Here is a 57,671-nt window from a genome sequence, read left to right as displayed (position 1 = left end):
AAAACGAAAAGATATTTTATTCATCGATGCTTCTGGTGAAGAACATTATCAAAAAGGGAAAAACCAAAACAAATTAAGAGAGCAGGATATCCAAAAAATCGTTGAAACCTATGAAAAACGTGAAACGATTGATAAATATTCCTATGTTGCAACACTTGATGAAATCAAAGAAAACGACTATAACCTAAACATCCCACGCTATGTCGATACTTTCGAGGAAGAAGAACCAGTGGACATGGAAACCGTAAAACAAAACATTGCGGATATTAAAAAAGAACTTCAAGAAGTAGAGGCACAAATGGATCAATATTTAAAAGACTTAGGATTATAGGCGAAAAATTTTGGGGGAAATGTTTATGAATAAATATTACAAAACTGAGATTGGGAAAATTCCTGTTGATTGGGATGTAAAAAAAATTAAAGAAGTTGCTAAAGTAAATAGTAGTAGTTTAAGTTCTAATACCCCAGAAGAATATGAGTTTTTTTATTATGATTTATCTGCTGTTGATAAAGGAAAAGTAGTTCATCCAAACGAAAAAATCAAATTTAAAAATGCACCATCTAGAGCTAGACGATTGTTTAAAAAATATAGCATATTAATGAGTACGGTAAGGCCAAATTTACAGGGATTTACTTTTGTCGATTTTGATTCTAAAGACTGTGTATGTTCAACAGGCTTTGCTGTAATTGAATGTAAACATGAATTAGATGCTATGTATATTTATCAGAATTTATATTCTCATCTAGTAACAACTCAAATTAACAAATTAATTGTAGGTTCTAATTATCCAGCTATTAACACAAAAGATGTTGAAGATTTAAAGATTCCGTATCCTAAAAAAGATATTGAGAGAAGAAAAATAGCAGCAATCCTTTTTACATGGGACAAGGCGATTGAACTAAAAGAAAAGCTGATTGAGCACAAAAAAGAGCAGAAAAAAGGGTTAATGCAGAAGTTGTTGACAGGTGAAATAAGATTAGCAGGATTTGAGGGAGAATGGAACGAAAAAAGATTATCCGAGATTTTTAAAATAACTTCTGGTAAATCCAAGAGTAGCTATATTGAACAAAATGGTAAGTATTTCATTGTAGATATGGGGGCAATATCCACAGAGGGAAAATTAATTACCAAAAAGAAAACTAATATAAATAGTGATTTGTTGAATCTGGGAGATCTTGTAATGGCGAAGGATGATATTGGTGGAGGAAATATCATTGGGAAAGTAGTTTATATAGATGAAAATAACAAATATATTTTAGGAGATCATGTATATAAACTTGAATGTTTAGAAGGAGATTCAAGGTTCCTAGCATATCTTATAAATAGTTATCCTATAAATATGGATTTTCGTAGAAAAGCTACTGGTACAGCCCAAAAAGGCCTTGGAAGAAAAGATGTTGAAAATCAAATAATAAAAGTTCCAAATTATGAAGAACAAAAAGCTATATCTCAAATAATTACATCTGTAGATAAAGAGATACAGCTTCAATTAAAAGAATTAAATGAATTAAAAATTCAAAAGAAAGGTCTTATGCAATTATTATTAACTGGTAAAGTCCGAGTGCAGGTGTAAATCCTTCACTCTTTTCCCTTTTTTAATTTGGAGGTGTGATGATGCCTAGTGCGAAAAGTTATGATGAACGTTATATTAGTCAAATCCCTGCAATTGAAGTGTTAAAAAAATTAGGGTATCAATACATACCAACAGAAGTCGAACAAGAAATGCGTCAAAATCTACACGATGTATTGCTACGAACAGTATTGGAAGAGAAACTAAAAGAATTAAATTCCTATGAATATAAAGGTGAAATTCGTAAGTTTAGTAGTTCAAATATTCAACAAGCCATTCGAGATTTAGATGAATCCTTAACAAACGGTTTAGTGAAAACTAATGAAGCTATTTATGAAACCATCATGAATGGTCGTAGTTATACAGAACTTTTACCTGATGGTTCAAAAAAATCCTTTACAATTCAATATATCGACTGGAAAAACATTGAAAACAATGTGTTTCATGTTGTCGAAGAATTTGTAGTAGAAAGAATGGATGGTCGGGGAACGGTTCGCCCTGATCTTGTGCTTTTTGTAAACGGAATTCCTTTTGCGGTTATTGAATGTAAACGAGCATCTATTTCGATGAAACAAGGAATTGAACAAATGGTTCGTAATCAAGGGAAAGACTATATTCCTCAACTGTTTAAGTTTGTTCAATTAGTCATGGCAACAAATAAAAATGAAACGATGTATGCGACTTGTAATACACCGAAAAAATTCTGGTCTGTATGGAAAGAAGAAAAAGAAGATTGGCTTAATATTTGGTTAGAAAAAACGGTTCAAAATAGACTACCAACAAACCAAGACCGTAATATTATTTCTTTATTCCATCCTGAAAGATTACTAGAAATAACTCGATACTTTACACTGTTTGATAATGATGTGAAAAAGGTTGCTCGTTATCAACAATACTTTGCTATTAAAGAAATTGTAAAAACAATCGAAGAACGAGATGAAAATGGCAACAGACAAAGCGGAGTTATTTGGCATACACAAGGTTCAGGGAAATCGCTCACAATGGTGATGCTCGCAAGATATATTTTATCGGAGCTCTATCAATATAACCCGAAAGTCATTGTCGTAACTGACCGTATAGAACTGGATAAACAAATCCATAAAACCTTTAGCCATACAAGATTAAAAGCAAGTCGAGCTACATCAGGTGGTCATTTAATAGATCTTATAAATGACAACAATGCGGATATTGTCACAACGTTAGTCCATAAATTTGATACTGCATCTATTAAACAAAAACCAAACGAATCTAAAGATGTTTTTGTACTTGTTGATGAATCTCATCGTACTCAATATGGTGAGCTTCATAACAAAATGAAAAAAGTTTTTCCAAATGCTTGTTATTTAGGTTTTACAGGAACACCGCTAATGAAAAAAGAAAAAAATACAATGATTAAGTTTGGAAAACTTATTCATAAGTACACAATTGCTGACGGTGTTCGTGATAAAGCGATTGTTCCTCTTTTATATGAAGGAAGAATGGTGGAACAAACGGTTAATCAAAAAGCCATTGACAATCGTCTTGAAATGATTACACGAAATCTAAATGAAAAGCAGAAGGAAGAAGTAAAACAGAGATGGAGTAAATATGAAAAATTGGCTTCATCAGAACAACGAATTTATTTAATTGCGGAAGATATCAATAAACATTTCATGGAAAACTACAAGACTCAAGGAAGCCAATTTAAAGCTATGTTTGCAACAAATAGTAAAATTGAAGCGATTCGCTATTTAGAGGCTTTTGAGGAATTAGGAGATTTGAATTGTGCTGTAGTGATCTCTCCTCCGGATCAGAGGGAAGGTCATGAAGCAGTGGATGAAGAATCAAAGGACAAAATCCAACGATTCTGGAAGCGAATGATGGACCATTACGGTACACCAGAAAATTATGAAGATGCGATTAAAGATGAATTTATAAATGGGGATGAGCTTGATTTATTAATAGTTGTTGATAAATTATTGACTGGATTCGATGCTCCTCGGGCGACAGTGCTCTATGTCGATAAACCTATGAAAGAACATACTCTTTTACAAGCCATTGCACGTGTTAATCGTCTCTATGAAGGGAAAGATTATGGGTTAATCATAGATTATCGTGGGTTATTGGAAAAATTGGATCAAGCCATGCAGATTTATTCAGGTGCTGGATTAGAAAACTTTGATCCAGAAGATTTACAAGGTGCTATTTACGATATTATTAGTATCATAGGATCATTAAGGCAATATTATTCAGACTTACATCAAATTTTTGCGCCAATTAAGAACAAAAATGACCGTGAAGAATATGAAGTATGGCTGGAAGATGAAGAGCGTAGAGAAGAATTCTACAATGTATTAAGTAATTTTGGTAGAAATCTAGGTATTGCACTAGAATCTGAGAAAATCTACAATGCTTTACCTGCTGAAGAATTACAAAAGTACAAAAAAGACTTTAAGTTCTTCCAGGATTTACGTAGGAGTGTAAAGCTAAGATATTCCGATACCATTGATCATAAAGAATACGAAGCCAAAATGCAGAAGCTGATGGACAATTATATTTCAGCTGAGGAAATTATCCGTATTACGAATCCTGTGGACATATTAAATTCAAAAGCTTTTGAGGAAGAAATCGAGAGACTCGGTTCAAAACGAGCAAAGGCTGATGCGATTCGTACTCGATTAACTAAGAGTATTCATACAAAATGGGATGAAAATCCATCCTATTACAAAAAGTTTTCTGAAAGGATTCAAGAAGCTTTACAGGAATATCGGGATAAGCGAATTTCCGAAGCGGAATATTTAAACCGCATGAAAGAGATTATGAAGAGTTATCAAAGGGGAGATACGAATGAGAGATTTCCAGAAGTTATTAAAGAAAATCGAAATGCCCAAGCCTTTTATGGTGTGACAAAGGACATTTTAAGTGAAACTAAAGAAACAGCAGCAAATTATGATACAAACACATTGGGCGACTTAGCCCTAAAAATGGATGAAATTATTAGGAAACATCAAAAAGTTGATTGGCATGATAATTTGGATATTCATAATCGCATTGCTCAAGAACTTGATGACCTTCTTTTCGACTACAAAGACAAGTATAATTTGAACATGGACCTAGATACCATTGATAAAATCATTGAGCAAATCAAAACAGTTGCTTTAAGACGTTACTAAGGCAGGGAACAACATGGAAAAACACCAAATTGTATATGCCAATAAAATCATTGATTTTTCGGTAAAACGGAAGAAAGTAAAAAATGTTAATCTTCATGTAAAGCCTGATATGACGATCGAAGTCACTGCAAGTGAGCGAGTTCCGATTGAATTTATTATGGATTTTGTGAAATCAAAAGGTTCTTGGATTCTTAAAAATGTGGGGAACTTTAAGGACGTCCAGCCTTTAAGGCAAAGTGAACGGGAATATGTTAGTGGCGAAACCTTCAAATACCTAGGGAAACAATATCGACTTAGGGTTCAGAAGACAACCGATGTAGATAAGGTGAAATACTTTCGGGGATTCATTTATTTATATGTGAAGGATACCGATAATGTTGATAGGAAAGCGAAGTTGATGGAAGAATGGTATCGAAAAAGAGCCAACATAATTTTTAATGAATCCCTAGAAAAAATGTATTCGTTAATTCAAAAGTATGGTGTAGAAAAGCCAAATATCGATGTACGATTAATGAAAGCACGTTGGGGTTCAGCGTTAATTGATAATAACACAATACTATTAAACTCTGAACTCATCAAAGCACCAAAATACTGTATCGATTATGTAGTCTTACACGAACTCATTCATTTCAAATACAACAACCACAGCGAAAAATTCTATCAAATGTTGTACTCACTAATGCCCGATTGGGAGAAACGAAAAAACATACTGGATGAAGAAATCGTAAAGGACTTGTAATGGATTAATATAGTAATTGTAAAGGCGAACTACTCAGTTATAAACATAACAGAATAAACATCAGAAGGCAGTTCCTATCTTTTTCAAGGGAACTGCTCTTTTTATACTAATAAAAAGAATAGGGGGAATCATATTGGAATTTAAGATTACAATACCTACTGATAGCGAAGGTTAATATTCTTTAGAATGTCCCTATTGTAAGGAAAAATTCAAAGTATTGGTAGGAGACATAGATAAAGAGGAAACAATAGAATTATTCTGTCCTTATTGTGGATTGATTAATGATAATAGTAGTTTTTTTACAACCGCAGTTATTGAACACGCTCAAACTCTTGCTATGAATTACTTGAAACAACAACTTAATAAATCTTTTTCTCAGTTAAGTGGGATATATTGGCCCACCAGCAGCACTTCCTGGAGAAGAGGTGAAACACTAATGGAAATAAACTGGAATATTATGTTTTTGTTCCTAGCTTTAATTTTGGGAATAATCTTATGTGAAAAACAAGAGTTGAAAAAAGCGTCAAAAGCTGACAAAATAACATTTTTTACATTGTTATGTTTGTCAGCGTTTTTTGTCCTTTTTTAAAATGGAGAATCTCCCAGGTCCGTTTAAACTTCTCAACTATATTTTTGGGTTTTTTCTTAATACGGATGATTTTGCCTATTTGACGATTCATTCTGCATGAAAGATAAAGGATTAAAGGGTCACCTTTGATTTTTTCTAATTCTAACCTTTACTCCTTCCAAAGGTAAATTTGGAAAGTGAAAGGCATAGTATCCACCGGCATATTGTCCGGCATAATCCAATTGTGTGACATAAAAAGCATCGTCCATAAAAATTTCAATGTAATCGCCTTTCGTTAACTCCCATCCATTGACTTCATATCTTCCGTTTAGATTTAAATGTAGTTCTCCTTCAGTTAATATTGGATTTTGAATGTAGTCAATTTTTTCTATCATTTCTTGTCCATACTGTTCATCCAACATTTGCAGATATTTTTGCAATGATTTCGTATCAACATCGTGAGCTTGATATTGTTGTTGGAAAGTAGATAATTCTTTTAACTTATTCGATAAGTCTTTTAAAAGAGCCATTGCTTGATCAATCATTTTTCATTACTCCTTAAAAAATTAACACTTTTTTCATTCATTTTACTATAAATTTCATCGCTTATCGTAGTATGATTAGTTTAAACGCAAATTTATTGGAACAATAATTCTTTTAAATTTGTCCATAATATGTATGTGAGAAAATGAAAGTAACATATAAAGGAGTACATACTATGAAAATAGAAGTTAGTGAGAAAGCATTACGTTGGTTTAAAGAGGAGGTAGGATTAGAAAAAGGCAAAAAGGTCCGTTTTTATACGAAAATCTATGGAACAAGTCCTGTGCAAGAAGGGTATTCGCTTGCATTTACGATTGACCAAGATTCAAACGATGCGGTAGTACAAACCGAATTAGATGGTATTACCTTTTTTGTCGGAGAATCCGATCAATGGTTCTTCAATGGACATGACTTATATGTGGAATATAACGAAAAATTAGACGAGGTTGAATACAAATATATAAAACCATGAAAATGATGGAGTATTGACATGGGAAAAAGTATTGAAGAAATTTTGTCAAAAAAGATTTTAACGGAAGCCAAAGGATATTTAAATGTCGGATTTACCCATTCTTTAAATCCTTATAGTGGATGTGTTTTTGCATGTAAATATTGTTATGTACGAGAAATGCCCATCCAACGTTTTAAAAACATTCCTTGGGGAGAATGGCTGCAAATAAAAACGAACGCTAGAGAAAATTACAGAAATGAAATCATGAAGCTTCGTAGAAAAAATGCTAAGGTTAACCTTTTTATGTCATCCGCAACAGACCCATACCAACCGATGGAGCGAAAGGCCAGAATTACTCGTAGCCTTCTGGAGGAAATGATCGACCATCCCCCCGATTTTCTCCAAATTCAAACGAGAAGTCCGTTGATTACAAGGGACATCTCTTTAATATCGAAACTTAATGAAAAGTGCAACGTTCTTGTCTCGATGACGATTGAGACGGATCGAGAGGATGTTCGAAAAATTTTTTCTCCATTTGCTCCGTCTATTCCATTGCGTATTCAAGCACTCACACAAATTCATCAGGCTGGAATTCCGACTCAAGCTTCAATTTCACCAGTATTACCTTTTACTCCTGAGTTTCCTCAATTATTACAAGATATTGCAAACCATATTTGGATCGATACATTAAATATAGGCGACGGTAGCATGGGCAAACGCTCAGCTAGACTTGGAATGCCTCAAATCTTTCGTCAATTCGGTTTCGAAGATTGGTATGATAATGATTTACATTGGAAGGTTAAAAAATATTTTTTGAAGTTTTTACCTGAAGAAGTGGTACGTGTTTCAAAAGATGAAGTCTATTTAGAGAAAATGTAGATTAGAAATTTAGCTGGAGAATATTTTGTTCTTCGGCTTTTTTAAGTTGGGAAATTTTTATTGAAAAATTATTCATACATTGAACAGTCATGACGTATGCATAAAACAAGCCTATGAAAAAGGGAAAAGGATGATACATATCGAAAAGGATATAAAAAATAGAATGAAAAAACGAAAAGGACATTGTTTTTAATACTTCAAAATTGTTAGAAAGGAGATCAATGAGTGATTTGAAAGGATGATTTAAAAATGAACATACTTGTCACGATTAATTCGAACTACATGTTACCTCTAAAAGTCATGCTTAAGTCACTATTCTATAACAATCCCTGCCAAACGTTCTCCATTTATGTCATGCATTCAAGTTTAAAGGAAGAAGAAATAAAAGAGTTAAAAAGATTCGTAGAAAATCATAATGGCCAACTAATAAATATTCAAATTGAAGATTCTTATTTTCAAGACGCCCCTGTGTTAATGCATTATACAAAAGAAATGTACTATCGACTTCTAGGGTTTAAGTTCCTGCCACAAGATTTAGATAGAATTTTATATTTAGACCCTGATATTTTAGTATTAAATTCGATTGATGACCTATATCATATGGATTTAGAAGATTACTTATATGCCGCTGCCTACCATGATAAAATATCGGTGAAAGAAATTAATCGAATTCGACTCATTCCGTATAGTATAGATGCTTACTATAATTCAGGCGTACTTCTGATGAATCTTTCATTGCAGAGAGAACTGATTCAAGAAGAAAAAATTTATGAATTTGTGGAAAAAAATAAAAAGAAACTCATTATGCCTGATCAAGATATTTTGAATGCCCTTTATTCGAAAAAAATAAAGAGTTTAGATGAAACGATTTATAATTATGATGCAAGATTTTTCAGCCTATATAAATTAAGATCTAAAGGCAAATGTGATATGAATTATGTTATTCATCACACCGTCTTTCTACATTTTTGTGGAAAAAAGAAACCGTGGAACAAAACGTATAGCGGGAGATTCCATGCCTTGTATAAACATTATGAAAAAATGGCTTTAGCTGTATAGGTTCCGTAAATATAAGTTTAGGTTGAATAAATTCCAGTTTGCTACAGTTACCCATAACGACTGTGGCTTTTTTTTTTATGCTCTGATAATTTTTCTTGTTGATCATCAATAAAAATGGCTCTAATGTTGGAGCTTAAGGAAAAATGATTTGTTAATATGAATTTGCAAGTCGACAAAAATTTGCAACTAGTTTGATTTTATTTGCAAGTCGATGGTTCAAGGGGAAATTAGTTTAACAAGTAATCGAAAAATCTTGCAACTTGGACTGGTTTATTTGCAAGTTAAACATTTGAGGTCTATTTTTTCTCATAAAGGAAGGATTGGTAGATACCAATCCTGACCGAATGGATGAATATTTGCAACTATGATGAACGAATTTGTAAGTTTGTGAATCGTATTTGTAACTTTTTTATAATTATTTGCAACTCGAAGAAATGAAACTTGCAACTATGCGAAAAATATTTGTAACTATGAAAAAATTATTTGTAACTCACGGATATTTTCTTGTAAGTTAACAAAAAATCCATCAACTCGAATTGATTAATTTGCAACTTAATTGTTTGATAGTGATTTTCCCTATAAAAGGAAGGGGTTTCCACTGCCAAACTGAAAGAACATTTGCAAACTTGACCACGTTTAATTTTCAATAAAAATATTTGTAACCTCAATATTAGAAGAAGATATATTTATAGGTGATACTATCAACCAAGCACAATGTTCTTCAAACTTATTAACCTATGGTTACTGTTCAAGGTTCTGTTGTATTGGTCGTTCAAAGATTAGTTCAAAATAAGAACCCATCGCAACTCCTGATGTTGCAAAGTCAGGGGAGAATATTTGTACAAACCGCCACCCTTGTTCTGCGTGACTTTTAATAACTTCTCGGTAATCTTCTTTAGGCTTTCCAGAAATTTTTTTAAACTCGATTTTCACAAACTTGTATTCAAACATTTTATCATCCTCCTTTTGTATATCTAGCTATTTGTACGTATTCAATAGAAATAGGTTTCGAAAAAACTGTTTATCGTAAACGATTCAATTTGTCTATCATTTCTATACAGATGATGTGGATATACTAAAATCGAGAACGAAACTAGTAAACTATCAAGATGTTTCGTAGCAATTAAAACGGTATATCCATTGTTTTAACATTAAGTTAGAAAAATATTTGACGAAATTGTGAACGAAAGGAATAATATAAATAATAAGGGGGATGAGGATGATGGCAACTAAAGATCGAATGATTAATACGATTAGGTTTTTTGGACTTTCCATTTTGACTATTGGAATACTCTTATTTTTGATCGGATTTTTCCAAACAGGATCGAATATTTTGACACCTATTGGAATTGGTACCATTGTAAGTGGTGTTTTCATCTTTATAATGGGAATTTTTTTAGTGATGACGGAAGAAATAATTGAAAAAAATTAAGCTAATTGGGAATAAAAAATGCGAATGGCCACGAAAGAGGACCATTCGCTTATTATTTATAGAAACTACATGTCCCATAACATCGTTAACAGTGTACCAAAGATCGAAACGAGGGCAATAATAAACCCGTAAAAAATATTTGTATAAATTGGACCTTTATCTTTGGATTCACCTGCATGCATAAATATCACTAATTGTAAACCTGCTTGAACAAAAGCGGTTATTAATAAAATGGTCATTCCTGCTGTAAATGAAAGGTTCAAAAAATAAACCAATAGTGCGACAGCTGTTAAAACGAGAGAGAAAACAAATCCCATTACTTGTTTTAAAGGAAATAATTGTTTCATCTTACATCATTCCTTTCAAATAGACGAAGCTGAAGATAAAAATCCATACGACGTCTAAAAAGTGCCAGTACAATGAGAAAATAAAAGATTTGTTTGCGGTTTGTTCATTAATCCCTCGTTTTTTTACTTGCAACATAATCATGATTCCCCAAAACAGTCCTAGGGTTACGTGAGCTCCGTGAGTCCCTAATAGAGTGAATAGAATAGCTGTAAATGCGCTCACTTGAATACCAGCGCCGATATGAACGTAATGAACGAACTCATAAACTTCTACTCCAATAAACACCAAACCTAGTATTAATGTCACCGCAAAGAATGACAACATCGCTTTTTTATGTCTAAGGCGCATAGCATGAATCGCTAGACCAATAGTAAAACTACTTGTTAATAACAATAAAGTTTCCACAATTACCGGTGCAATTTGAAAAATTTCTGCACTAGACGGGCCATTCCCGATTCGGTTTTCCAATGTAAAATAGGAAGCAAATAACGTTCCAAACAACATGATTTCGGCTCCGAGAAAGATCCAAAATCCTAATATATTTAAAGAGTTTTGCTTTGTACTATATTCAAGAGGTTGCGTGGAAGAATGGTTCATGACTTAGCACCTCCTAATTTCTCTTCAGTTTTTTTAATATCACGGATGGAAATATGGTATCCATGATCTTGTTCAAATGAACGATGAATCATACAAGCAAAAATTCCAAGTGCACTAATAATCGCTAACGCCCATAAGCTAAAGACCATCGCAAATCCGAATACAAAAAAGATCGAGCTCATAATAAACGGGACGCCGCTACTATTTGGCATATGAATCTCTTTATAATCATCTTTAAACAATGAAATTCCTTTTTTCTTCGCTTCCCAAAACGCATCTCTAGTTTCTACGCTCGGAGTTATCGCAAAATTATAATCTGGCACAGGACTATGAGTTGCCCATTCTAGTGTACGAGCATTCCAAGGATCTGAAGAAATGTTTCTTGGTGAATAACGGAAACTATAATAAATGTTATAAACTAGTAAAACAAAGCCGAATGCTAGAATAATAGCACCGATAAAGGAAATCATATTCCAAGTTCCAAATCCACTTGCTTCGGAATATGTGTACATTCGACGTGCTTGCCCATCTAATCCAGAGAAGAACATTGGCATAAACGCGACTAACGTTCCAATGGCAAGTGTCCAAGCAGCCCATTTTCCAATTCGCTCATTTAACATAAAACCAAACATTTTTGGCCACCAGTATGTTAATCCAGCTAACATTGCAAATACTACACCCGGGATAATAACCATATGGAAGTGAGCGACTAAAAACATTGTATTATGGTATTGATAATCAGCAGCTGACATTCCAAGCATGACACCAGTTACTCCACCAATCGTAAACAGTGGGATAAAGAGCAGTGAATATAGCATTGGAACGGTGATTTCAATTTTCCCTTTCCATAATGTTAATAGCCAGTTAAATATTTTAATTCCTGTTGGTACTGCAATCGCCATCGTTGTAATGGAAAAAATGCTATTCGTTAAAGCTCCTTGACCCATCGTAAAGAAATGATGGACCCAAACAAGGAATGATAAAAGAGAAATAATCACCATGGAGGCAACCATAGATGTATATCCGTATAAATTTTTACGTGCAAATGTAGGAATTACCTCACTATATACCCCAAAGGCAGGAAGAATTAATATATACACTTCAGGATGTCCCCAAATCCAAAAGAGGTTTGCCCATAACATATCCATTCCGCCGTTTGTGGTTGCAAAAAAGTGTGTACCAAACAGACGGTCCATTGTCCCCATCGCTAAAGCAACCGTTAAAACAGGGAAAGCAAAAACGATAATAACGTTTGTAATGAGGGCTGCCCATGTAAACATCGGCATTTTCATTAATGTCATACCTGGGGCTCTCATTTTTAAAATCGTCACGATAAAGTTAATACCAGTCATTAATGTACCGATCCCGGCAATTTGAATCGCGATCATATAATAGTTCGTTCCAACCGATGGGCTAAACTCATTTCCAGCTAATGGGAAGTAAGATGTCCAACCGGCATCTGGTGATCCTCCAATGACGAAGGAAATATTGAAAAGCATAGCCCCCATGAAAAATAACCAAAAGCTTAAAGCGTTTAATCTTGGAAACGCAACATCTCTTGCTCCAATTTGTAGAGGAACGACAAAGTTCATTAACGCCATAATAAAAGGCATTGCCATGAAGATAATCATAATCACTCCATGTGTCGTAAACACTTCATTGTAATGCTGAGCATCTAGCAAAGTATTTTCAGGAATGGCAAGTTGTGAACGCATCATAATCGCGTCAACACCGCCTCTAAAAAGCATCAGCAAGGCGGATATTAAATACATAATACCGATCCGTTTATGGTCGACGGTTGTTAACCATTCACGCCATAGGTATCCCCATTTTTTGAAATATGTTAACCCCGCAACAATGCCGATGACGGTTAATCCAATAGCAACCATCGAAGCATATATAGCTGGACTCGGATGAGGGATGGCAAATCTTTCAAAAAACTCCATGTGGAATTACTCCTTTCTTTAAGAGATTTCTAATGTGATAGTAAACAAAACGTTTTAATGGTTATGATCGGAATTTTCATTTTTAATTGAAGCATGATTATGACCTGAGTGTTCACCTTCTGGAGGGGGTGAAAAATGTAAATGTGTTCCGGTAAAGGTCATTTGTCCTAAATGTCCAGGTTTTAATAGCTCATGAAAAGTTTCTTTTGTTAAAGGTTTTGCTGTATCTTTTACTTCTTTGACCCATTCATCAAATTTATCCGGAGACATTGCTTTCACATGGAATGTATTTTCTGCAAAACCTTTTCCATTAAAGTTTGCGTTTCTACCCATAAATTCTCCTGAAGTATCTGCAGCCAAATGTAAAGTTGTAATCATATCTGACATCGCATATTTTTGACCGCCGAGTTGAGGAATCCAAAAACTTGTAATCGGACCATGAGAATATAGTCGGAATTCGATTTTTCGATCTGTCGGAATATATAAATAGTTCACGGTTTCAATATTTTCTTCTGGATAACTAAAATGCCATTTCCAATTGGAAGATGATGCATAGATTACTAACGGCTCTTGATTTTCATAACCCTTTGGTGGAGATTCGACAATGTAATTGCTTTTCACGGATACAAATGATAAATAAGCAACAATTAATACAGGAATCCCTACAATCACAAGTTCTACAAACTTATTTCCTTCTATATGAGGAGGCTCATAATCAGGGTTTAGTTTAGAAGATCTATATTTAATCAGCACATATGCTAACAAACTAAAAACAACAATCACGATCAATAACATAATCGCGATGGATAATTTTATATCGCCAGCTAGTCTTTCTGCTTGAGGTCCTTTAGGATCTAATACCAATAAAGGTTCACAACCAGTTAGCACGACAGCAACAAGAAAAAAGACGCCAAGAAATGCTTTTTTCATGGTAACATCGGAACTCCTTTCTACAAGATTCAAAAACTATGGAATAGTCTATTCTTTGATTATTGTATTTCCCTATTAAAGGGAATACAAATTTTTGTGCATCATTTCACAAAATGTTCACGAGAAAAATGTGATTTTTATCACACAATGTTCACAAAGTGAAAAATTTCACCTAATCATTGGTACTGTAGGGAAGATATAGTATAGAAATAATTGGTAATGTTAGATGTATGAGGGAAAGGGGAAAATAAAAAATATGTTGCAAATGATAATCATTTTCATTTAAAATGAAACTAATTACATATAAAGAATGGAGATGTTCGTGCATGTTTGTTCAATTAAGAAAAACAGTCGTTAAAGAAGGATATGCTGATCAAGTAGTCAACCGTTTTAGTAAAGAAGGAATCATTGAAAAGCAGGACGGATTTATTGATTTAACTGTAATGGTAAAAAAAGTTAGACGTGGGGATGAAGAAGTGGTAGTAATGGTTCGCTGGGAATCAGAAGAACATTGGAAAGCTTGGGAGAAAAGCCCTGAACACATTGCTGGTCATAAAGCGAGATTAGGTCAACCAAAACCTGACTATATCATCAGTACGGAAGGTGGACTTTACGAAATTAAAGCAACTAAAAAAGCAGTAAAATAGGTGTTTACATAATTCGAAATAGTTACAAATAAGGAAGAAGGAGAAATTGAAGAGCTCAATTTCTCCTTTCAATTTATTCATGAAATTTTCATATTTTAAATGGAAAAATGATTTGCCATTCGTAAAATATGATTTTGCACGCTGACAACAATCTTGCAACTAGACTAATTTATTTGCAAGTTGAACGTTTAAGAGTGAATTTGTGAAACGAGTGTTCGGAAAATCTTGCAACTCGTATTGATTTATTTGCAACTCGAATGTTCAAGGGAGTCTTTTTCAGTAAAGGAAGGATTGGTATATGCCAATCCTTACCGATTGAATGTATATTTGCAACTCTGGTGAACAAATTTGTAAGTTTTTGCAGCGTATTTGTAACTTTAGAAAATTAATTGCAACTAGAAACCATCGTATTTGCAAGTGAAAGAAGAAAATTTGTAACTATCGAAGTATTATTTGTAACTTTAGAATTTGAACTTGCAAGTCAATAAAAAACTTGCAACTGAAAAGACTTTAATTGCAAGTAAGAAATTTCACTTAAATTTATTTTTTATATAAAAAGCTAGTGAAATGTTAATAGAATAATTTCACAAAATAATTAGAAATTTGTTCAATTCTCAATTCCAAGGTAGTATAGGAATAAAAGTAATAATAATGAGGTGTAATTTCCATGGGTATTTATAATGACCTAGTTGAAAAACAACGATCATTTTTTCAATCAGGGAAAACAAAAGATGTTCAATTTCGAATCGATTCTTTGGAAAAATTGCATTCTCTAATTGCTGAAAATGAACAATTAATTATGGATGCATTAAAAGAAGATTTAAATAAAAGTGAATTTGACTCATACATAACAGAAATCGGAATTGTGTTAGAAGAAATCCGCTTTATGTTAAAAAACATACGTAAATGGTCCAAACCAAAACGTGTGAAGTCTTCCTTAGCATTATTTGGTTCAAAAAGTTATATTTACCCGGAACCATATGGGGTAGCATTAATTATTTCTCCTTGGAATTACCCGTTTCAACTTTCTATTGCCCCAATGATTGGAGCAATTGCTGCTGGAAACTGTGTAATTTTAAAGCCATCAGAATTTACACCAAAGACATCTGAACTACTTGCAAAACTTATTAACGAAAACTTTCCAGAAGAATATTTGCAAGTCGTTGAAGGTGATATAGAAACAAGTACAGAGCTATTAAAAGAAAAAACGGATTATATTTTCTTTACGGGTAGTGTTTCAGTTGGGAAAAAAATTATGGAAGCAGCCTCTAAACATTTAATTCCTGTTACTTTGGAATTGGGAGGAAAAAGTCCTTGCATTGTTCATAAAGATGCGAATATAAAACTAGCCGCGAAAAGGGTGGCGTGGGGAAAATTTTTAAATGCAGGACAGACGTGTGTTGCTCCTGACTATGTTTATGTACATCATAGTGTGAAAGAATCATTTTTGAACCATTTAAAAGAAGCCATTATTGAACTATATTCCGATAATATTTTTGAATCTGGTACCTTCACTAAAATTGTAACCGATCGACATTTTCAGCGTCTTATCGGATTTTTAGATGAAGGTAAAATTGAAATTGGTGGTCACTATGATGTCAAACATCGATGGATAGAACCGACGGTTGTAACAGATGTTGGATGGGACGATAAAGTAATGCAAGAGGAAATTTTCGGTCCAATTTTACCTATATTAACATATGAAAATTTATTTGAAGCATTGGAGAAAATCAATGGTCGTCCAAAACCATTGGCACTTTATATTTTTTCGGAAAGTAAACAAATTCAAGAACATATATTAAATGAGGTTTCTTTTGGTGGTGGTTGTGTCAATGACACCATTCTACATTTAAGTTCGCCATATTTACCATTTGGTGGAGTGGGAGAAAGTGGCATTGGTGCTTATCATGGGAAAAATAGTTTTGATACGTTTAGTCATGAAAAAAGTGTTTTGAAACAGACAACGAAGTTTGATATTCCATATAGGTATGGGAAAACGGAAAATGCGTTAAAAATGATTAGGAAATTAATGCATTAACAAGATTTACCGTATAAGAACTAGAAAAATGTAGAAGTTAGGTACTCGTGATTTTGTATCATGAGTATCTTTATTTTTATTAATGTCGACGATTTCCGCGGGTTACACCCCGATCTTCATCGTCGTTCGTCCCTTACTCCTGCGGGTTCTCAAAGCTTATCCTAATAAAGTCACGCCTTTACATCTCACTTTTTATTATGTTAAACAACAGTGATGTACAGCAATTCCTGTATGATATTATCTAATGCTGCAATAGGGATATAGTAGAAATGTCATACCGGCTTATTTCCTATTTAAATTATTTTATGACAATGTTAAAGTTTTGAATTGGGTATTACTTTTCTGAAAATTCAAAACGAAAGAAATTTACGTCTATAAAACTATAAGATTGGATATAGTGAAAGTGAGTGGTTTTCTATTCATCTAGGCTAAAACACAAATTTTTGGAAATACATAGCTAGAGAATCAGGCAAACATACAATATCATATATTGTTACTATGAGTTCAGTTTGGTATTGGAAGAGGGAGGACGTGTATTGGTGAATAAAATCATCATGATTGGCTTTCTCATCATTGGAGGGGTATTTATCATGGCTTTTGTTTCAAAGGATCATAATGTAAGTGAGGCGCAACAGAACATGATTGAAGAAAACGTGAAACAATTCTTTCAAGCTTTTCATTTAGATGCTGAAAAAGTAGCCATTGAAAAAATAGGAGACCCTGTAACATTACCGAGCGGTGAGAAGCAATTTTTTGTTTATGTAAAGTATGTTGGAAATCCGAACTTTAATATCGCTTTAGATGTAGATGCTGAAACAAATAATATTAAAACAAAAAAGGAAGAATTGGTTGCTGAAATTTTTAATGTGCTTTACTTGGAAGAAAGATATGAAGACTTTAAACCAGCCATCGATTTTTTATCTTCGCTCAATGTAAAAGATTTAATTAGGGAAAGTGAATCTAAAATTAAATTTTTCTATACCAGTCTAGGAATCAACAAAGAATTGAATCGAAAGATCGTTCAAGCATTTGAAGAATGTGACTTTCGATTGGCGGAATTTAAAGAATATATAAGAAAAAATATGGATTCGTTTAAGAAGTTAAATAGTCTGATTGATATAAGAGGAGAGTTAAAAGGACTAACTTTCGAAGAGGTTAATAAGATCAGGACACATCTAAGCAATATTTTACCAAAGGGAGAATATAATGTAAGTATAGGAATATCTAATTGGGAAACAGGTGCACACGACGGATTGTTTGAAACGATTAAAATCGAGTGAGGTGTGTCTACCATGACTAGAAATTTTACTCCCGCCGAACACCAATTAATCGCAATGGAAATTGTATACGAAGCTGAAAACTATGTTAGAAGTTTTCCAGAAATCAAAAGTGAACAGGATGTCATTCAATTAACGGATTTAATGATTCGTGAATACAGGACGAAACTAGAGAATGAAAATATACGGTTCGTTTATGGAATTAGTCAATATTCAAAAGAAAAAGTTAAAATTTATAACGATCGGCATGGATACTACTCTTATGTAGAGAGTGGCTTCCATGCAAATGCCATTTCCAAAGGCGATCCAAGTGAAAAAGGAGCGGAAATCGTTGTCACTTTTTCTGGAACGGACTTTACTGAGTTTACAGACGTAACCCAAACGTTTTCACCACAATCGGCGAGAACGATTGATTATAGTGAAAAAGCCATTCAATATGTGAAAACTATTAAAGAGAAATACCCAAATGCAAACATCGTCGTAAATGGCCACTCCATGGGTGGTAAATTATCTATGCAAGTAGGCATTGTTTTTCCAGACGTAGAAGTGTATGCTTTCAATCCAACAGCATTGGATCGCAAATACCAAAAGTTAATAAAAGAAAACCATCATTATGACAACATTCATGTTCTAATCCACGAAGGAGAAATTGCCCAATGGGAGCGTTCCTTTAAGTATGCCCTATTTTTGCAACAAGAAAAGTCTTTACCTTTTCAATTGTACTATATTCGCCCAACAAAAGCTGGAATCAGAAGGCATTTATTCCTTAATCCAGATCCCCACAAAGGTCCTATCGATTTACATTCGACAGCTGGTTTCCGCAGTTTAAACGGAACTCTCTATGATGTCTATAACCTTTCCCCAATTACTTTTTCCTCAGGTGTTTCAAGTACTCATGCCATAAAGTTTGATAAAGAACGATATCAGCAATTCGGAAATATCCTTCTTCAAGAAATTATTCCATACTTACAAAAAGCAAAACAATTATTAGAAGAGCTGGAAGAGGAAATTCATTTTGAAATAAAAAGAATTATAGAACAAGCAGAAAACGAACTTTCCCGATTGAATATTCGCTATGAAACGATTGCCAAGTACGGAAACCCTTCTCAAGAACCACTGGAACAATTGAAACAGCTTTTTTTAAAGGATGGATACTATCGGTGCTATAAAATGGATAGGCTGAATGATTTATTAGAAGAAATTCATCGTTTAATCCAAAAAATAGAAAAAGTTGGCTTATTAATCATGGAAACTTCCGACCATTTTGAAAAACGTGAAACTGATATAAAAAGATGGTTTGGTTCTTCTATCGTAAATGCAAAACTTTAAGTAAACAGCATTTAGTAGAATTGTATGACTTTAATAGTAATAAAATACCATTTTTAACAAATGAATCAAGTCGGATTGTAACCTGTTCTAATCCTTCATATGATGTATAAAAATGAATGTTTTTAAAAATGGAAGATCTTATGTTAGTTTTCGTAACCCAGGGGGGGAGAAATTATGATGATCGGTCCCAATCATGAGATCTATAGATGAAAACTATTTGGAATATGTACGAGTGAAACAAGAATCACAGCATATTGTTCAACAAGCCTACAAAAAAATTGAACATTTAAGCAAAGAGATGAAAAAGCAAGATGAGAAAAACCAAACCGTTCTAACTCAAATGTATTTAATCGAAATGATGATAGAAAACCTTAAGGAAGAGTGTCATTTCCATCTAGGTGGGAAATATAGCGAAGCAGTGAATGACGAACTCAAAAAGTTAAAACAATCGATTTCAAGGGTGAATGATAAATGGGAAGATTTTAGAAAAAGCTTTTTATCGTAAGACCTAGATGCAATTTAAGCCGATTTTCCTGTCTGCATAGACTAAAAGAATGGTATAAATTTTCATGCCACTATTCATTTCGTTAAATTGTCATAGGATATAATTATCATTTTCTACCAAATTTGTAAATTTTATTGAGGTAAATACAAATCTATAATAAAATCAAGGAAGAAATTGTAAAGGAGGTATATGTCATGTCTGGTGTTATCCGCCTAACCCCGGAAGAGTTAAGAGGAGTTGCAAAGCAATACGCGAACGAAAGCTCAAATGTATCTGAACTTATCGCTCGATTAGATAATATGGCTGCGCATTTACAAGACGTTTGGGAAGGTTCTTCTAGTGAAGCATTTAATCAACAATATGTAGAGCTTCGACCATCATTTGAAAAAATGGCAACATTATTAAGTGAAGTTTCCCAACAACTTCATACTTCCGCAACAATTCTTGAAGATACAGATAATCAAATCGCTAATCAAATTCGTGGATAATTGTATATAAGGATAGATGTGAGCGCTGATTCTTTCGAGATGTCGGCGCTTTTTTCCTATTTGCAAACTAAATGATACGTTGAACAGTTGGGGGCAAGTTATATGTATATTCAAATAACGATTGATTTAAAAAATTACACCGGTGATGTTTTTGACCTCCGCTTATCTAATTATCATTCCATCAAGAAATTAGTAGAAATCGTGTGGGAAGCAAAAAAGATCCAGACTCCTCCGAAAGAGGGCTATTGGGTGAGAGTGCAAAATAAAGAGTTTATTTGTTCGGGGAATGTGGTGCTTCATCAATTAAAGATTACGAACGGAGATCGGATAGAAATATTATGAATAAATCGATTAAAGGAGTCACAGTCGATGAACGAAGAAAAGGCATCCTACTTAGAGCGTTTGATAGAAGGAGTCGTCAAACATGAAAATTTCACAACGACGATAACTTTTCAACGTACAAAAATTAAAATGCAAGATGAACTTGAATTAGGAGTACTCCGTGATCTCAACCGAGATTTCAAAAAAGAATTGAAACATAACGATGATGAAATATCGATTATTATAGAAAGACCGCCGAAATATAAAAGTTTTCAAGAATTGAAATCAAAAAGTCATTTAGCAAAAGCTTATTTTTCTCACCAATTAGTGAAAAAAGTGTTGAATCACTCGTTACAACGTCTCCATCTCATTGTAAGTCCAGACAACATTGTTTTGGATGAAAGTTTATCTCCATATTTCTTGCATTATGGGATTAAAGAAAGTATTCCACCTTACGAAAGAGACGATGAACGTGTATTTCATGAAGTTAGAGCAATGGTTGCTTTTGTCTTGGACGGACAATATTCATTTGAAAAATATTTAAAATTCCACGAGACAATAAAATTGTCGAAACTAGCAAAATCCATTTTATCATCTAAAGATTACGAAGAGCTTCTCTCGGTGATTGAACAAGAAATAAGAAGATTGGAAGAGTTTCAGGCAAATACAATGACGATCCCTCGTAATAAATGGAGGGTACAGAAATTTACGTTGTTAGGCATCATTCTTTTATTTATACCTGTCCTTGTTTATTCCATTTATACAATGTTTTTTACCATACCGAAGCAAGAAGCGTATGTCCTGAGCAACGAGTATTTTATGAGAAAAAAATATAGCGATGTTATTTCAACGTTAGAAAAATATGATCCGAAAGATATGCCATATATCGTTCAATATCAACTAGTATCTTCTTACATTATTTACGAACCTCTTACCGAAGAGCAAAGAGAAAACGTACTAAAAACGATTACGTTACAAACAGATCCACAATATTTTCTTTACTGGATCTACATCGGGCGTGGTGAAAACAAAGAGGCACTTGAAATTGCCCGAATGATGGAAGACCGTGAACTCATCATTTATGGGTTATTGAAACGGGAAGAAGAAATAAAAGCGGATCAATCGATGTCAAGTGAAGAACGGCAAAAAGAATTAAACGAAATCAGAAATGAAATAGGGGCATATAAGGAAGAAATGGAACAAGAACAATCAACATCCCAACAGATAGAAACGGATAATAAAACAGAAGAAGAAACAGATGAAACAACGAAAAAGGATACAGAGGAACAAAAACGAGACAAAGAAAATAAAGCACCTTAGGGGTGAAAAGATGAGCGTATTATGGATATTCTATGAAAATACTTATCAGCAACATACATTTCCAGATGAACTAGCCCCGATAACAATAGGAAACGATTTAGAGCATACGATTACGATTCATTCGTATCAATTTTCTCAAGGACCGATCGAATTAACGGTCAATAACGATCAAAAAGGTTTAAATATAGAAATTGCCGGGAAAATGATAGGTCAATTATTCGATAATAAACCAATCTCAATCCATGTAACAGACGATCAAAAAATTACTCTTTTCTTATCGCTTCAACGGTCGGAGAGAAAATACTACTTTATTGGTGATGTAAAAGAATTGAAATTTTCAACAACGGATGAATCATCACACATACGAAAAGAGAAAAGTTTTTTAGCACATGAAGAAGAAGCTTTCAGTCTCGTGCAAACGAATGGAAATTGGTATGCAACGCCATATCCAAACACCACCCTTTATTGGAATGGTCAAAAAGTTAATGAGACGGTCTTTATACAAAATGGTGATTTGTTATTTTGGTCAGGATTACAAATATCGATTGTTGATGGAGATGTCCTACAAATTATAGGAAATGAAAGCTATCATTCTACCTTACCAAACATTCAATTGCCAACGTCTGAAAAGAAAAAGAAATACCCCGAATATCGAAGAACACCAAGAATGGTTTATGATTTACCGGAAGAAAAAGTCACTTTGTCCTATCCTTATCAAGAAAGTGACAACTATCAAAGAGGTTTATGGTTGGTGATTTTACCTCCGCTTGTCATGCTTCTTGTGATGGGGGCAATTGCAATCGTTCAACCTCGAGGCATTTTTATGTTAGTTTCCGTTGTTATGTTTGGAACAACATTAATTACATCTACTGTTCAATATTTTAAAGAAAAAGGAAATCGAAAAAAGAAAAGTGAAAAGCGTCGAAGATTATATAACGAATATCTAGAGCGAAAACGAAAGGAACTGCAACAGTTAGCAGATGAACAACGAAAAGTATTAGAGTATCATTTCCCTTCATTTGAACGATTGAAATACTTAACTTTCCAGTTGAACGAACGAATTTGGGAACGAACCATTGAAAGTAGTGATTTTTTACATGTTCGCCTAGGAAAAGCGAATGTTCCTGCGAGTTTTGAAGTGTCTGTTGGTAGTGAAGACTCAGCCAATCGTGAAATCGATGACCTAGTTGAAAGTTTTCAACAAATGGTTGACGCTTATCGAACGGTGAAGAATGTACCCCTTTCCATTGACATGTCTTCTGGATCGATTGGACTTGTCGGGAAAATGTCGATTGTAAAAAATGAAATTCACCAATTAATTGGGCAACTTGCGTTTTTCCATAGCTATCACGATATTCGATTCGTGGCTATCTTCGATGAGGAAGAATATTCCGAGTGGGAGTGGATGAAATGGCTGCCACATTTCCAGCTTCCGCATTTATATGCAAAAGGATTGATTTATAACGAAAAGACGCGGGACCAATTGTTGACAAGCATATATGAACTTTTAAGAGAACGGGACATTGATCAAGAATCGAAGAAGATGATCCATCGTCCACATTTCGTATTCATTATTACGAATCGAACTCTCATTTCTGAACATGTTATTCTTGAGTATTTGGAAGGAAAAGATAAAAAGATTGGCTTAACGACGATTTTTGCTGCGGATTCTAAGGAGAGCTTAACGGAAAATATTCATACGTTAGTTCGTTATATTAATGAAAAAGAAGGAGATATTCTTATTGAACAGTCGAAAGCTGTTCATAAGCCATTTTCATTAGATGCCCATACGAAAGATGCAAACGAGCGATTCGCCAGACTCCTTCAATCATTAGACCATCAATTAGGATTAAGCAATTCCATTCCTACAATGGTATCTTTTTTAGAGTTGTTTAAAGCAAAAGATGTGAAAGATCTTCAAATCGAACAGAATTGGTTTACAAACTTGTCTTCGAAATCATTATCAGTTCCCATTGGTTTGAAAGGGAAAGATGACATTGTTGAATTAAATTTACATGAAAAAGCCCATGGCCCTCACGGCTTATTAGCAGGGACTACAGGTTCTGGGAAGAGTGAATTTTTACAAACGTATATATTATCATTAGCTGTTCATTTCCATCCTCATGATGTTGCGTTTTTATTAATTGACTACAAAGGTGGAGGAATGGCTCAACCATTTAAAAATATTCCACATTTATTAGGAACAATTACCAATATAGAAGGAAGTAAAAATTTTAGCAATCGTGCCCTTGCTTCCATTAAAAGTGAATTAAAACGTAGACAGCGATTATTTGATCAATATGAAGTGAACCATATTCATGATTACACGGAACTTTATCGTAATGGAAAATCGAGCGAACCACTGCCACATCTATTTTTAATCTCGGATGAGTTTGCAGAATTAAAAAGAGAAGAACCTGATTTTATTCGTGAACTCGTGAGTGCGGCACGAATCGGCCGTAGTTTAGGTGTTCATCTCATTTTAGCTACACAAAAACCTGGTGGAGTTGTCGATGATCAAATTTGGAGCAATGCACGTTTTAAAGTTTGTTTAAAAGTTCAAGATGCGAATGATAGTAAAGAAATATTGAAAAATGCTGATGCTGCCAACATTACTGTCACCGGAAGAGGATATTTACAAGTTGGAAATAACGAAGTATATGAACTGTTTCAATCAGCTTGGAGCGGTGCCCCTTACATGGAAGATACTTTTAGCTCTGAAGATGAAATTGCAATCGTTACAGACTTAGGTCTCATTCCATTATCAGATGTATCAGGAATGCAGATAACCAAAAAAGAAAAGATAACCGAAATTGATGCAGTTGTTAAACAAATTGAAGAGGTACAAAAAACGCTTCGGATCGAAAAATTGCGTAGTCCTTGGCTCCCTCCATTAGGTAATAGACTATTTCCAAAGAAATCCGATGAACTTCCGAAAGACAAATATATTTTTGGTTTAAAAGATGAACCAGAAAAACAACTTCAAGAAGAATATGTGTATCAATTAATAGAAGACGGAAATATCGCAATTTTTGGAAGCTCTGGTTACGGAAAATCAACGACAGCTATGACGATCTTATTAAATTTTGCTCAAAAAATGAGTCCTCAAGAGATCCATTATTATATCTTTGATTTTGGTAATGGAGCACTATTACCGTTGCGTCAATTACCACATCTCGGTGATTATTTTCGAATGGACGACGAGCGGAAAATTGAAAAGTTCCTAAGGATTTTAAAAGAAGAAATGGATCAACGTAAGCAATTGTTTGAAGAAAAAGAAGTAAGTAATATCAAACTCTACCATTCACTCGGTGAAAAAACACTTCCGCTAATTATTATTACGATTGATAACTTTGATTTAGTTAAAGAAGAGTTTCCAGATTTAGAAACACAATTTATTCAATTATCCCGAGACGGACAATCATTAGGGATATATTTAATATTTACAGCTACAAGAGTTAATTCCATAAGACCTTCATTGTTGAACAATTTAAAAACGAAAATCGTTCATTATTTAATGGACCCAACAGAATCTTATTCATTATTAGGTAGGGTAGATTATGAAATTGAATCGATTCCTGGTCGTGCCATTATTAAAAAAGATCAAGCATATTTAATGCAAATGTACCTTCCTCAAGAAGGAAAAGACGATATGGAAGTACTCGAAAATGTAAAAAAACTAATTTCAGAGCTGCAAAACAAATATAGAGGAGTAGAAAGACCAAAACCGGTACCGATGCTTCCTAAAAAACTTCTCATTCATGAATTTTTAACGAATGTTGGAAATACAAAAGAAGAAGGGCTCATACCACTCGGATTGGATGAGGAAACGGTCACACCAGTCAGCTTGAATCTAACAAAAAATAAACATTGTATCGTGATTGGTCAATCACAAAAAGGAAAGACCAATTTGCTGAAAGTCATATTAAACTCTCATTTCGCAGAACGAGCGAAAAATATTGGTGTTTTTGATGGCACAGATCGAGGTCTATCAGGATTTTCAAAACGCTCGAATGTCACCTATTTAGAAACGAAAGAAAGTATAGCTGAATGGATTTCAAAAATGAATGAAATATTTCAGCAAAGAGAAAAAGAGTATCTTTATGCTTTAGAAAATAACACTGTTAAAACGTTGAAATTTCCACCTATTTTATTAGTCATTGATAGTATTTCTAGATTTCAATCGACGATTGATAGTGTAATTCAAGGACAATTAGCTATGTTTATGAAACAATACAGTCTATTTGGTTTTTCTGTCATTGCCTCAGGGGGAGCTAATGAATTTTCGAAAGGATTTGATTCGTTTACCAATGAACTGAAACAAATACGACAAGGATTTGTTTTAATGAAAAAATCTGATCAAAGCTTTTTTACATTGCCGTATGTAAGAAAAGAACCGGAAATTGAGCCTGGTTTCGGTTATTTCGTTGAAAATGGGACAGAAAGAAAGATACAAATCCCGTTATGCTGAAATAAGGGGGAAAGAAAATGAATGAACGTAGGAGAAAAAGGAAAGGCTCCGTTCAGTTTATAGCGAAACTATTGTTAATACTCCTCTTTCCATTTGTTTTTTTTCAATTCATTGGTGACAATCCGACAAAAATCATTGAACAGCAATCAAGAGTATTAGCAGTAGTCAATGAAGATGTTGGTGCTGAATTGGAAGACGGAGATACATTGCAACTAGGACATGAGTTGGTCCGTTTATTAGGGGAAAATTCCGATTATGAGTGGACAGTTGTGAACAGAAATGCTGCAGAAAATGGGCTTAAGCAAAACCGATTTGATGCGATTATATATATTTCATCAGATTTTTCTTCTAATATTTTAACGTTTGAGGAAGAAAATCCTGTGAAAGCTTCGGTCCAATATAAAATTCAAACTAATCTCGATGCAAAAAACCGTCATAGAGTTCAAAAAGAAATGGAACGGATGAAAAATGACATTAACAAGCACATGTCTACGATCTATTGGGCCCATGTTTCAGAAGAAGTGGAAGCAATTCGTAAGCGTTTTGAACAAATTGTTGAAAAAGAAGTCGCTTTCCAACAAGCTATGTATTCTTTTTACACCCCTGGTTCTCAAAAACTTTCATCTGAAGTGAGTACACAAAAGTCCATGATTGAAGGAATTTTGGATGCGACCCAATCATTAGGGGAAACTTCGAAACGAAATGTCGATCAATCAGAAAAAGCAAAAGAACAGTTATTAGCTTTCGCGAATCTCATAGAAGATTACAAGGAATATCAAAAGGAACAGAGAGAACATATTCTTCAAAAACAAGAAGAAAATAAATTGGCGATTGAAGAAGGAATTCAACAGTACGAGCAAATTTTAAACAGCGGAAAAAATGAAATAGAACAAATCAATGTCATTCATCCAAATTTTGATAAAGAAAGAGAACAATTTACAAACAGCTTAAACTTGATACAAAATTTATTCGCTGGGATCAATAAGGAAAGGAATCAGTACCAAGCAATTAGAGAAGCTCAAGTAGATGTTCAAATTGCTTCCATGGAGGCACTTCACAATCAACTATTAAACTATTATCATCATCAAATGCATCAATTGGTTTTTCAGCAGTTAGAAAATAATCTAGAACAGTTAAAAAATGAAATTGGCCCGAGAGATAATTCTGAAGGTACGGACAATAGATATGCTATTGAAGATGTAGCTGTTATTTTCGATTTGGAAAACCATGCATCTAATGAAGTAAGTTTTCAAGAACTTAAGAATTTGTTATACGGACTGCGTCAATTATTAAGTGACTCGGATGAAGAGGAACTTCCGCTACCAATTAATGAACAACTTCAAAACATAGAATCGGAAATCCAGCAATTAGAAACGAATATGAATGAGATCGTCAATGAAAACAATGAGCTGAATGTCAAATTTAACGAACTGAAAAATGATTTTGGCCAATTATTGGAGAAATACAACGATGATATAAATGCGTTAATGAATCAATTAAATTCCATTTTTGAAGATGTAATAAAAGCAGTTGAAAAATTAGAACAAGATATCCTTCATCATTCAAATTTACCTGACGATAGGAAAGAAATATTAGAGAAAATCTTTGAAGGAGAATTAAACCCTAATAAATTATTAGATGTAATTGAATATTATGCTTATTTAAAAACATATTTTATCACTTTAGATAACATGGAAGAAACCGGAAGTTCATTGATCGGAGAAATATTACAATTAGAAGATTTAAGAAAAACATTAGAGGAAAAATTACAGGTTAGTGGATTAGAACTTGAAAAATTAAGTGATCTCAAAGATGAGATTGATAAGACAGATAATGAGGTAACAATCTTTGGAAATCTATATTTACAGGTTTTAGATGAATATAAAACATATGCGGATATCGAATATCAAGAAATAATTACAATTCTTGAAGATGTACAAAAAGATACAAATGAAGTAACTGAAATGCTCATGGAAGCGAACAATTCCCAACCAGAGGTGAAAGAAACACCAATGGTTGAAAATGTGAAGGGTGAAGTATTTTTAACTATTCATGATCAGTCAATCCAACAGTTGAAACATCTATCAGAATTACTTGAATCACTGGAAGAACGGCAAGATAGTTTAAACGACTATACATCTCGTCTTCAAGAAAATGTTAATAATGTTCAGATGAAAGCAGATGAACTAAATACTAACTGGGCGTTGAATGTTGACTTTACAAAAAAGGTAAAAGAAGACGTATATGGTGTATTAAATAACGCGATTGTCGACGGTCAAAGTAATGGATATGTTTATGAATATTTAGCAAATCCGGTACGAGTGAGCGGAGAAACACCGCCGGAAAAAACAGAACAAACTCCACCCGTTGTAATGCTCATTATTATTGTAATCAGTGGTTTACTCATCGGATATTTTTGTCATTATTATTCCAATAGTCCTTTCTTCGTCCAATTATCTATGTTTTTATTATTAAACATTGCAGTTGGGCTATTGATTGGAATTTATGGTTTAAACATCTATCCGATGGAAAATGAACAAGCGATGAAATGGTCAGCTTTAATTATCTTAAGTTTATTTGCATGTTCGGCAATAGTAAAAGGTGCCTTTTCAATCAGTCCATTTACAGGAATGGTAATAGGGATTATGTTGGTCATATATTTTGTATTTCCGTTATTAGATCTTTTATTACCAAACTTTTCATTGACACATCCAATTGCCGATTTACTAATGTCTGTCCAATATCGAGGGGATCAATCATCGTACTATCCAACAGTCGTATTATTAATACTATTAACGATAATATTCCTATCTGTGCAACCGATGATAAAAAAATTACGTACCTCACCGAAGAAGGATGTTCCATATGAAGGGTAAATTCATTATCGTATCGATTTTCTTTTTTCTTTGCTTTAGTTCAATGCCAGTTTTAGCAAATTACACACCAGTTGAGCCAAATAAATATGAAGAAAAGAAAATTAAATGGAAAACGGAATATCTTCATGAAAAATCATTATTAAACAGAAAAACAAAAATTTCAGAAGAACAAAAAATGTTATCGTTTGAACCGAAACAAATGCCTACGAATAACGAAGTAAAAACATTATTATTTACGTCAAATGATGTAGGCAACAACACTATTACTGCGAAAGCAGAAGAATTAGCCATCTTCTCAGATGGAGAAAAACATTATACCGTCCATGTAGGAAATGAACAAAGTCATTATAAAGAAAGTTCGATCTGGTTAAACATTTTATATGGTTTGGCAGTCGTTATTTCTTTCGGGCTGTTGATATTTGTACTAGGTCCAAAACTAAATCATTCTGATTCATAAAAAAGATGATTGAGCGTTTCAATCATCTTTTTTATATGAGTACATTTAATGGTCAAAAAGTATGAAAATAGTAAAAATAATTGCATGAACAATCAAAAAATCACATCTTATAGTTAGATTATACTAAATATTCAATCAATTTAAACAGAAATATGAAATAAATTGTAAAAAAACGATTAAAAAAAATTGAATGATGATTACAAAATTAAACAAATATATCCAAGCATATCCATTATAATGGGGGTGCATTTGTCATATAGTAAGATGGTCATGTATAAGGACTAATATATGGAAAAGTACAAGGAGGATAAAAGGTGATTCACGAGCATCACAACATTGACAGGGAATGGGTAGAATTAATTCAAGAAGCTTTAAAAGTAGGTATTTCAAAAGATGAAATTATGAAGTTTTTCAAAGAACAAAAAATGATCAATGAAAATAATAATTTATCAAATATACAAACTACATAATAATCTATCAAATACATAAACTACATAACGTAGTTTATTTTTTTATGAAAAAACAACAAGGAATCCCTTGTTGCAATATTATTCTCTATTATTTTGAAGTCGCCATTTGTTATATTCTATAAAGTCTTTAAATTGTTCTTTCGACACTCCTGAGTTCATCGCTTCCTTTACTAACATTAACCAATCGGCATCCAACTCATTTTCTTCAGGTACGTCCTTGATTAATTGATCTATGGACACATTTAGAACAGAAGAAATTTTTTCTAATAGTTGAATCGAAGGGTTTGTTTGTATATTTCTTTCAATTGAACTCAAATAAGATTTCGCTACACCAGCTCTCTCAGCTAATTCTGAAAGGGACATATTTTTTTCCTTACGAAGCTTTTTTAACTGGTCTCCAAGCATATACCCCACACACCTAATAAAGAATGATTTTGAATATGTAAATTTATCTTACCATAAATAAAAAGAATAATGAACAAATAGAAGATATGAAAAAAGGGCTATATTAAATGATATGTAGAAATACAAACGTTCTCAAAAGGAAACAATAATTTTCTTTAAAGAGAACGAAATAATGAGGAAATGAAAGTAATTTTAAGAAAATTAGCGATATCAAATAAATTTTAAGTAATTTTGCCTATTTTTAATGTTTCACATTCGTTATAAATAACAATATACTGTACTTAAGTTCTTAATTGAGAACAAAACGATAGTGGATCGTCCTCGGGGATTCTAAAAAAATTATCTTTTTAGGGAGGAGAAAAAATGAGTATTAAAAAGAAATTAGGACTTGGAATCGCTTCCGCAGCACTAGGATTATCACTCATCGGAGGAGGTACATACGCCTATTTCAGTGATACAGAAGTAACAAACAACACATTTGCCGCAGGTACATTAGATTTATCCGTGAATCCAACTACGATTGTTAATGTCGATAATTTAAAACCTGGAGATATAATCGTTAGAGAATTTGAATTAATCAACAATGGATCATTAGATATTTCGAGCATTGATTTAATAACAAATTATACTGTAAATGATGCCAAAGGTGATAACGGTTCAGATGATTTCGGTAAACATATAAAAGTTTTATTCTTAGAAAATGTTGATAAAACCGGTGAAGGTTGGGGTATCGGCGATTATAATGACGTAGTTGCCGAAACTACATTATATGATCTAAAAAAAATGACTCCTGATGCTGTTGAAAATTTACAAAGCTGGATTACTTGGCTATTAGGATTAAATGGTGAAGATAGTGGTTTAAAAGCTGGTGATTCTGATTTAATGTATGTTGCATTTGAGTTTGTAGATAACGGTAAAAATCAAAATCAATTCCAGGGCGATAGTTTAGAACTTGAATGGACATTTATTGCTCATCAAACACCGGGTGAATTACGCTAATGAAACAATGAACTTTTGAAAGGAGAGGACCCTCTCTCCTTTCCATTTTATCATTCAGTTGTATTGGAGGAAATAAAAATGAATGTTAAAAAGAATTTAACAATTGGTATTATTTCAGCCGCTCTTGGACTTTCATTAATTGGCGGTGGTACATTTGCGTATTTTAATGACACAGAAGTAACAAACAACATCTTTCAAGCTGGAACATTAGATATTTATTTAAAAGGAACGGATGACAAAGAACAAGTTGATTTATCCGTTCAAAACATGAAGCCTGGGGATACGAAAATTCATCAAATTCGCATTTACAATCAGGGTTCTTTAGATGTGAAAGATGTTAAGTTAAACATTGACTACGATATAGTTGATGCAAAAGGAGATAACGGCAATGAAGATTTTGCCGATCATATTTTAGTTCATATTATGAAATTAGGTTCTAAAGAGGTTGTTGCAAATTGGGTTCCGCTATCCCAAATTAAAGATTTAGTCGTTGCACAAGATATAAAGCCGACTACAGGGAAACCATTTCAAACAGACAACCGACAAGTTTTAAGAATTGATTTCAAATTCAATGATAATGGTCAGGATCAAAATATTTTCCAAGGAGATTCGATCAACTTTCAATTAATCTTTGATGCCAGTCAAAAGGGTGGAGAAATTAGATAATCACGTGGAGGGAACATCCCTCCACAAATCACTTATACATATTCATAATGTTAAAGAAATTTAGTTCTCTAAGATTATGAATATGTATAAGTAATTGTCATACGTGAAAGGTGGGAGGCAATTGAGAAGTAGCAGGGTCAAAAAATATCGTAAAGAGCATCCGATTTTAATAATTAATATAAAATTACTGTTACTCTTTTATATTTTTATATTTTCAATTAATTATTTAACTTCATCAACGTCCGCTTATTTTACTTCAAAAAGAGATGTCCATATGTCTATTTCAGCCGGTCATTGGAATAACAATAATCCATCATCTTCATTAACAATCGTTTCCAATGGGAATCAAAATTTAAAATCATGTCCACCTAATATTTCTATTAAAGTTAAAAACATTGGTGATGGTCCTATGGAGCAAAATGCATTCTATGATGTTTACTATGTTGATCACGGGAATCCGAAATCGGAAAAGGGTGTGAAAATTAATAATGAAGCGGGAATAATCCCGAAATTAAACAGTGGGGAAGAAACCGTTATTAAATACAAGATTAGCAATCCAGGTTTTTACAAGTTTTACGTTTATGAAAGTGAGGAATCGAAAGAAAAAGGAATTTGGAGTGAAAAAATAAAAGTTAGCTGTAAAGATAATGGGAAAAATCCAAATCCATCGAACGAGAAAAACAATCAAAATATGAATCCATCAAATAGTGAGTCCAAACCATCAAATAATGGTGAGGAAGATAAGGAAGTAAAAGAGGTGGATGATGGGGAAAATAATGATCCAGATAAAGAAACTGAAGCGTCGTTAAATGATAAAGAATGGGAATCTGAAAATAATATGAATACAGGGGATGATGAACAATGAAAATGAAAAAAGTATTAAAATGGGTAAATGCAATTGTCACTAGTATTTTATTCATTTTCATTATTGGAATGGCATTTATAGTAATCTCTACAAAGGCATCCGGAGGGGAACCTAGTCTATTTGGATATCAATTAAAAACGGTCTTATCTGGTTCAATGGAGCCGGAAATTAAAACAGGATCGATCATTGCTGTAAAGCCAGGTGGAGATATGACGAGGTTCAAAAAAGGAGACATTATCACTTTCATGCAAGGGGATAATATGTTAATCACCCACCGTGTCACAGAGGTTATAAAAAATGGAGATCAAGTTATGTACCGTACTAAGGGTGATAATAACAATGCCGAAGATAAAGATCCTGTATTAGCCCAAAATGTTGTGGCGGAATATACTGGTTTTACCATTCCTTACATCGGTTATATTGTGAACTTTGCCAATACGAAAAATGGTGCGTTTTTATTGTTAGTTCCAGGATTTTTATTGCTAGGTTATGCAGGTGTTACCATTTGGAAAGCAATAAAAGAAATAGATCAAGGTACAAAAGATGGAAAAGAAAAAATCGCATAAATGTTGGGGAGAAATCCAAACTAGTAGGTGGTTGTGGATGTTTTTAAGGGTTACCCTTATTTGTATCGTATGGTTTGTCATGACTTTATTCTCCCCAGTAGATAAAATCGAGGCAAATAATGAGAAAATGTTTGACTTATCCATTTCACCCCATACCATCCTATTTGATATTGAAAATTTTAAACCAGGGGACTGGGCCGTTAGAGAAATGACCATCATTAACAGTGGGAAAGAAGATTTGGAATATATTGTTACGGCAAAACTAAAGAATGGATCAGAAAAATTGTATAATGCTTTGAAAGTAACAATTGAAGATGAAAATAAAAATCAATTGTTTAATGGAATATTTTCAGAATTTGAAAATATACAACCTAGAAAACTCTCAAAATCTGAAAAAGAAAAATTGTATATTACGGTTCAATTCCCTCCAGAATTGGGGAATGATTATCAAGGGCTAGCGAGTGAAGTGGTGGTTATATTTTCTGCTAGTGGAAACTCTGATGAGATACTACCTAGTAAGGATTCAATATTGCCAAATACAGCTACCAACAATTTTAATCTATTAGTACTAGGGCTATCTTTATTAGTATTCAGCATGCTCACACATTTTCTTTATAGAAAAGCAAAAAAATGATAAATCTGAACATAAAAAAGAGACGCGAAAACATGCGTCTCTTTTTGATTCGATTAAACTTCAACTGGAACAGATAGTCCAAGACCTTCTGCTACACGGCGACCATAATCTGGGTCTGCTTTGTAGAAGTGGGCGATTTGACGAAGTTTGATTTCCTCTTTTTCAACTGGTTTCATAGAATTTACAATGTTTTCGATTAGACGAGCTTTTTCTTCTTCACTCATTAAACGGTATAGGTCACCCGCTTGTGTATAATGATCATCTTGGTCATACGCTACTTGTTGAGCCAATCCTGAAACCTCAAAAGGTGTTACTTTTACAGAGTGATCTTCTTTTGGTCCGTCAAAGCTATTTGGTTCGTAGTAAACAGAACCACCACCGTTTGAAGTTGAGTTCATAAAGCCATCGCGTTGATAGTTATTCACTTCAACTTTTGGACGGTTAATTGGTAATTGGTTATGGTTAACCCCTACACGATAACGGTGAGCATCCGCATAAGCAAATAAACGTCCTTGTAACATTTTATCTGGAGATGGTTCTACACCTGGAACCATGTTTCCTGGAGAGAATGTTGCTTGCTCTACTTCAGCAAAATAGTTTTCTGGATTTTTATTTAATACCATTTTTCCTACTTCGATTAACGGATAGTCTTTATGAGACCATACTTTTGTTACATCGAATGGATCGAAACGATAAGTATTTGCATCTTCTAAAGGCATAATTTGAACATAAAGTGTCCAAGATGGATAATCTCCGTTTTCAATCGCATTAAATAAGTCTTCTGTATGATAATCTGGATTTTCTCCAGCAATTTTTGCAGCGACTTCGGATGTCATATTTTTTACGCCTTGGTCAGTTTTGAAGTGATATTTCACCCAAACTGCTTCTCCTTCAGCGTTTACCCATTTAAAGGTATGGCTACCATATCCGTTCATATGACGGTATGTAGCAGGAATACCACGGTCTCCCATTAAGTAAGTGACTTGGTGTAAAGATTCTGGTGATAAAGACCAGAAGTCCCATACTGCAGTAGGGTTTTTCAAATGAGTTCTTGGATCGCGTTTTTGAGTATGGATGAAATCAGGGAATTTGATCGCATCACGAATAAAGAAGATTGGAGTATTGTTTCCTACAATATCGTAGTTTCCTTCTTCTGTATAAAATTTTACTGCGAAACCTCTAGGGTCACGAACAGTATCAGCAGATCCTAGTTCACCAGCAACAGTGGAAAAACGAACAAATAATGGAGTTCTTTTTCCTACACCGTTAAATACTTTAGCCTTTGTATATTTGGACATGTCATTTGTCACTTCAAAATAACCATGCGCACCGGCACCTTTTGCATGAACGACACGCTCAGGTACGCGTTCGCGGTTGAAATGTGCTAGTTTTTCAAGTAAATGAACATCTTGTATTAAAGTAGGGCCACGTGAACCGGCTGTAATTGAATTTTGATTATCTCCAACCGGAGCTCCCCAACTAGTTGTTAGTCTTTTACTCATTTTCATCCACCTCTCAATTGATTAATTTATTACTATAATTATATAGTACCATCTTTTAAATAAAAAACAATACTAAATTATAATTATTTTAAATTTAATATCTTCCAATTTATCCAAACAGTAAGGAAAAATGTCGAAAAAAGTAATAAAATTAAGGGAGGTATAAACATGGAAGGAATAAAAATGATAAGAAATAAACGTGTGATAGTAGGAAATTCATTTTCAAATAAAATATTGTAAATGAGAATAAATAGTGAAAAATCCCTGTTTTTATGAATAGAGGAATGTAAAAAAAGCGGGATGAATTCCCGCTTTTTTACTTACTTTTACGTATTGTTCATTTGTTCATTTTGTTTAGCTAATCGATGCAGTTTAATTAAGCTTGTAATATTTAACACAAGTGTTTTGACAACTGCATAAACTGGAATGGCTAAAATCATACCTAAAATACCAGCTAAATTCCCAGCGACTAGTAATAGGATGATAATGGTTGCTGGGTGAGTATCAAGTTTTTTCCCAATGATTAATGGTGATAATAAGTTTCCTTCAATTTGTTGGGCAATGAATATAACAATGATAGCTAATAATCCTGTTGTCGGTGAATCAAAAAATCCAATGATGACAGCTGGTGCAGCACCTAAAAATGGACCTACATATGGAATGATATTTGTAATAGATACGACAATGGCCAAAATTAAAGCGTACGGTAGATCAATAATCAAATATCCAATAAACGCCAACGTACCGACGAAAAAGGCTACGGTTATTTGTCCTTGAATATAGGAAGCTAACGTGTTGCTCGTATTTCTTAAAATTTGTAATCCTTCATTTCGATAAGAACCTGGCAAAAATTTTACAATCGCATGCGGCATTTTATGACCGTCTTTTAACATATAGAAAAGTAGAAACGGTACCGTTACTAAAGTTAATGTTACATTTGTAATGAGGCTAATAATACTTGAAATGCTTGTAGAGAATGCATCTGGTAATTGAGATAAAAAGCTTGTCAAAGTATCTTCAATTTTTTCTAATGACACGTATTCTTGTGTAACGATCCAATGGAACGCTTTCGTATCGGCGAAATTATTCAACATCATTCTTAAATCTTTAATATAAATAGGAATGGCATTAAAGAAGTCCATAATTTGTCGACTAATAATTGGTCCAACAATCCCGATAAAGAAGGAAATAAGTGTGATAAAAGCAACATAAAGGAGTAAAATGCCAAGCGTTCTCGGAACTTTATATTTTTCTAATAGAACAACTATAGGATTAAATAAAAAGAATAAAAATCCTGAAATTAATATCGGGAAAAACAATGTTGATGCAAAAACAAAAATTGGTTCAAAAAGAAAGGAAATTTTTGTGAGTAAATAAATGATACCAACAATCAATAATATTTCCAATGTCCAAAATTGAAGACGAGATTTTGGCAATGCCGGATCCTCCTTTAAGGAAGTTCATATGTATTTATTATCATTAATCATATCATCAACTGTATCAATCGTAAAATAATACTTTTTGTAGTTATCAATGAAAAGACTATAAAAAATTATTTCCTTTTTTCCGTAAATTTTCCTAGATTAAGTATTTACAAATTTTTTATTTTTAGTAATGTTTAAGGGAGGATATTTTTCAGCGTATGTTTTATATAAGGGGGTCCTCATGTGAGGTTCGTAAAATTATTATTTAATAGAAAAAATATAAAGTCTTTATTATGGTTATTAACTATTCCAACATTGGGGATCTTTTATAATGTTCTGAATACAGCCGAACGTGGCGTCCGTTCATTAGTTACTCCCGTAGATCAAATCATTCCTTTTATTGAGATATTTATAATTCCCTATATCATTTGGTACTTGTACATTGTTTTTGCATTTTGTTTACTATTAGTCTTATACAAAAGAAAGTATTATGAAGGAATTGCTTCTTATAATATAGGACTTATTATTTGTTATTTATTTTATATCTTTTTTCAAACTACCGTACAAAGACCAGTATTAACGGAAGATAATATTTTTATTACATTAACAAAAATGATTTACAATAATGATGAACCGTACAATGCTTTTCCAAGTATCCATGTTTACACAACTTATTTATTTATGGTTTTATTATGGAACGTTAAAATGAAACGTTCATTATGGATAACGGTTCAAATTACGGGATTATTAATCATTTTATCTACATTATTTGTGAAACAACATGTGATTTTAGATGTCATTGCTTCTATCATTATCGTTCATATTGTATCATTTGTTGTTAGATGGATTAGTGAAAAAGTAACGGAAATACCTTCAATAAAAATGCATATCATTCGTAAAAAAGTAGCAACTAATGAAGTTAATCGTAAAAAACAATCTAAAATGTTAATGAACGAGTAAAGAGTTTGGAAAAGAACTAATTTTTAGTAGATAATAAAAGAGTAAAGCCAGTGAATTGTTTCCTTTATTATTTCACTGGCTTTATCTATTATAAAGGGATTAGTCTCCAACCTCTTAGTATGATTGTGTCCATTTGCTATTCGTTTTTTGTAGTAGCTTTATCATACTAGAGCAATTTTCTTATTCCCATATTCCCCATTCAATCAGTTTTAAATTTACATCGACACTTATTTTCATATTAGGGTAATTCTCCTTCCATTTTTCATATTGAAAGTTTCGAGTATGGCTCCGAACAGCAGATCCTATCCCGATAGGGTCAATTTGATGTTCTTGAAAACGTTGGATAAGCTCTTCACATTTCTTTTTCACATCATTGGAAAAATTTTTTTCAATTTCTTTCACAATTTTCGGAGTAATCATATTTCCTGTATATTCCCTAATCATACCAGTCACATCAATCTTTACGATTACATGATCCGGTGATATTACTTTAAGCTTTCTTTTTGAATTAATACTTTTTATATCAACGTAATCGTCATCATTTTTTATTAAATAACTCCCTTCACTATACTTATCAACCATTAACTTAAAAGGGAATAGTTCATTAGGATTTAATCTTTCCTTCATTTTTCCATCTTTAAAAATCGCAATCCCTGTTATTTCAACTTTTGACTTATCATGGACTAAATTAATAATGGGAAGATATGGGTCTTTTCCAACTTCATAGTAATCATTTAAAAATATATGAAAATTCGTTACTGGTAAGTCTCTTTGCCTTTGATTATGATCTATGATGTCTGATAGATACATCCCTGTACCTCGTTGAGTGTAGTTCTGTTTTAATATGTCAGATGCCTTACTTTCAGAAATAAAAATATAAATGTGTTCACCAACCGATGGATCTCTTGAAAGTGCATCCATATATTCAATGATCCCTCGTTTTGCCATTTCATATCCAAAACCTATTACTTCAATGCTTCCTGTTACTAAAGGTTCTTGTGATTCTTTATGCAAATTGGATATGAGATCCCAACTAATTTTCCCTTTAGAATTAAATGTAATATTTTTTGTTTTAGTTTCAGATACATACTGCGGAACTAGAACAGTACCTTCTACCGTATCTTCGTTAATATAATCAAAGCCAATCCCGCTAATGATGTTGAGTTCATCGATAATTTCTGATTGTATTAGCGCATTTTGGAACAAAGCATAAATAATAAAGGCAAAAATGATAAGGCGCTTTGTCACAGTTTTTTCACCTTCCTCACAATGAGGAGTAACACCAATAGAAATGGGATGTAAACGAAAACGTAAATAAACCCAACTTTCGATAATAAATCATTGAGTAGGTTTATTTTGGCACGCGAGTCTATGAAAGGGACCGTAAATAAGCAAATGGCACAGACAGCGATACTCCCCTTTTTTAACTTTAAACGATAAACTCTTTTAAGCGTAATAGCTGAACACCATAAGGTAATGCAAATGTTTGGTAAAACGACTAGCCCCCAGTTCGCAATTCCGATATACTCAAAACGTTCAACAAAAGGTAATTGTACAACTTTCCACATTGTTAATGTTGCCCATATCGTATTTTGAATTTGGTTTTCCGAAAAATATGAAAACGAGAGAAGTGTTATAAATAAATAAAAGAGCGTAGATGTGATGATAGCATAGTGGGCATATTTTTTTGATTTTTCAGGCTCTTTAATCATTGGATAATAAAATAATAATGTTTCAAATCCAATAACTGTTAAGCCCATTTGAAATACACCTCCCATTATTTCTTTCCAAGAATGATTAAATATAGGGAGGAGATTATGAAATTCACTATAAGGGATAGTAAACAAAAAAGTTAATACTAGATAGGAAGGAAGGATTGTTCCTAAAAATGAAAAGCCTGTTATGGTTCTAAATCCACCGTAAATGATGTATATGATGAGCCCCATTATTAGTACGGAAGACCAAAACAGTTTGTAATCTGGAAACATCCATACTTGAATGACTTCAATATATGTTCGAATGATGACAATAGCAGCGATTAAATAATAAAGACTAAAAACAGAGGATAGAAATCCCCCTAATTTCCTCCCAAAAATCATCCGATGGATGCTAGTAAAATCTCCTCCTCCTAATTCTAAAAGTTTATAAATAATAAAAATGATCAAATGAATGAGTAAACCTGAAAGGATGACACTAATCCATGCATCGTAACCAGCTTCTTTCGCAATGATTCTTTGAAATCCTAATACACCGATTCCGACTTGAACAGATATAATTAAATAATAAACGAGGAATGGCGATACTTTTTTTGACTCAGGTACTTGTTCCACTATAATCACACTCGCTTTTTTTAGACGTACCTATTCATCTATGTCTTTATACTCTTTAGCCTTCTTCGGAGAATATCGAAAATCATCTTTTGGACGAAGTAATTTTGGACGTTTTGCTTGTGATTCAAAGGATAGACGGACAATAGAATCTTTAAAATCGCTCAATCGTAGTGGGTAAATTGGTTCTAAAAATGGTCTTCCTAATGACGTAAGTCGAAGGAGATGAACTAATAAAACACAAAATAGAAAAACAATTCCTAGAAGTCCCCACATTTGTGCAAAGATCAAAAATGGAAAACGTAATAGGCGAATCGTATTGCCCATTTTATATACAGGTGTTGTAAAAGAGGCCAATGCAGCTAAAGCAACAATGATTAACAATACGTTACTCGTTAAACCTGCTTCAACAGATGCGGTTCCTATTACAATTCCACCCACGATACCGATTGTTTGTCCAACTTTTGTCGGAAGTCTTGCTCCAGCCTCTCTTAGAAGCTCAATCGTTAATTCTAAAAACATCGCCTCTAAAAAAGGAGGTAGTGGTATACCCTGTCTAGAAGAAACTAGAGTATTCAATAAATCTTTTGGAATCAGTTCATGATGATAAGTTAACGTTGCCACGTAAATTGGAGTAATGAGTAACGAAAACAAAACCGAGAACATTCTGATAATGCGAAAGAATGAAGCTAAAATATAATTTAAAAAATAGTCTTCAAACGAGCCAAAAAACTCAACTAATGTTGTAGGACCGATTAATACATGTGGTGAACCGTCAACCATAATGGCCACTTTTCCCTCTGCTAGGACAGAGGCAATTCGGTCTGGTCTTTCAGTATCCAACAATTGAGGAAACGGCGAATTATGATTATCGGAAATAAGTTCGACAATATAGGAACTATCGATAATATGATCGATTTCAATTTCATTAATTCTTTGTCTAACGGTATTTACATTTTCTTTATCACAAATTCCATCGATGTAAAGGACGGCTACTTTTGTTTTTGTTAATTTACCAACTTTGAATTCTTCGATAACAAGCTCTTTAATCGGTAATCGTTTTCTGATTAAATTGATATTTTGTTCGATTAATTCTGTAAAAGCTTCTTTTGGACCTACTACACTGAATTCAACTTCAGGTAAACTAATATTACGTACAATTTCTTTTCTGGCAGCAAGAAAAGCAAACTTCTTTGGTTCAGACTCAATTTTTAACACCACATGGCCACTAAACATTTTTTCTTCTAATTTTTTTTCATCCGTAGAAATTTCAAATTCCCCAGGTACAATTTTTTTTAAATCCTCTAATTGTTCGAATTCTTCTTCTAAAAGAGGAGAAAGGATGGTTGTATCTAAAATATGCTCATCAATTAAAGAAGAAATAAAATGGATAGAAAAATGTTTACCAGTTTTTTTATTTTGATATGTTAACGTTTTGTAATCAGAAGATGCCGTTAGCAATTTTTTCTTTTGTTCTTGTTCATGCTTGTTTTTTTGTCGTTTAAACCAAGAGAACAATATCAGTCACCACACATTTCATGTACTGACCATTATTGTTTCCTTTTATTGAAAAAATATGAAAAAATAGAAATGAAATAAAAAAAGCAGCCTAAAAATAGACTGCTTATTCCTTAAAGTATTTTTCTATATCATCTAATAGTAGATTAGCTGCGATAATCCCACCGGCAGTATTCCAAATTGTATCGTCTACTTTATACACTTTTCCTTGTTTAGCTACATTTAGTTGTTTAAATAAAGGATCATTAATCCACTCTTCCTCAACTTTCGTAGCTTCTCCGTCTCCTTGTTCATATGTGAAATAGAACAATATATCTCCATCCATGGCTGGAATTCTTTCTTTCGTTACATTCATTTCGGCAAAATCATCAACGTTTTGACTTTCCGGACGTTGAAAACCAATTTGATCTAATATAAAACCAGAAAACGAATCTTTATGATAAATTCTGACATCACCAGCTAAAAATCTTACGACGGATACTTTGTCATTAATTCTATCTCCGATATTATTACGAATTTCTTCCATTCTATTGGATATTTCGTCTAACAATTCTTTTCCTTTTTCTTCTTGATTCACAGCTTTAGCATATAATTCAAAATTGATTTGCCAATTTCCTCGAAGTGTTTCAGAAAATACTGTTGGCGCAATAGCATTTAATTTTTCATATAAATCTTCTTGACGCATTTTGTTACCAATAATTAAGTCAGGTTTTAAAGAAGCAATTTTTTCAAGATTTACTTGACTTTCTGTACCAACCACTTCGACGCCTTCCATATCTTCCTTAATATGATCATACCAAGGGTCTCCTGTCCATGATTGAACAGCACCAATTGGCTTAATTCCCAATGCAAGAAGAGCTTCTGTTCCTTCATTTGTTAGGATAACTACTTTTTTAGGGTTTTTTGGTACTTTTGTTTTTCCCATTGCGTGTTCAATGGTTATTGAATCCTCTTTTGCTTGATCATTTTTTTCTTCTTTATTGCTGCAGGCGACTAATAAAATCATAGTTAATATTAGAAATGATACTAATCCTTTTTTCAACATATGTATCCTCCTAAAAAAATTATATAGCTATTGAAAACACCAGCTCTCAAGGGAGAACTGGTTTGATTTTATTTAAAAAGGGGGTATGCAGGTGGCAATGATAATCATTATCAATTATCTCTGCAATATAGATATTAATAGGGTATTTTTCATTTGTCAATACTTAATTGAAAATGATTTTCATTTAGAATAATGTATGGTATGATGTAAAGGGATTCAATCAATATGAAAAGGAAAATAATACTTGGTGTGAATGACTATGATTTTAAAATCTAATGTAACTAAATCCATTGGTTTAATAATACTATTCGCATTATTTCTGTTTTTTATTTGTGCGAGTGTGATATACGGTTATACAGATATTACTTGGAAAACTGCATGGAATGCTTTTTTTCATTTTGAAGAAATAAATAAACATTACATTGTAAAAAATGTTAGGCTCCCTCGTGCATTGATTGCTGCAACTGTGGGAGCGAGTTTGGCGATTGCTGGTGTAATCATGCAAACATTAACAAAAAACCCGCTAGCTTCACCTAGTATTTTTGGTGTTAATGCAGGAGCCGGTTTAGCTGTAGTAATAGCTGTCTCCATATTTTCTGTTGCCAATCTTCACGTATTTACTTGGATTTCTTTTTTTGGCGCAGCCATTGCCGCTTTTAGTGTATATGCCATTGGATCCTATGGACGAGAAGGGCTCACACCTATGAAATTGACATTGGCAGGTGCGGCTTTAACGGCGATGTTTTCCGCTTTTACACAAGGAATTTTAGTATTGAATGAATCTGCATTAGAACAAGTTTTATTCTGGTTGGCAGGTTCAGTAGCAGGAAGGAACTTAGATTATTTAATCGCTGTTTTTCCTTATATCCTTTTTGGATGGATGTTGGCGTTATTACTAGCCGGAAAACTGAATGTTCTTTCTATGGGGGAAGATGTTGCCAAAGGGTTAGGGATGAAAACAGGACTTGTAAAATTAACGAGTGCCATCGTCGTTATCTTGTTAGCTGGAGGTGCTGTTGCCGTCAGCGGACCGATCGGATTTATTGGCATCGTTGTGCCGCATATTACAAGAGCGATTGTTGGAATTGATCACCGTTGGGTCATTCCTTTTTCTGGTTTGTTCGGTGGAATTTTACTTATGGCAGCTGATATAAGTGCAAGATACGTCATTATGCCTAAAGAGGTTCCAGTTGGAGTAATGACGGCCATCATTGGAACTCCGTTTTTCATTTATATAGCCAGGAAGGGGTTTAACTCCCGATGAGGAAATATAAAAGTTTTAGAATTTGGGACGGGAAAATTTCTTTTTTAGTAGATCGAATAGCTTGGACAAAAATTTCCATTTTTACTGGTATTGCCCTTATAGTATTTATATTGAGTATTGGTTTAGGGGATTATCCTTTAACTCCAATCGAAGTGATCCAAACTCTTTTTGGAAAAGGATCGGAAATGGATGAATTAGTTGTTTATCATTTTAGATTGCCAAGAGCCATTATCTCCCTTCTCGTTGGGAGTGCTTTAGCAGTGGCAGGAGCTATATTGCAAGGAATGATAAGAAACCCTCTCGCTTCTCCAGATATTTTAGGGGTAACAGGTGGGGCTTCCGTATTTGTCGTAGCCTTTTTAACGATTTTCAGCAATGAAGATAATGCTTTAACTGTAAGTATTTCATGGCTTCCGCTAGCAGCCTTTTTAGGTGCAACGGTCATTGCTTATTTTGTTTATCTATTATCATGGAAAAAAGGGGTTTCCCCCATAAGACTTGTATTAATTGGGATTGGTATATCCGCATTAGCTCAAGCTTTAACTACCTTACTAATGATTTTAGGTCCCATTTATCGAGCGAGTCAGGCAAACATCTGGATTACTGGATCTGTTAACGGATCGGATTGGGGTGATGTTGCCATTTTAACTCCATGGATAGTTGTCTTAATAATAATCTCACTTTTCTTTGCAAGAAAGGTAAATATTCAAGAACTTGGGGACGACATTGCCAAAGGTGTCGGGGGAAAAGTGCAATTAGAACGATTTTTATTGCTAACAATAAGTACAGCACTTGTAGGAGGAGCCGTTGCATTTGCAGGGGGTATTGGATTTGTTGGACTTATTGCTCCGCATATTGCTAGAAGAATTGTTGGATCAGCATATGGAGTATTAATCCCATTGTCAGCAGTCATTGGTGGAATATTAGTAATGGCATCTGATTTATTAGGGAGGACGTTATTTTTACCGTTAGAAGTTCCAGCAGGAGTATTTACTGCTGCGATTGGTGCACCATATTTTATCTATTTATTATTTAAAGCGAAAAGTGCATAAGAAGGGAGTGATTGAATTGGTACAATCGATTGAAACTCAAAAATTAACATTGGCATACGGAGATTCGTTAATTATAGAAGAATTAAATTTATCTATTCCAAAAGGTGAAATTACTGTTTTTATCGGAGCGAACGGATGTGGGAAGTCGACATTATTACGTTCATTAGCAAGATTATTAAAACCGAAAAAAGGAACGATTCTTTTAGATGGGAAAGAAATAGCAAAGGTACAAACGAAAGAAGTGGCAAAAAAATTAGCGATTCTTCCACAATCACCTCAAGCTCCGGAAGGATTAACAGTTTTACAATTAGTGAAGCAAGGAAGATATCCTTATCAAAATTGGCTTAGACAATGGTCGGAAGAAGATGAGGAAAAAGTTAATAAAGCTCTTCAGGCTACAGGAATGGAAAAGCTTAAAGAACGACCGGTGGATTCTTTATCCGGTGGACAAAGACAACGTGCATGGATTGCAATGACATTGGCACAAGATACAGATATTCTTCTTCTTGATGAACCAACGACTTATTTGGATTTAACCCACCAAATTGAAATTTTAGATTTGCTTTTTGAATTAAATGAGAAGGAAAAGAGAACGATTGTAATGGTCCTACATGATTTAAATTTAGCATGCCGTTATGCTCATCATATTGTCGCTATTAAAGACCGAAAAGTATTTGCAGAAGGAAAACCTGAAGAAGTTATTAACTGTCATCTTGTAAAAGAAGTATTTCAAATGGAATGTCAAGTGACGATGGACCCTTTGTTTGGTACTCCTTTATGCATTCCATATGGAAAAGGAAGATGTATCCTTAAAGAGGCAGGTTTAAAATGATCAACTTAAAAGAAGAAAAACACTTGTTAAAAGCTTACCGGTTTACAACAGAATATATGGATGTCCCACATGTAAACATTAATAATTTTACAGATTACTCCTTTTTATCATCCTTTTTACAACAATTAAAGGATGAATTACAAGCTCCTAGCTTAAAAGTAACAGCTTCCATTTTTATGAAACGATATGCCTTTTTAGCAGTCATTCAATTAGCAACGATGTCCTACTTTCATAAGGCGTTTTCGTTGAATGGAAACATTTATTTGCAAGAATATAAAAAAGATCAGTTGTGGTTACCGAATTTTTACTTTGATCACATATCCATTCATAAGACGAAAAATAATCGCAAAACTTGGCGAGATGAAGTGATTATAAAGTTGTTTAAAGAACACCTCAATCCAATCATGAATGATCTTTACAAAAAAACAAAGATTTCGAAAAAGATCTTATGGGAAAATGTGTTTATATATATCTCATGGTTTTACGAAAGTTCGCTTGAAGATGAAATGAAAAAATCATTTCATGATCAATTGAAAGAAGACTACCTTTATATTGTTTATGAAGCAGAAGGGAATTTATTTGGTGATTATAAAGAGAATCCGTTTAAAAAATTTTATGAACACCGAATAAACGGATTTGGTATTAGAAAAACTTGCTGTTATTCATACTTATTAAAAAGTAAAGGTGGACGATGTCGAACATGTCCGCTCATTTGTAATAATGATGAATATAAGAGGTGATAAAGTGGCTAACCACTTCGATGGTCCGTTTGATGCGTTGATCGATAAGTATACGGAGTTATTATTAGGAACAACTAATGAGGAGTTAAAAGAGAAGGTAATAATTTGGGTGTTATATCAACATATTGCTAAATCGATGCCTCCACTTGCGAAACATTGGAACAGTCTATATCCAGAGGAAAAAGAACGAGTCAAAGAAATTATTCAAGAAATTAAAGAATTGAATGAAAAACATAGACAAAACAGATCATAAACTATTCCAAAAGGGATAGTTTTTTTATTAATAAAAAAACGGATGGATGAAACAATCCGTCCGTTTTTTGCCTGAATTATTGGAGAGGTGTTTGATAAGGAAATTGATTTTTATATCCTTGGAACTGAGTATACGTTTGTTGCAATTTTGATGGATCTTGAGCTTCTAGACTATACCAGCTTTTCTTAAACATTAATTCAAATAAGTCTCTTTGAGCTTGTTGAGTTTCTGTGAAGACGGCCAAGAGATCTTGATATAAATGTTCATGACTGGCTTCATTGATGGCAATATTATAAGATTGTGCGAGATATTTTTCTGTTGTTAACATATCATTAATAAAATCACGCTCATTCATTTGTGGGGTTTTAGGGATTTTCGTTTCTTGATTTTGAATTTTATTGGTTTGCATCCTATCACCTCATGATTGTAGTCCTTGATTTTGATGATTCATATTTAAATGATTAAGGATTTTTTCATAATGCCGTTGATGCATTTGCCCACACTTTTCCAATGCATTTATTAGTTCAGGATCTTGGCACTGAGAGGCAAAAAAGTGGGCTTTTTTCATCGCTAATAAATTCCAGGAAAGCATATCGGCTAAGTATAAGGAATCTTTCACGGTAATAATATGTGGAGGGGTTTCCATAAAATTTGTTTGATTTTGCATTTGTTGATCAATAAAATTTCCTCCTTGAAAATGTTTTCTATGTATACGTTTTCCTATTTAAACATTCCTATTCAATAGAATTTCATTCATATGTTTTTTCGCGTATTCAAACAGAAAAAAAAGTGATAAAATAGTGAAGGAAATTGATGAACATTCATTTCCATAAATACTTCTCCACTATTTTCATATTACTATCAGGAGGAAAAAAACATGGAACAGCTTTTGAGAAATTTCTTCTTATTTCTATCTAAAAATAAAACATTAACAAAACTTGCCAAAAAATATGGATTAAGATTTGGTGCAGCTCGTTTTGTTGCAGGTGAAACGATCGGACAAGCCGTAAAAGTGATAAAAGAATTAAATAACAAAGGTTTAGTTGTAACTATTGACTATTTAGGAGAATTTGTTGATAACGAAAAAGAAGCCAATGAAATGGCGGACCATTGCATAGAAGCAATTGAGGCTATAGGAAAAGAAAAACTAAATTCACAATTATCTTTAAAACTAACATCCATGGGGTTAGATATTTCCGATGAGATTGTTTTAAATAATATGAATCGAATTATGGAAGCGGCAGAAAAATATAATGTGTTTGTAACCATTGATATGGAAGATTATACTCGCTGTGAAAAAACATTAGAAATCTTTAAACAATTAAAGTCTCGTTATAATAATATTGGAACAGTACTCCAAGCTTATCTATATCGAACAGTAAACGATATCCAAATGTTAAATGAGTATTCTCCGAATTTACGATTAGTAAAAGGAGCATATAAAGAGCCAGCGGAAGTCGCTTTTCCAGAGAAAAAAGACGTTGATGAAAACTTCAAAAAAATTATTCGCATGCATTTAGAAAACGGAAACTATACAGCTGTTGCTACTCATGATGATGCGATCATTGAATATACAAAAAATTTAGTGAAAGAATTAGGCATAAGCAATGAACAATTTGAGTTCCAAATGTTATATGGAATTCGTCCAGAAAGACAGCTTGAATTAGTAAAAGAAGGCTATAAAATGAGAGTATACGTGCCTTATGGTACAGACTGGTACGGTTATTTTATGAGAAGACTTGCAGAGCGTCCAGCAAATGTTGCATTTGTATTAAAAGGAATATTTAAAAAATAAGAAAAAAGAGGGATAGATGAAATTGGGAACATTCATCTATCCTTTTATATTTAAAAACTTGCATTTCTTTAATCTCATCTTCAGTATATCCTTGTTCTTGTAAATATTTATTTATAAATCGACGGTCACTTGCTATATTAAAAAAGAAATTTATGTTTACGAATCATTCAATAGATGACAAAAAGAATGAAATTGTTGGATAGTGAAGAAAGTAAGGTTAATAAAAAGTATTTTCAAAAAATTATTATTTTTTTATCTTTTTCATTGCAGAATAAAAAAAAATTTAATATAGTAATAATTAATAAGAATACTATTTAGATATTTTTTTTGATGAAAAAATGAATGAGTATTCATTCAAGAAATAGAGCAAAGGAGGATCACAATGGTCAAACAAATAAAAAAAGCCGCTGTTTTAGGTTCAGGTGTCATGGGTTCCGGTATTGCAGCTCATTTAGCAAACGTCGGTATACCAACATTGTTACTGGATATCGTTCCTAAAGAATTAACCGAAGAAGAAAAGGCAAAAGGATTAACGTTAGAAGATCGAGCAGTGAGGAACAGATTATCAGAAACGGCATTAAAAAAATTGTTAAAACAAAAACCAGCTCCTTTATCTTCCAAAGATCATCTCCAACTTATTACAGCAGGAAATTTTGAAGACGATTTACCGAAAATCAGTGAATGTGACTGGATCATAGAAGTGGTCGTAGAAAATTTAGAAATAAAAAAATCTGTCTTCGAGAAAGTCGATCAATTCCGAAGACCAGGAAGCATTGTTAGCTCAAATACCTCTGGCATTTCCATTGAAGCGATGGCAGAAGGACGTTCCGAAGATTTCAGAAAAAACTTCTTAGGTACACATTTCTTTAATCCACCAAGATACTTAAAGCTTTTAGAAATTATTCCTACGAAAGATACCGATCCAGAAGTTGTTTCATATATGAAAACCTTTAGTGAAGATGTTCTTGGAAAAGGGGTAGTTTTCGCGAAAGATACTCCAAACTTTATTGCCAATAGAATTGGGACATACGGACTTTTAATTACTGTACGTGAAATGTTAAAAGGCGGTTATTCCGTTGGTGAAATTGATTCCATCACTGGACCAATCATTGGACGTCCAAAAAGTGCTACATTCCGTACACTTGATGTTGTAGGTTTAGATACGTTTGTACATGTAGCAAAAAACGTCTATGACCAAGTTGAAGGGGAAGAAAAAGAAGTCTTTGAAGTACCACAGTTTATGAAAAAAATGCTTATAAATGGCTGGTTAGGAAGTAAAAGTGGTCAAGGGTTTTATTTAAAGAAGGGTAGCGAAATTCTTGAATTAAATCCTGAAACAATGGAATATGAACCACGAAAAAAATTAAAAGCTGCATCCATTGAAATGAGTAAACAAGAAAAAGGGACAGCTCGTAAAATAAAATCTTTAGTATATGCCGAAGACCGTGCCGGAGAGCTATTATGGTCAATTTTACATCCAACATTGACCTATTCAGCGAACTTGCTTGGAGAAATCGCAGATACCATTGTTGATATAGACAAAGCAATGAAATGGGGCTTTGGCTGGGAACTTGGACCATTTGAAGTATGGGATGCCATCGGGCTTGAAAAATCTGTACAACGAATGGAAGAAGAAGGACATGAAGTACCAAAATGGGTCAAAGAAATGCTATTTAACGGACATACTTCTTTCTATAAAGTAGAAAATGGAACCGTTTTCTACTATGCAAATGGCGAGTACAAAAAAGTAGAAACGAACAAAAAAGAAATTCATTTAAAGCTTTTTAAAGAAAAACAAGGCGTTATTAAGAAAAATAGTGGAGCAAGTCTTATTGATCTTGGAGATGACGTGGCTTTATTAGAATTTCATTCACCTAATAATGCGATTGGACTGGATATTATTCAAATGTTGAACTTTGCGCTAGATGAAGTGGAGAAAAATTATAAAGGCCTTGTCATAGGAAACCAAGGGAAAAATTTCTGTGTTGGAGCCAATATCGCCCTTATGTTAATGGAAGCACAAGATGACAATTTCTATGAACTAGATATGGTTGTCCGCCAATTCCAACAAGCAATGATGAGAATAAAGTATTCACCAAAACCTGTGGTAGCCGCTCCATTTGGTATGACTTTAGGAGGTGGAGCAGAAGTATGTTTACCTGCGGCTAAAATTCAGGCATCATTGGAAACTTACATTGGATTAGTCGAAGTTGGTGTAGGCCTCATTCCTGGTGGGGGAGGAAATAAAGAACTTTATATTAAAACATTAGAAAATGTCCCGAAAAATATTGATTTTGATTTAACAAAAGTTGCAATTTCTGTTTTTGAAAAAATTGCGATGGCGAAAGTTTCAACTTCCGCACATGAAGCATTAGAGAACCATTTCTTAAATAAACAAGATGGTATCACAGTAAATCAAGATCATCTCCTTTATGAAGCAAAGCAGTCTGTCATTGACTTGTATGATAAGGGTTATCAGCCACCTGTACGCAAAAAAGTTCCAGTAGTTGGAGAAACAGGTTATGCGATGATGCTTCTCGGAGCAGAAAGTATGTATCGATCCGGCTACATTTCTGAACATGATATGAAAATAGCTAAAAAACTAGCGAATGTCATTTCAGGTGGAAAACTTCCATTTGGAACGGAAGTGGATGAACAGTATTTATTAGATTTAGAAAGAGAAGCATTTTTAAGTTTAATTGCTGAACCAAAGACACAAGCGAGAATGCAACACATGTTATTAAAAGGAAAACCACTTAGAAACTAATTTTCTATGAATCTAGAAAACTGTATAAGGGGGAGCGATATGAGAGAAGCAGTAATCGTTTCAGGTGCCAGGACACCGGTTGGTAAAGCAAAGAAAGGTACACTAGCGAATGTTCGACCGGACGACTTAGGGGCACTTGTCGTTAAAGAAACGTTAAAAAGAGCGAATAATTATTCAGGTCCCATTGATGATTTAATTATTGGTTGTTCCATGCCAGAAGCGGAACAAGGACTAAATATGGCTAGAAATATTGGGGCATTAGCGGGATTACCAGATCGTGTACCCGCGATTACTATCAACCGCTATTGTTCTTCTGGATTACAAGCGATTGCCTATGCGGCAGAACGCATTATGCTCGGACATTCTGAGGCAATTATTGCTGGTGGAGCAGAGTCTATGAGCTTAGTTCCAATGATGGGGCACGTGGTTCGACCGAATGCAAAATTAGCTGAAACAGCTCCTCAATATTACATGAGCATGGGTCATACAGCTGAAGAAGTAGCAAAAAAATACGGTGTAACCAGAGAGGAACAAGATGAATTTGCAGTAAGAAGTCATCAGAAGGCAGCAAAAGCGATTGCGGATGGAAAATTCGATGAAGAAATTGTACCGGTTGAAGTGACTTTCCGATCTGTTGATAAAAATAACAAACTTGTAGAAAAAACCGTTTTATTTTCAAAAGATGAAGGGGTTAGACCGGAAACAAATATGGAAGTGTTAGCGAAATTGCGCCCAGCATTTGCATTAAATGGTACCGTCACAGCTGGTAATTCTTCACAAACGAGTGATGGAGCGGCAGCCGTACTAGTTATGGATCGTGAAAAAGCAGAATCTGAAGGACTAAAGCCAATGGCTAAGTTCCTTTCCTTTGCAGTTGCTGGGGTTCCACCTGAAATAATGGGAATTGGTCCTGTCGCTGCCATTCCAAAAGCATTGAAAATTGCAGGGCTAGAACTGTCTGATATTGGACTCATTGAGTTAAATGAGGCATTTGCTTCTCAATCTGTGCAAGTCATAAAAGAGTTAGGATTGAATGAGGAAATCGTAAATGTGAATGGAGGAGCGATTGCTCTTGGTCACCCGTTAGGCTGTACTGGAGCCAAACTAACATTGTCATTAATACACGAAATGAGACGTCGTGATGTCAAATATGGACTTGTTACAATGTGTATCGGCGGAGGCATGGGTGCAGCTGGAATATTTGAATTACTTTCATAAGGAGGAATTATAATGACAAAAGAAACGAATGTATTAGTTAAAGGTGGAAGCTTTTTAATTGATGACATTACTCCAGAGCAAGTATTTACACCTGAAGAATTTACAGATGAACATAAAATGATAGCAAAAACGACTGAAGACTTTGTTCATGATCGTGTATTTCCGTATATAGAAAAATTGGAAAACCATGAATTTGAGCATTCAGTAAGATTATTGAAAGAAGCTGGTGAGTTAGGTTTATTAGGAGCGGATGTTCCTGAAGAATACGGTGGGTTAAGTCTTGATAAAATCAGTTCCGCATTAATTGCTGAAAAAATGTCTCAAGCTGGAGGATTTGCTATCTCTCATGGTGCACACGTAGGAATTGGATCATTGCCAATCGTTCTATTCGGTAATGAAGAGCAAAAGAAAAAATATCTACCAGCACTTGCTACAGGTGAAAAATTAGCGGCATATGCATTAACTGAACCTGGTTCCGGTTCAGATGCCCTAGGAGCAAAAACGGTTGCCAAGTTAAATGAAGCTGGAACCCATTATATATTAAACGGTGAAAAACAATGGATCACAAACGCTGGATTTGCAGATGTTTTCGTTGTATATGCAAAAATTGATGGAGAACATTTTTCTGCATTTATTGTAGAACGTGATTTTCCTGGAGTATCAACAGGGGCAGAAGAAAAGAAAATGGGGATTAAAAGCTCATCAACTCGTACTTTAATTTTACAAGATGCACAAGTCCCTGTTGAAAACCTATTAGGTGAAGCCGGAAAAGGTCATATCATTGCCTTTAATATTTTAAATATTGGACGTTATAAATTAGGAGTTGGTGCAGTCGGTGGTGCGAAACGTGCATTTGAAATTACTGTAAAATATGCTAACCAACGTCAACAATTTAAAACACCAATTTCTCAATTCAATTTAACAAAAGAAAAATTTGCGACAATGGCGTCCAAAATTTATGCAACAGAAAGCTCTGTTTATCGTACAGTTGGTTTATTTGAAGAAAGAATGGGACGTCTATCAGAACAAGAAATTAATGATGGAAAAGAAGTGGCAAAATCGATTGCTGAATATGCCATTGAATGTTCTTTGAATAAAGTCTTTGCTACAGAAACATTAGATTATGTTGTAGATGAAGGTGTACAAATCCACGGTGGATATGGATTTATGCAAGAATATGAAATAGAGAGAGCATATCGTGATTCTAGAATTAACCGTATTTTTGAAGGAACTAATGAAATTAACCGATTATTAGTACCAGGTACGTATTTAAGAAAAGCATTAAAAGGTGAATTGCCATTAATGCAAAAAGCACAAAGCTTACAAGAAGAAATTATGATGCTAATGCCAGAGGAACCATCTGAAGAACCATTAGCCCAAGAAAAATATTTAGTAAGAAATGCGAAGAAAATTGCTCTGCTTGCTGCAGGACTTGCTGTTCAAAAATTTGGCCCAGCCATCGAAAAAGAACAAGAAATTTTAGTCAATATTGCTGACATCGTATCTAACGTTTATGCGATGGAATCCGCTACATTACGTACGGAGAAAAACATAGCGAAAGACGGTGTAGATAAACATAAACAAAAACTGTTATATACGCAAATTTTCTGTCAAGAAGCATTCAATCAAATTGAACAAGATGCAAAAGAAACATTAATTGCCGCTGTAGAAGGCGATAATTTAAGAATGATGCTATCGGCTCTACGTAAACTGACAAGACATACACCGGTCAATGTCATTGCTTTGAAACGTGAGGCAGCTGAAAAAATTATAGAAGCAGAAAAATATGTATTATAATTATCAAAAAAAGGAGACCCCATGTTTTGATATGATCCCCTTATAGTAGACAGAAAAAAGAAAGCACATTAATCTGTTTACTATGGAGGGGATTTTTTCTATGGGGAAAATACGAAAAACATATGATGTAAAGTTTAAAAAGAAAGCTGTGGATCTATATAAAAAAGAGGGTATGGGCTACAAATCGGTGGCTAAAGAGTTAGGGATTGTTCATACCATGGTACGTCGATGGGTAGAACACTATGACAAAGAAGGAATGAAAGGTCTGGAGGAAAAACGCGGGAAGGCAAAAGGTCCAGGAAAAGGAAGACCGAGAACTCGTCCAGAAGATCCTGAAACGAAAATCAAGCGTCTTGAAGCGGAAGTAGAAATGCTAAAAAAGCTCTTAAAAATGTGAAAGGGGGAATGGAAACCGTACCAACTCATAAGAAGTTCGCCATCATTCATGAAATGGCTGGTAACCATATTTCTATTCAAGAATTATGTAAGATTGCAGGCGTGTCTCGAAGTGGGTATTACAATTGGGTAAAACGGCAGAAACACCCTTCTCAAAAGCAATTAGAAGACGAGCAGTTAAAGATAAAAATCGAGGAGTGCCATAAAAAACTGAAAGGAATCTACGGGTATCGAAGAGTCAAAGTCTGGCTTAAGAGAAAATACAAACTGAATATCAACCATAAACGCGTACAAAGGTTGATGAAAGAGATGGGAATTCGTGCGGTGATTCGGAAGAAACGGCCTTATTATGGGAAGAAAGAGCCTTATGTCATTTCGGACAATCATCTAAACAGGGAATTTCACGCGTCAAAACCAAACGAGAAGTGGGTGACAGATATTACATATTTGATTTTTAATGGGCAAAAGCTTTATTTGTCTGCCATTAAAGACCTATACAATAATGAAATTGTGGCCTACCATATTAGTCCAAGAAATGACAACAAACTGGTGCTTGATACGCTAAAAAAGGCCATAAAAAAACGGAATGTAAATGGACTCCTCCTGCATAGTGATCAAGGATTCCAGTATACATCCCGTCAATACAACAACTTACTTAAAAGATACAATATAAAAGCCAGTATGTCCAGAAAAGGAAACTGTTTAGACAATGCCAGCATGGAGAACTTCTTCAGCCATTTCAAGGCAGAGTGTTTTAATCTGCACTCTTTTCGCAAAGCCAAAGAGGTCAAGGATGCCGTACACAAATACATTCGTTTTTATAACCACCAACGTTTCCAAAAGAAATTAAATAACCTGAGTCCTTATGAATATAGGACTCAGGCTGCTTAAGTGTACTTTTTTATTCCTGTCTACTTGACAGGGGTCACTTCATTTTTGGGTTTCCTTATTATTTATGGTTTATTTCAGAATAGTTGATTATACACCTCATATTTCGTTATCATATGGCTAGGTGGTGAATAAGTATGGGATTAAAATTTTATTGGTATCCTAAATGTGGAACATGCCGAAAAGCAAAGAAATGGTTGGACGATCACAACATACAATATGAACCTATACATATTGTAGAAGAAAATCCTTCAAAGGAAGAAATCAAAGAGCTTTATGAGAAAAGCGGGCTCGAATTGAAAAAATTTTTTAATACAAGTGGAAATCTGTATAAAGAACTTCAACTAAAGGATAAGATGAAAACGTTAACAGAAGACGAAATGTTGGATTTGCTAGCTTCAAATGGAATGCTATTGAAGCGTCCGATTATTACGGACGGTTCGAAAGTAACGGTTGGATTTAAGGAAGATGCTTTTGAAAAAATGTGGATAGAAAAATAATTTTCTGGCTTGTGTTCCATTCTTCCTTATGTCATCATTAACATGATAGAATATTTTGCAAAATACATAGTAATACTGGAGGGATAACATTATGACTACAACACCAAAAGAGTTACGTTATTCAGAAGAACATGAATGGGTAAAAGTGGAAGGGAATTTAGCAAGAATCGGTATTACTGACTTTGCTCAATCTGAGTTAGGAGATATCGTATTCGTAGAGTTACCTGAAGTTGGTGACGAAGTTACAGCAAATGAACCATTCGGTAGCGTTGAGTCTGTTAAAACAGTATCTGAATTATACGCGCCTGTTAGTGGAAAAGTTGTTGAAGTCAATGAAGAATTAAATGACAATCCGGAATTTGTAAATGAATCTCCATATGAAAAAGCATGGATGATTGTTGTTGAATTATCTGATGCAAGTCAAGTTGAAGATTTAATGACTGCTGAACAATACGAAGAAATGATCAATGAAGATTAATGATAAAATCCTGCAGAATTTACTCTGCAGGATTTTATATTGTTTCGGAAAATGTGTTGAAAAATTACACGATAACCTCGCTCTCTTACAATAAGTCAACAACAGCTCGTGCCTCGCTGTGTTTCCTATATCTCAGTGCAGGAGTGCCTCCCGTTCGTACGTCACTAAACGCTCGCCTCCGCTTTATTAATATCCAGCTGCGGCTCGCAGTGACTAGCGAACGACCACTCCTTCCCCTACGATAAATCAACAACAGCTCGTGCCTCGCTGTGTTTCCTATATCTCAGTGCAGGAGTGCCTCCCGTTCGTACGTCACTAAACGCTCGCCTCCGCTTTATTAATATCCAGCTGCGGCTCGCAGTGACT

The 57,671-nt window shown here is 33.8% G+C and carries 55 protein-coding genes (1 of these 55 only partly in view); 40 read left to right on the top strand and 15 right to left on the bottom strand.

Features of this window, described 5'->3' with window-relative positions; translation table 11 throughout:
* The 5 genes from AC3ASS_RS01690 to AC3ASS_RS01670 form a co-directional block, all read left to right on the top strand.
* Positions 1-331, top strand: the 3' end of a protein-coding gene (locus tag AC3ASS_RS01690) for a type I restriction-modification system subunit M (protein WP_488281765.1). 1,199 nt of this gene lie to the left of the window's left edge; only the last 331 of its 1,530 coding nucleotides appear in the window; the start codon falls outside the window, past its left edge; its stop codon occupies positions 329-331.
* Between the two features lie 25 nt (positions 332-356).
* Positions 357-1,574: a restriction endonuclease subunit S gene (locus tag AC3ASS_RS01685; protein WP_488281764.1), complete on the top strand. Its 1,218-nt coding sequence runs from the start codon at positions 357-359 to the stop codon at positions 1,572-1,574.
* Between the two features lie 41 nt (positions 1,575-1,615).
* Positions 1,616-4,723, top strand: coding sequence for a type I restriction endonuclease subunit R (locus AC3ASS_RS01680; protein ID WP_488281763.1), 3,108 nt, complete (start codon positions 1,616-1,618; stop codon positions 4,721-4,723).
* 13 nt (positions 4,724-4,736) lie between these two features.
* Positions 4,737-5,462 (top strand): M48 family metallopeptidase, encoded by a 726-nt coding sequence (locus AC3ASS_RS01675; protein ID WP_488281762.1) that lies wholly within the window; start codon positions 4,737-4,739, stop codon positions 5,460-5,462.
* Positions 5,463-5,679: 217 nt separating this feature from the next.
* Complete coding sequence (locus AC3ASS_RS01670) at positions 5,680-6,051, top strand: hypothetical protein (protein WP_488281761.1); 372 nt, start codon at positions 5,680-5,682, stop codon at positions 6,049-6,051.
* A 119-nt stretch (positions 6,052-6,170) separates the two neighbouring features.
* Here the strand turns inward: AC3ASS_RS01670 and AC3ASS_RS01665 are convergent, their stop codons facing one another.
* On the bottom strand, positions 6,171-6,575 hold the full coding sequence (locus AC3ASS_RS01665) for a DUF5348 domain-containing protein (protein ID WP_488281760.1): 405 nt from the start codon (positions 6,573-6,575) through the stop codon (positions 6,171-6,173).
* A gap of 173 nt (positions 6,576-6,748) precedes the next feature.
* On the opposite strand from AC3ASS_RS01665, the gene AC3ASS_RS01660 reads away from it, so the two are divergent.
* The 3 genes from AC3ASS_RS01660 (at position 6,749) to AC3ASS_RS01650 (ending at position 8,962) form a co-directional block, all read left to right on the top strand.
* Complete coding sequence (locus AC3ASS_RS01660) at positions 6,749-7,045, top strand: HesB/YadR/YfhF family protein (protein WP_488281759.1); 297 nt, start codon at positions 6,749-6,751, stop codon at positions 7,043-7,045.
* Between the two features lie 18 nt (positions 7,046-7,063).
* Positions 7,064-7,903, top strand: coding sequence for an SPL family radical SAM protein (locus tag AC3ASS_RS01655; RefSeq protein ID WP_488281758.1), 840 nt, complete (start codon positions 7,064-7,066; stop codon positions 7,901-7,903).
* Positions 7,904-8,152: 249 nt separating this feature from the next.
* Positions 8,153-8,962: a glycosyltransferase family 8 protein gene (locus tag AC3ASS_RS01650; protein ID WP_488281757.1), complete on the top strand. Its 810-nt coding sequence runs from the start codon at positions 8,153-8,155 to the stop codon at positions 8,960-8,962.
* Positions 8,963-9,703: 741 nt separating this feature from the next.
* On the opposite strand, the gene AC3ASS_RS01645 is transcribed toward AC3ASS_RS01650, so the two are convergent.
* Complete coding sequence (locus tag AC3ASS_RS01645; RefSeq protein ID WP_488281756.1) at positions 9,704-9,913, bottom strand: DUF4177 domain-containing protein; 210 nt, start codon at positions 9,911-9,913, stop codon at positions 9,704-9,706.
* 268 nt (positions 9,914-10,181) lie between these two features.
* Here AC3ASS_RS01645 and AC3ASS_RS01640 point away from each other — a divergent pair, with 268 nt between their 5' ends.
* Positions 10,182-10,394, top strand: coding sequence for a hypothetical protein (locus AC3ASS_RS01640; RefSeq protein WP_488281755.1), 213 nt, complete (start codon positions 10,182-10,184; stop codon positions 10,392-10,394).
* 65 nt (positions 10,395-10,459) lie between these two features.
* Here the strand turns inward: AC3ASS_RS01640 and qoxD are convergent, their stop codons facing one another.
* Genes qoxD through qoxA form a run of 4 tightly spaced genes read right to left on the bottom strand, consistent with a single transcriptional unit; the run spans position 10,460 to position 14,215 of the window.
* Complete coding sequence (qoxD, locus tag AC3ASS_RS01635; protein ID WP_488281754.1) at positions 10,460-10,741, bottom strand: cytochrome aa3 quinol oxidase subunit IV; 282 nt, start codon at positions 10,739-10,741, stop codon at positions 10,460-10,462.
* Position 10,742: 1 nt separating this feature from the next.
* A complete protein-coding gene (gene qoxC / locus AC3ASS_RS01630; RefSeq protein WP_488281753.1) occupies positions 10,743-11,339 on the bottom strand; it encodes a cytochrome aa3 quinol oxidase subunit III in 597 nt (198 codons plus the stop codon).
* Positions 11,336-13,285, bottom strand: coding sequence for a cytochrome aa3 quinol oxidase subunit I (qoxB, locus tag AC3ASS_RS01625; RefSeq protein WP_488281752.1), 1,950 nt, complete (start codon positions 13,283-13,285; stop codon positions 11,336-11,338). The genes qoxC and qoxB overlap by 4 nt, the downstream gene beginning before the upstream one ends.
* Positions 13,286-13,339: 54 nt before the next feature.
* Positions 13,340-14,215 (bottom strand): cytochrome aa3 quinol oxidase subunit II, encoded by an 876-nt coding sequence (gene qoxA, locus AC3ASS_RS01620; RefSeq protein ID WP_488281751.1) that lies wholly within the window; start codon positions 14,213-14,215, stop codon positions 13,340-13,342.
* A 326-nt stretch (positions 14,216-14,541) separates the two neighbouring features.
* Here qoxA and AC3ASS_RS01615 point away from each other — a divergent pair, with 326 nt between their 5' ends.
* From AC3ASS_RS01615 to AC3ASS_RS01560, 12 genes are all read left to right on the top strand, one after another.
* Positions 14,542-14,862 (top strand): antibiotic biosynthesis monooxygenase family protein, encoded by a 321-nt coding sequence (locus AC3ASS_RS01615; protein WP_488281750.1) that lies wholly within the window; start codon positions 14,542-14,544, stop codon positions 14,860-14,862.
* A 667-nt stretch (positions 14,863-15,529) separates the two neighbouring features.
* The gene (locus AC3ASS_RS01610) at positions 15,530-16,900 is read left to right on the top strand and encodes an aldehyde dehydrogenase (RefSeq protein WP_488281749.1); all 1,371 of its coding nucleotides are present in this window, start codon (positions 15,530-15,532) and stop codon (positions 16,898-16,900) included.
* 539 nt (positions 16,901-17,439) lie between these two features.
* Positions 17,440-18,180 carry a hypothetical protein gene (locus tag AC3ASS_RS01605; RefSeq protein WP_488281748.1) on the top strand — a complete coding sequence of 247 codons (741 nt, stop codon included), beginning with the start codon at positions 17,440-17,442 and terminating at the stop codon, positions 18,178-18,180.
* Between the two features lie 12 nt (positions 18,181-18,192).
* Positions 18,193-19,506, top strand: a complete 1,314-nt coding sequence (locus tag AC3ASS_RS01600) for an Mbeg1-like protein (protein ID WP_488281747.1) — start codon at positions 18,193-18,195, stop codon at positions 19,504-19,506.
* 232 nt (positions 19,507-19,738) lie between these two features.
* Positions 19,739-20,011: a hypothetical protein gene (locus AC3ASS_RS01595; protein WP_488281746.1), complete on the top strand. Its 273-nt coding sequence runs from the start codon at positions 19,739-19,741 to the stop codon at positions 20,009-20,011.
* Between the two features lie 194 nt (positions 20,012-20,205).
* Complete coding sequence (locus AC3ASS_RS01590) at positions 20,206-20,499, top strand: WXG100 family type VII secretion target (protein ID WP_488281745.1); 294 nt, start codon at positions 20,206-20,208, stop codon at positions 20,497-20,499.
* 102 nt (positions 20,500-20,601) lie between these two features.
* A complete protein-coding gene (gene yukD, locus AC3ASS_RS01585) occupies positions 20,602-20,841 on the top strand; it encodes an ESX secretion system protein YukD (protein WP_488281744.1) in 240 nt (79 codons plus the stop codon).
* Between the two features lie 27 nt (positions 20,842-20,868).
* Complete coding sequence (gene essB / locus AC3ASS_RS01580; protein ID WP_488281743.1) at positions 20,869-22,140, top strand: type VII secretion protein EssB; 1,272 nt, start codon at positions 20,869-20,871, stop codon at positions 22,138-22,140.
* A 10-nt stretch (positions 22,141-22,150) separates the two neighbouring features.
* Positions 22,151-26,611, top strand: a complete 4,461-nt coding sequence (essC, locus tag AC3ASS_RS01575; protein ID WP_488281742.1) for a type VII secretion protein EssC — start codon at positions 22,151-22,153, stop codon at positions 26,609-26,611.
* Between the two features lie 17 nt (positions 26,612-26,628).
* Entirely contained in the window at positions 26,629-29,487 is a 2,859-nt protein-coding gene (esaA, locus tag AC3ASS_RS01570) for a type VII secretion protein EsaA (protein WP_488281741.1), read from the top strand.
* The gene (essA, locus tag AC3ASS_RS01565; RefSeq protein WP_488281740.1) at positions 29,477-29,944 is read left to right on the top strand and encodes a type VII secretion protein EssA; all 468 of its coding nucleotides are present in this window, start codon (positions 29,477-29,479) and stop codon (positions 29,942-29,944) included. Before esaA ends, essA begins: the two co-directional genes overlap by 11 nt.
* Before the next feature lie 314 nt (positions 29,945-30,258).
* Positions 30,259-30,414 carry an anti-repressor SinI family protein gene (locus tag AC3ASS_RS01560; RefSeq protein WP_488281739.1) on the top strand — a complete coding sequence of 52 codons (156 nt, stop codon included), beginning with the start codon at positions 30,259-30,261 and terminating at the stop codon, positions 30,412-30,414.
* A gap of 78 nt (positions 30,415-30,492) precedes the next feature.
* Here AC3ASS_RS01560 and AC3ASS_RS01555 read toward each other — a convergent pair whose 3' ends face one another.
* Positions 30,493-30,819: a helix-turn-helix domain-containing protein gene (locus AC3ASS_RS01555; RefSeq protein WP_488281738.1), complete on the bottom strand. Its 327-nt coding sequence runs from the start codon at positions 30,817-30,819 to the stop codon at positions 30,493-30,495.
* A gap of 363 nt (positions 30,820-31,182) precedes the next feature.
* On the opposite strand from AC3ASS_RS01555, the gene AC3ASS_RS01550 reads away from it, so the two are divergent.
* The 5 genes from AC3ASS_RS01550 to AC3ASS_RS01530 all read left to right on the top strand — a co-directional run bounded on the left by AC3ASS_RS01550 (position 31,183) and on the right by AC3ASS_RS01530 (position 34,549).
* The gene (locus AC3ASS_RS01550) at positions 31,183-31,818 is read left to right on the top strand and encodes a TasA family protein (RefSeq protein WP_488281737.1); all 636 of its coding nucleotides are present in this window, start codon (positions 31,183-31,185) and stop codon (positions 31,816-31,818) included.
* 78 nt (positions 31,819-31,896) lie between these two features.
* Positions 31,897-32,484: a TasA family protein gene (locus AC3ASS_RS01545; protein ID WP_488281736.1), complete on the top strand. Its 588-nt coding sequence runs from the start codon at positions 31,897-31,899 to the stop codon at positions 32,482-32,484.
* Between the two features lie 121 nt (positions 32,485-32,605).
* Entirely contained in the window at positions 32,606-33,349 is a 744-nt protein-coding gene (gene tapA, locus AC3ASS_RS01540; RefSeq protein WP_488281735.1) for an amyloid fiber anchoring/assembly protein TapA, read from the top strand.
* A gap of 2 nt (positions 33,350-33,351) precedes the next feature.
* Positions 33,352-33,915 carry a signal peptidase I SipW gene (gene sipW / locus AC3ASS_RS01535; RefSeq protein WP_488281799.1) on the top strand — a complete coding sequence of 188 codons (564 nt, stop codon included), beginning with the start codon at positions 33,352-33,354 and terminating at the stop codon, positions 33,913-33,915.
* A gap of 37 nt (positions 33,916-33,952) precedes the next feature.
* A complete protein-coding gene (locus tag AC3ASS_RS01530; RefSeq protein ID WP_488281734.1) occupies positions 33,953-34,549 on the top strand; it encodes a TasA family protein in 597 nt (198 codons plus the stop codon).
* 53 nt (positions 34,550-34,602) lie between these two features.
* Here the strand turns inward: AC3ASS_RS01530 and katA are convergent, their stop codons facing one another.
* Together katA and AC3ASS_RS01520 are read right to left on the bottom strand one after the other, a co-directional pair.
* Positions 34,603-36,057, bottom strand: coding sequence for a catalase KatA (katA, locus tag AC3ASS_RS01525; RefSeq protein ID WP_488281733.1), 1,455 nt, complete (start codon positions 36,055-36,057; stop codon positions 34,603-34,605).
* A gap of 320 nt (positions 36,058-36,377) precedes the next feature.
* Positions 36,378-37,487: an AI-2E family transporter gene (locus AC3ASS_RS01520; RefSeq protein WP_488281732.1), complete on the bottom strand. Its 1,110-nt coding sequence runs from the start codon at positions 37,485-37,487 to the stop codon at positions 36,378-36,380.
* A 231-nt stretch (positions 37,488-37,718) separates the two neighbouring features.
* Here AC3ASS_RS01520 and AC3ASS_RS01515 point away from each other — a divergent pair, with 231 nt between their 5' ends.
* Positions 37,719-38,435, top strand: a complete 717-nt coding sequence (locus AC3ASS_RS01515) for a phosphatase PAP2 family protein (RefSeq protein ID WP_488281731.1) — start codon at positions 37,719-37,721, stop codon at positions 38,433-38,435.
* Positions 38,436-38,615: 180 nt separating this feature from the next.
* Here the strand turns inward: AC3ASS_RS01515 and AC3ASS_RS01510 are convergent, their stop codons facing one another.
* The 4 genes from AC3ASS_RS01510 to AC3ASS_RS01495 form a co-directional block, all read right to left on the bottom strand.
* Positions 38,616-39,683: a Ger(x)C family spore germination protein gene (locus AC3ASS_RS01510; RefSeq protein WP_488281730.1), complete on the bottom strand. Its 1,068-nt coding sequence runs from the start codon at positions 39,681-39,683 to the stop codon at positions 38,616-38,618.
* Positions 39,680-40,765, bottom strand: a complete 1,086-nt coding sequence (locus AC3ASS_RS01505) for a GerAB/ArcD/ProY family transporter (protein ID WP_488281729.1) — start codon at positions 40,763-40,765, stop codon at positions 39,680-39,682. Before AC3ASS_RS01505 ends, AC3ASS_RS01510 begins: the two co-directional genes overlap by 4 nt.
* A gap of 30 nt (positions 40,766-40,795) precedes the next feature.
* Entirely contained in the window at positions 40,796-42,280 is a 1,485-nt protein-coding gene (locus tag AC3ASS_RS01500; protein ID WP_488281728.1) for a spore germination protein, read from the bottom strand.
* Between the two features lie 106 nt (positions 42,281-42,386).
* A complete protein-coding gene (locus AC3ASS_RS01495) occupies positions 42,387-43,325 on the bottom strand; it encodes an ABC transporter substrate-binding protein (RefSeq protein ID WP_488281727.1) in 939 nt (312 codons plus the stop codon).
* Positions 43,326-43,584: 259 nt separating this feature from the next.
* On the opposite strand from AC3ASS_RS01495, the gene AC3ASS_RS01490 reads away from it, so the two are divergent.
* From AC3ASS_RS01490 to AC3ASS_RS01470, 5 genes are read left to right on the top strand one after another with little or no spacing between them, the layout of a single operon-like run.
* Positions 43,585-44,589, top strand: coding sequence for a FecCD family ABC transporter permease (locus AC3ASS_RS01490; RefSeq protein WP_488281726.1), 1,005 nt, complete (start codon positions 43,585-43,587; stop codon positions 44,587-44,589).
* Positions 44,586-45,641, top strand: coding sequence for a FecCD family ABC transporter permease (locus tag AC3ASS_RS01485; protein ID WP_488281725.1), 1,056 nt, complete (start codon positions 44,586-44,588; stop codon positions 45,639-45,641). The genes AC3ASS_RS01490 and AC3ASS_RS01485 overlap by 4 nt, the downstream gene beginning before the upstream one ends.
* Before the next feature lie 16 nt (positions 45,642-45,657).
* Positions 45,658-46,473, top strand: coding sequence for an ABC transporter ATP-binding protein (locus AC3ASS_RS01480; RefSeq protein ID WP_488281724.1), 816 nt, complete (start codon positions 45,658-45,660; stop codon positions 46,471-46,473).
* On the top strand, positions 46,470-47,213 hold the full coding sequence (locus AC3ASS_RS01475) for an IucA/IucC family C-terminal-domain containing protein (protein ID WP_343157345.1): 744 nt from the start codon (positions 46,470-46,472) through the stop codon (positions 47,211-47,213). Before AC3ASS_RS01480 ends, AC3ASS_RS01475 begins: the two co-directional genes overlap by 4 nt.
* A complete protein-coding gene (locus AC3ASS_RS01470; RefSeq protein ID WP_488281723.1) occupies positions 47,197-47,466 on the top strand; it encodes a YusU family protein in 270 nt (89 codons plus the stop codon). The genes AC3ASS_RS01475 and AC3ASS_RS01470 overlap by 17 nt, the downstream gene beginning before the upstream one ends.
* Positions 47,467-47,542: 76 nt before the next feature.
* Here AC3ASS_RS01470 and AC3ASS_RS01465 read toward each other — a convergent pair whose 3' ends face one another.
* Positions 47,543-47,875 (bottom strand): spore coat protein, encoded by a 333-nt coding sequence (locus AC3ASS_RS01465; protein WP_488281722.1) that lies wholly within the window; start codon positions 47,873-47,875, stop codon positions 47,543-47,545.
* A gap of 9 nt (positions 47,876-47,884) precedes the next feature.
* Positions 47,885-48,145 carry a hypothetical protein gene (locus tag AC3ASS_RS01460; RefSeq protein WP_488281798.1) on the bottom strand — a complete coding sequence of 87 codons (261 nt, stop codon included), beginning with the start codon at positions 48,143-48,145 and terminating at the stop codon, positions 47,885-47,887.
* 198 nt (positions 48,146-48,343) lie between these two features.
* Here AC3ASS_RS01460 and AC3ASS_RS01455 point away from each other — a divergent pair, with 198 nt between their 5' ends.
* The 8 genes from AC3ASS_RS01455 to gcvH all read left to right on the top strand — a co-directional run bounded on the left by AC3ASS_RS01455 (position 48,344) and on the right by gcvH (position 57,305).
* Complete coding sequence (locus AC3ASS_RS01455; protein WP_488281721.1) at positions 48,344-49,261, top strand: proline dehydrogenase family protein; 918 nt, start codon at positions 48,344-48,346, stop codon at positions 49,259-49,261.
* A 382-nt stretch (positions 49,262-49,643) separates the two neighbouring features.
* Complete coding sequence (locus tag AC3ASS_RS01450; RefSeq protein ID WP_488281720.1) at positions 49,644-52,028, top strand: 3-hydroxyacyl-CoA dehydrogenase/enoyl-CoA hydratase family protein; 2,385 nt, start codon at positions 49,644-49,646, stop codon at positions 52,026-52,028.
* Between the two features lie 39 nt (positions 52,029-52,067).
* A complete protein-coding gene (locus AC3ASS_RS01445) occupies positions 52,068-53,246 on the top strand; it encodes an acetyl-CoA C-acetyltransferase (RefSeq protein WP_488281719.1) in 1,179 nt (392 codons plus the stop codon).
* Between the two features lie 12 nt (positions 53,247-53,258).
* The gene (locus AC3ASS_RS01440; protein WP_488281718.1) at positions 53,259-55,043 is read left to right on the top strand and encodes an acyl-CoA dehydrogenase family protein; all 1,785 of its coding nucleotides are present in this window, start codon (positions 53,259-53,261) and stop codon (positions 55,041-55,043) included.
* A 100-nt stretch (positions 55,044-55,143) separates the two neighbouring features.
* Positions 55,144-55,440: a transposase gene (locus AC3ASS_RS01435; protein ID WP_488281717.1), complete on the top strand. Its 297-nt coding sequence runs from the start codon at positions 55,144-55,146 to the stop codon at positions 55,438-55,440.
* An 8-nt stretch (positions 55,441-55,448) separates the two neighbouring features.
* Positions 55,449-56,330 carry an IS3 family transposase gene (locus tag AC3ASS_RS01430; RefSeq protein WP_488281716.1) on the top strand — a complete coding sequence of 294 codons (882 nt, stop codon included), beginning with the start codon at positions 55,449-55,451 and terminating at the stop codon, positions 56,328-56,330.
* A gap of 134 nt (positions 56,331-56,464) precedes the next feature.
* Positions 56,465-56,827 (top strand): arsenate reductase family protein, encoded by a 363-nt coding sequence (locus tag AC3ASS_RS01425; protein ID WP_488281715.1) that lies wholly within the window; start codon positions 56,465-56,467, stop codon positions 56,825-56,827.
* A 91-nt stretch (positions 56,828-56,918) separates the two neighbouring features.
* Positions 56,919-57,305 (top strand): glycine cleavage system protein GcvH, encoded by a 387-nt coding sequence (gcvH, locus tag AC3ASS_RS01420; protein WP_488281714.1) that lies wholly within the window; start codon positions 56,919-56,921, stop codon positions 57,303-57,305.
* Positions 57,306-57,671 lie beyond the last annotated feature (366 nt).

The sequence above is a fragment of the Bacillus sp. JST-5 genome, from assembly GCF_057747715.1.
Note: the sequence above shows the minus strand (reverse complement) of the source record. Positions and strands in the feature narration are given on the sequence as shown.

What these genes read in the sequence shown, in the direction of transcription:
- essC (WP_488281742.1), top strand. Translation starts at nt 22,151, where the DNA reads ATGAGCGTATTATGGATATTCTATGAAAATACTTATCAGCAACATACA.
- AC3ASS_RS01430 (WP_488281716.1), top strand. Translation starts at nt 55,449, where the DNA reads ATGGAAACCGTACCAACTCATAAGAAGTTCGCCATCATTCATGAAATG.
- AC3ASS_RS01485 (WP_488281725.1), top strand. Translation starts at nt 44,586, where the DNA reads ATGAGGAAATATAAAAGTTTTAGAATTTGGGACGGGAAAATTTCTTTT.
- qoxD (WP_488281754.1), bottom strand. Translation starts at nt 10,741, where the DNA reads ATGAAACAATTATTTCCTTTAAAACAAGTAATGGGATTTGTTTTCTCT.
- AC3ASS_RS01685 (WP_488281764.1), top strand. Translation starts at nt 357, where the DNA reads ATGAATAAATATTACAAAACTGAGATTGGGAAAATTCCTGTTGATTGG.
- qoxB (WP_488281752.1), bottom strand. Translation starts at nt 13,285, where the DNA reads ATGGAGTTTTTTGAAAGATTTGCCATCCCTCATCCGAGTCCAGCTATA.
- AC3ASS_RS01450 (WP_488281720.1), top strand. Translation starts at nt 49,644, where the DNA reads ATGGTCAAACAAATAAAAAAAGCCGCTGTTTTAGGTTCAGGTGTCATG.
- AC3ASS_RS01550 (WP_488281737.1), top strand. Translation starts at nt 31,183, where the DNA reads ATGAGTATTAAAAAGAAATTAGGACTTGGAATCGCTTCCGCAGCACTA.
- AC3ASS_RS01555 (WP_488281738.1), bottom strand. Translation starts at nt 30,819, where the DNA reads ATGCTTGGAGACCAGTTAAAAAAGCTTCGTAAGGAAAAAAATATGTCC.
- AC3ASS_RS01645 (WP_488281756.1), bottom strand. Translation starts at nt 9,913, where the DNA reads ATGTTTGAATACAAGTTTGTGAAAATCGAGTTTAAAAAAATTTCTGGA.
- AC3ASS_RS01530 (WP_488281734.1), top strand. Translation starts at nt 33,953, where the DNA reads ATGTTTTTAAGGGTTACCCTTATTTGTATCGTATGGTTTGTCATGACT.
- AC3ASS_RS01590 (WP_488281745.1), top strand. Translation starts at nt 20,206, where the DNA reads ATGTCTGGTGTTATCCGCCTAACCCCGGAAGAGTTAAGAGGAGTTGCA.
- AC3ASS_RS01665 (WP_488281760.1), bottom strand. Translation starts at nt 6,575, where the DNA reads ATGATTGATCAAGCAATGGCTCTTTTAAAAGACTTATCGAATAAGTTA.
- AC3ASS_RS01675 (WP_488281762.1), top strand. Translation starts at nt 4,737, where the DNA reads ATGGAAAAACACCAAATTGTATATGCCAATAAAATCATTGATTTTTCG.
- AC3ASS_RS01470 (WP_488281723.1), top strand. Translation starts at nt 47,197, where the DNA reads ATGAATATAAGAGGTGATAAAGTGGCTAACCACTTCGATGGTCCGTTT.
- AC3ASS_RS01640 (WP_488281755.1), top strand. Translation starts at nt 10,182, where the DNA reads ATGATGGCAACTAAAGATCGAATGATTAATACGATTAGGTTTTTTGGA.
- AC3ASS_RS01475 (WP_343157345.1), top strand. Translation starts at nt 46,470, where the DNA reads ATGATCAACTTAAAAGAAGAAAAACACTTGTTAAAAGCTTACCGGTTT.
- qoxC (WP_488281753.1), bottom strand. Translation starts at nt 11,339, where the DNA reads ATGAACCATTCTTCCACGCAACCTCTTGAATATAGTACAAAGCAAAAC.
- qoxA (WP_488281751.1), bottom strand. Translation starts at nt 14,215, where the DNA reads ATGAAAAAAGCATTTCTTGGCGTCTTTTTTCTTGTTGCTGTCGTGCTA.
- AC3ASS_RS01655 (WP_488281758.1), top strand. Translation starts at nt 7,064, where the DNA reads ATGGGAAAAAGTATTGAAGAAATTTTGTCAAAAAAGATTTTAACGGAA.
- AC3ASS_RS01610 (WP_488281749.1), top strand. Translation starts at nt 15,530, where the DNA reads ATGGGTATTTATAATGACCTAGTTGAAAAACAACGATCATTTTTTCAA.
- AC3ASS_RS01545 (WP_488281736.1), top strand. Translation starts at nt 31,897, where the DNA reads ATGAATGTTAAAAAGAATTTAACAATTGGTATTATTTCAGCCGCTCTT.
- katA (WP_488281733.1), bottom strand. Translation starts at nt 36,057, where the DNA reads ATGAAAATGAGTAAAAGACTAACAACTAGTTGGGGAGCTCCGGTTGGA.
- essA (WP_488281740.1), top strand. Translation starts at nt 29,477, where the DNA reads ATGAAGGGTAAATTCATTATCGTATCGATTTTCTTTTTTCTTTGCTTT.
- AC3ASS_RS01435 (WP_488281717.1), top strand. Translation starts at nt 55,144, where the DNA reads ATGGGGAAAATACGAAAAACATATGATGTAAAGTTTAAAAAGAAAGCT.
- AC3ASS_RS01495 (WP_488281727.1), bottom strand. Translation starts at nt 43,325, where the DNA reads ATGTTGAAAAAAGGATTAGTATCATTTCTAATATTAACTATGATTTTA.
- AC3ASS_RS01680 (WP_488281763.1), top strand. Translation starts at nt 1,616, where the DNA reads ATGCCTAGTGCGAAAAGTTATGATGAACGTTATATTAGTCAAATCCCT.
- AC3ASS_RS01600 (WP_488281747.1), top strand. Translation starts at nt 18,193, where the DNA reads ATGACTAGAAATTTTACTCCCGCCGAACACCAATTAATCGCAATGGAA.
- AC3ASS_RS01445 (WP_488281719.1), top strand. Translation starts at nt 52,068, where the DNA reads ATGAGAGAAGCAGTAATCGTTTCAGGTGCCAGGACACCGGTTGGTAAA.
- AC3ASS_RS01425 (WP_488281715.1), top strand. Translation starts at nt 56,465, where the DNA reads ATGGGATTAAAATTTTATTGGTATCCTAAATGTGGAACATGCCGAAAA.
- AC3ASS_RS01455 (WP_488281721.1), top strand. Translation starts at nt 48,344, where the DNA reads ATGGAACAGCTTTTGAGAAATTTCTTCTTATTTCTATCTAAAAATAAA.
- esaA (WP_488281741.1), top strand. Translation starts at nt 26,629, where the DNA reads ATGAATGAACGTAGGAGAAAAAGGAAAGGCTCCGTTCAGTTTATAGCG.
- yukD (WP_488281744.1), top strand. Translation starts at nt 20,602, where the DNA reads ATGTATATTCAAATAACGATTGATTTAAAAAATTACACCGGTGATGTT.
- essB (WP_488281743.1), top strand. Translation starts at nt 20,869, where the DNA reads ATGAACGAAGAAAAGGCATCCTACTTAGAGCGTTTGATAGAAGGAGTC.
- AC3ASS_RS01465 (WP_488281722.1), bottom strand. Translation starts at nt 47,875, where the DNA reads ATGCAAACCAATAAAATTCAAAATCAAGAAACGAAAATCCCTAAAACC.
- AC3ASS_RS01615 (WP_488281750.1), top strand. Translation starts at nt 14,542, where the DNA reads ATGTTTGTTCAATTAAGAAAAACAGTCGTTAAAGAAGGATATGCTGAT.
- AC3ASS_RS01490 (WP_488281726.1), top strand. Translation starts at nt 43,585, where the DNA reads ATGATTTTAAAATCTAATGTAACTAAATCCATTGGTTTAATAATACTA.
- gcvH (WP_488281714.1), top strand. Translation starts at nt 56,919, where the DNA reads ATGACTACAACACCAAAAGAGTTACGTTATTCAGAAGAACATGAATGG.
- AC3ASS_RS01440 (WP_488281718.1), top strand. Translation starts at nt 53,259, where the DNA reads ATGACAAAAGAAACGAATGTATTAGTTAAAGGTGGAAGCTTTTTAATT.
- sipW (WP_488281799.1), top strand. Translation starts at nt 33,352, where the DNA reads ATGAAAAAAGTATTAAAATGGGTAAATGCAATTGTCACTAGTATTTTA.
- AC3ASS_RS01660 (WP_488281759.1), top strand. Translation starts at nt 6,749, where the DNA reads ATGAAAATAGAAGTTAGTGAGAAAGCATTACGTTGGTTTAAAGAGGAG.
- AC3ASS_RS01650 (WP_488281757.1), top strand. Translation starts at nt 8,153, where the DNA reads ATGAACATACTTGTCACGATTAATTCGAACTACATGTTACCTCTAAAA.